We start from the raw sequence: 40,485 nt of genomic DNA, 5'->3' as shown, positions 1-40,485 counted from the left end.
AAAAACTGACCAGTCCGGGGTATAAATCATAATTGGCACTGGCTTTACAAGCACCCTGTTGAGTTCTCAAAGAACAACCACACACCGACCAGAAGCCCCACCACAGTGGAACCCATCTCGGGGCTTTTACCGCTCCGCACACCGGCGCTTTCAGCGCCAGGCACTTTTACTACGTTACCCGCTCGTTTCCGCCGTGTCAAACCGATATTTCGCGGTTCGTCGTGCTTCACCCGACATTGCGGATACTCTTACTTGTTCGACTCCACGATGACGCGCGTCGTTTCCGACGTTCGTTTCTGTCGTGGGAAACCGCAGACCGGCCGATCGCCGCTTCGCGGCTCTCTGCCCGGCTCCTGCCGGCTTCAGAACTCTACCCGGTCGGCTTCGCGTTCGCAACCCCGCTTCCGGGGTGTCCCGCACCGCCCGATCCTCAGTCTCGCTCGGCGTTCCCGCCACGAGCCTGGCGCCCGTTCTCGGCCCGTTTGTCCGGCCTCCCCCGTGCAGAGAGAAAGTTACGCGGACAGCCCGGAGAAGGCAAATCAGGGTTCATCACTGGTTCGGGCGAGCCGCCTGCCGCGCTCCTCGGTACAGGCGAGGACGCGGGCCACCTCAACGTGCCAGAGTGTCAGGCATGGATGAGTCCGGGCACGGTTCCAGGGTGTTCGCCGAGCAGGCGCTGCTCGGCCTCATCGGGCCGTTCTGGCAGGTGGTGATCGGTGCGGTCGTGCTGGTCGTACTCGTGCTCTCGGTCGGACGACTGGCCCGACGGGGCAGGTCCCGGATGACCACGGCGCTACTGGTCACCGCAGCGGCCATCGCCGGGTTCGCGGTGATCGGCGTCCTGCTGGAGGGCTGAGGCTCAGAGCCGGCGGTTGGCCAGGCTGGGCAGCTCGGCGCGGATCACGTCGAGCCGATCGAGATCCAGGTCGACGAGGGAGACCCCCGGGCCGTCCGGCACCTGGGCGATGACCGTCCCCCATGGGTCGACCACCATGCTGCGCCCGAAGCAGGTGCGGCCCGGCTCGTGGTCGCCGGTCTGACCGGCCGCCGCCACGAAACACTGGTTCTCGATCGCCCTGGCCCGCAGCAGAACCTCCCAGTGGTCCCGCCCGGTGTGCATCATGAATGCGGCTGGCACCACCAGCAGCTGCGCGCCGCCGTCGGACGCGAGCAACCGGTACAGCTCCGGGAAGCGCAGGTCGTAACAGATCGAGAGGCCGACCCGCAGCCCCTCGACGTCGACCACCACCGGTTGCACCCCGGGCGCGACGCTCGCCGACTCCCGGTAGGAGACCCGGCCGGGGATCTCCACGTCGTACAGATGGATCTTGCGGTAGCTCGCGGCCAGGCTGCCGGAACGGTCGAAGACCAGCGACGTGTTCCAGGTGTGGTCCGGGTCCGGGCCGGCCTCGTGGAATGAGCCGGCTACCAACCAGATCCCGAGCCGCCGGGCGACCCCGGCGAAGAAGCTGCCCACCTCCCCGTCGACCGGCTCCGGTTCGGGCAGCCCAGCGGCGGGACCCAGGTAGTCGACGTACTCCGGGAGGACGGCGAGATCCGCGCCGCCGGCGGCGGCGCGCTCCAGTAGGGCCTCCGCGGCCGCCAGATTGGCCTTACGGTCGTCCCGGGCGTTCAGCTGACAGACGGCGACACGCATGAGCAAAGGGTACGGCTGGAGGGTGCTCACGGACAGCGTCACGATTTGGTCAGCCGCCCGGTTGGTCACGGGCGAGCGGCCGCCGAACACGATCACGCCGGCCGCGTCAGGATCGGACGGCCGGCGTGACGCGGAAAGGATCAGGCGGACTTCTCTTCGCGGTCGCGCCGGGCCCGGCGCCCGGTGAACTCACGCGGCACGATCGTCGGGTTGACGTTCTCCAGGACGACCTCGCGGGTGATCAGCACGCGGGCGGCGTCGGGGTTGCTCGGCACCTCGTACATCGCGGAGAGCAGGACCTCCTCGATGATGGCCCGAAGACCACGGGCACCGGTGCCCCGCAGCATCGCCTGGTCGGCGATGGCTTCCAACGCCGGCTCGTCGAACTCGAGCTCGACACCATCCAGCTCGAACAGGCGCTGGTATTGCCGGACCAGGGCGTTGCGCGGCTCGGTGAGGATCCGTACGAGGGCGCTGCGGTCCAGGCTGCGCACGTTGGTGATCACCGGCAGCCGGCCGACGAACTCGGGGATCAGCCCGAACTTGAGCATGTCCTCCGGCATGACCTGGCTGAAGATGTCGTCGGTCGACCGATCGGACACCGACCGGAGCCGGGCGCCGAAGCCGGTGCCGCCCTGCCCGGTGCGGGACTCGATGATCTGGTCGAGGCCGGCGAACGCGCCACCACAGATGAACAGCACGTTTGTGGTGTCGATCTGGATGAACTCCTGGTGCGGGTGCTTGCGGCCACCCTGCGGCGGCACGTTGGCCGTCGTGCCCTCAAGCATCTTGAGCAGGGCCTGCTGCACACCCTCACCGGAGACGTCCCGCGTGATCGACGGATTTTCCGACTTGCGGGCGATCTTGTCGACCTCGTCGATGTAGATGATGCCGGTCTCGGCGCGCTTGATGTCGTAGTCGGCGGCCTGGATCAGCTTGAGGAGGATGTTCTCCACGTCCTCGCCGACGTAGCCCGCCTCGGTCAGCGCTGTGGCGTCGGCGATGGCGAACGGGACGTTCAACATCCGGGCGAGGGTCTGCGCCAGGTGGGTCTTGCCGCACCCCGTCGGGCCGAGCAGCAGGATGTTGGACTTGGCCAGCTCGACGGCGTCACTGCCGGAGCCGGGCGCGTTGGCCGCCTCGGCCTGGATGCGCTTGTAGTGGTTGTAGACCGCGACCGCGAGCGCCTTCTTGGCCTGATCCTGTCCCACGACGTAGGTGTCGAGGAACTGGCAGATCTCCATCGGCTTGGGAAGCTCTTCCCACTTCACCTCGCCGGACTCGGCCAGCTCCTCTTCGATGATCTCGTTACAGAGATCGATGCACTCGTCGCAGATGTAGACCCCTGGGCCCGCGATGAGCTTCTTGACCTGCTTCTGCGACTTGCCGCAGAAGGAGCATTTCAGTAGGTCGCCGCCGTCACCGATCCGTGCCACCTACGTTCTCCCTGCACTCATCGGCCGGAGACCCGGCCCTGACCTGCGGACGTTGCGCGCCGCCCGGCTTGGTTCGCGCCGCCGGCCGAACCGGCGAAGCGGTACGGACCCGACGTTACCCGCTGGCGGGGCATTCTCCGACCCCCAAAACGGGTGTGTCAGAGGTCGGCCAGGAACTCACGCCCCGGCCAACCTCTGACCCGATACAGCTCAGCGGGCGGCGTTGGCCGCCAGCAGACCCTTCTTACGACTGGTCAGGATCGTGTCGACCAGCCCGTACTCCTTGGACTCCTCGGCCGTCATGATCTTGTCACGGTCGATGTCCTTGCGAACCTGCTCGATCGGGCGGTTGCAGTGGCGGGACAGCATGTCCTCCAGCTGCGTACGCATCCGCAGGATCTCCCGGGCCTGGATCTCGATGTCCGAGCCCTGCCCGTAGCCGCCCTCGGTGGCCGGCTGGTGGATGATGATCCGCGAGTTCGGCAGGGCCATCCGCTTACCCGGAGTGCCCGCCGAGAGCAGCACCGCCGCCGCGCTCGCGGCCTGCCCGAGGCAGACCGTCGAGATGTCCGGACGGACGTACTGCATGGTGTCGTAGATCGCCGTCATGGCGGTGAACGACCCACCCGGCGAGTTGATGTACATGATGATGTCGCGGTCCGGGTCGGTGCCCTCGAGCGTCAGCAGCTGGGCCATCACGTCGTTGGCCGACGCGTCGTCCACCTGGACGCCGAGGAAGATGATCCGGTCCTCGAAGAGCTTGTTGTACGGGTTCGACTCCTTGACCCCGTACGACGTGCGCTCGACGAACGACGGCAGCACGTAGCGGTTGTGCACGGCCGCGAACTGGGGCGGCAGGCTCAGATCGGTCATCGTCAGCTCCTCAGCTCAGGGTCCCGGCGCCATCCGGAACCTGTGCGGCCCCGATGATCACCTTGTCGATGAAGCCGTAGTCCATGGCCTCCTGGGCGGTGAACCAACGGTCCCGGTCCGAGTCGGCCTCGATCTGCGACTGGCTCTGGCCGGTGTGGTGCGCGACCCGCTCCTGGAACATCCGCTTCGTGTAGAGCATCTGCTCCGCCTGGATGGCGATGTCGGACGCCGTGCCGCCCAGACCACCGGACGGCTGGTGCATCATGATCCGTGCGTGGGGCAGGGCGTACCGCTTGCCCTTGGTGCCCGCGCAGAGCAGCAGCTGACCCATTGAGGCAGCCATGCCCATCGCCACGGTCGACACGTCGTTGTCGATGAACTGCATGGTGTCGTAGATCGCCATGCCGGAGTAGACCGAGCCACCCGGCGAGTTGATCCACAGGTTGATGTCGCGGTCCGGGTCCTCCGCGGCGAGCAGCAGCAGCTGCGCGCAGATGCGGTTGGCGACCTGGTCGGTCACCTCACTGCCCAGGAAGATGATGCGTTCCTTGAGCAACCGGTTGTAGACCGAGTCGTCGAGGTTGCCAATGGAGTCGCCACCGCGCGCGTCAATCGCCCGGAGCGACTTCTTGGGGATGTGCATGTCGGTCATGGCAGCCCTTCGCTCTCCGTACCGTCTTTCCCGACACTAACCGCTGTGCGAGGCGGCAGAGTCCCGGTCGGGGCAGTGTTCGCTCTCAGCGCAGCTGTGTCGGGCGTACCCGCGGCGCGGGCTTCCGGGCGTCCCCGGCAGTGCTTGCTGCCCGGGCGTACCCGGAAAGGGAAACGGCCGCCGTCCACCGCTGAGCGGCGGACGGCGGCCGCACCCGACGATCAGTGGTCGTGGTTGTGCTCCGCCTCGTTGGCGGCGCGCAGCGCGTCGAGGGTGATCCCGTTGCCGGCCGAGTCCTTGATCGTGATCTTCTCCATGACGGCCGCGAGGGCCTTGCCCCGCCGCACGTCACCGAAGACCGCTGCGGCCGCGCCGGAGCGCACCAGCTGGTCGTAGTACTGCTGCGGGGCCATCCCGGCACGCTGCGCCCGGTGCACGATCTCGTGCCCGAACTCGTCGTCGGAGACCTGCACGTCCTCCGCGTCGGCAAGCGTGTCCAGCAGGAGCTGGACCTTGACGCCCTCGGTCGCCGCCTCGGTCAGCTCGGCGTCGATCTGCTCCTCGGTCTTGTCCTCGGCCGCGAGGTACTCCTCCATCGAGGCGCCGATCCGCTCCAGCTGGTCGACCATCGCCTGCTTGCGGCTCTCGACCTCCTCGCGGACGACACCCTCCGGGGCCGGGATCTCGGCGGCCTCGACCAGCTCGGCGAGGGCCTTGTCCCGAGCGGCGTAGATCTGCTCGACCTGCTTGCCCTGGTTGACCCGGGCCCGCAGGTCGCCGCGCAGCTCCTCGATCGTGTCGAACTCGCTCGCCATCTGGGCGAACTCGTCGTTCAGCTCCGGCAGCTCCTTCTCCTTGACCGTGCGCACGGTCACCGCCACCTCGGCGTCCCGACCGGCGAAGTCGCCGCCGACCAGCTGGGTGGTGAAGGTGGTGTCGTCACCGGCGGCAAGCCCGACCACGGCCTCGTCCAGGCCCGGCAGGAGCTGCTTGCTGCCCACCTCGTGGGAGATGTTGCTCGCCTGGCCGCCCGGCACGTCCTCGCCGTCGACGGTGGCGTTGAGGTCGATCTGGACGAAGTCGCCCTCGGCGGCGGCCCGCTCGACGGTCTTGAGGGTCGCGAAACGCTCCCGCAGGTTCTTCACCTGCTCGTCGATCTCGGTCTCGTCGATCTGCAGCTCGTCGACGGTCACCTCGATGGTGCTCGCGTCCGGGATGGTGATCTCCGGGCGGACGTCGACCTCGGCCGTGAAGTTCAGCGAGTCACCGTCGTTGAACTCGGTGATCTCGACCTCCGGGCGCCCCAGCGTCTTCAGGTCGTGCTCGCGCACGGCGGCGAGGATGTTCTCCGGGATGGCCTCCTGGACCGCCTCGTTGAGGACGGTGCCCCGGCCCACCCGCTGGTCGATCACCGCGGTCGGCACCTTGCCCCGGCGGAAGCCCGGAACCTGGACCTGCGAACCGATCTCCCGGTACGCCTTCTTGAGGCTCGGCTCGAGCTCGACGAACGGCACCTCGATGGCGAGCCGCACGCGCGTCGGGCTCAGAGTCTCGACGGTGCTCTTCACAGGCGTACTCCTTGACGGATCTCAGTTGAGTCTGGGCGTGATTCAGCCCATCGAGTGTAGGCGAGCCGGCCTGACGCTCCGGCATCGCCCGGGGGCCGCACTGGGCGGCACCCGGGTGGGCCCGGCCGCGGACGACAGTCGGGGTGGCGGGATTTGAACCCACGGCCCCTCGCTCCCAAAGCGAGTGCGCTACCAAGCTGCGCCACACCCCGTGGCGACGTGCAGTCTATGCCGTCGTCACGCCTCAGTCGGTGCCGGGGCATCCCCCACCCGGACAAAACCCCCGAAAACCACAATTCCACCCCGCGGGCTCCGCACCCAGGTCCGCAGGGCGGCTCCAAGATCCGCACAACTTCACTGATGCAGTGGTCTCCGCGCTCCACGAGGCCACTACATCCTGGATGTTGTGCGGATCTTGGGCTGCCGTGCCGCCGGGTCGGGGACGACGCGGCACCGCGGGCGGTGGCGCGGTTACGCGTCGGGCACCGGCATTGGGTACGCTGTGGGCGCGTCCCGTTTCGGCGGGATACACGCGGGCGTAGCTCAATGGTAGAGCTTCAGTCTTCCAAACTGACTACGCGAGTTCGATTCTCGTCGCCCGCTCCAACGCCCTCCGGCCCCAGGTCGGAGGGCATTTTGGTACGCGGCCTGCACCTGTGCGATGCCCGAGCGGGTGCGCGACGACCAGCCGGGGCGCCGGAAGTTCGATGTTCGCCGATACGGCTCCTGTGCAGACGATGGCGGACGGCCGAGACTGTAGCGATGTCATCCGTTGGTGCGGGCGCCCCACGCAGGCAGGTCGTCACTGCCGCTCTGCTCGTCGTCGTCGGTGTGCTGGTCCTCTTCGTCCCGGCCGGTGACGAGGGCAGGGTTCTCGTGCCCATCAGTGAGGGTCACGGGCTGTCCGCCGTGGACGGGGTCGGCGCAGCGCTGCTGACGGCGGGCGGCACCTGGCTGGAGGTGCTGGTGATACGACGCCTGCCGTACCTCGCCCTGCCGCCACGGGCCCTGTTCGCACTCGGCCTGCTGGCCGGTCTCGGCGTGGGGCTCCTGGTCGCCTCGGCCTTCTCGGGATTCTTCTGGTGGTGGGCTGTCGGCGCTGCCACGCTCGGCATTGCCCTCCTCGTCCTCGTGCCCCTCACGGCGCGCCGCTGAGAGAACGGCACGGCCCAGGTGAACGGCACGGTGCCGGCACCTGGGCCTCCTCGGCGAGGCCGAGTTGCCGTGTCACTTCAGGTGGAACCGTTCGTCGACCGCGAGCGAGGCCAACTGCGGCACCGAGAACGGCAGCTTCGTCAACGCCGGCCGGCTCTCGTCCAGCCGCACGCCCTGCGCCACGAAGACCACCACCCCGTCCGGGTGCCGGTACGCCGACCACTGGTCGAGCCGATCATCGCCGCTCGGTCGGGCCACCACGCCGACCCGCGCCGTCCCGACGGTTTCGACCTGGCATTCGCCCCGCATGCCCCAGAATTTCTGGGCCAGGTCGCACGGCTCGGTCGGCAGCTGGTTGCCGGCGGCGTACACCTCGACGATCACGCGCCCGGTGCCCTTGTTCTGTGCCACGGCGACGGAGGAGGAGTAGCTCCACACGTCGACGCCGCCCACCTTGTCCTCGAACTGCGCCTGGTGGGTCCGCAGCGTCCGCTCCTCGGCGGACTGGCTCGACGGGTCCTCCGGCGTGGTGAAGCCGGACGGTATGACCGAGACGGCCTCGCTGAGCAGGTGAGAACCCTGCTCGTACCTGGACCCGGCCCGCGCGGTCCGGTCCTCCTGCGGTTGCCCGTCCGGCCCGGTCGGCCACGGCTCCTTGGTGTCCGGAGAAGCCAGTGGCCCCTGCCCCGCCGGTTGATAGAGGTGGCCGTCCGGAGTGGCGACGGCCGCGAAGCCGGTGACCGCCAGCACGACAGCCACCGAACCGAGGAACGCCCACAGCGCGCGTCGGCGGAAGTGCGTCCGCCGTGCCGCGCCGAGCGCGGCTGTCGTACTCAAGGGTGGTGGTGGGGTTGTCCCCGCCATCTCGCTGCGGAGCCCCTCGCGCAACTCGTCCTCGTTCATCGTTCTCCCATCTCGATCCCGCTGTAGGTGGGTGTCAGGAGGCCGCGCAACGTGTCGAGCCCGCGTGCCGCCTGGCTCTTCACCGTCCCTGGAGAACACTCCAACAGCGCCGCGACGTCCTCGATCGACAGGTCCTCCCAGTACCGCAGAACCAGCACGGCCCGCTGACGCGGCGCCACCCGGGACAGCGCCTGGAGCAGCACCAGTCGGCTCTCCGGCGAGTCCGACGGGGCCGCCTGCTCGGCGTCCTCGCCGCCCACCCGTTCACGCCGCCACCAGCCGCGACGGCGCTCGTCGAGGAAGGTCCGGATCAGGATCTGGCGCACGTAGCTGTCGAGCACCTCGTGCCGGGATACCCGGTTCCAGACCCGGTAGAGCTTGACGAACGCCGTCTGGACCAGGTCTTCGGCACGGTGCCAGTCGCCGCACAGCAGGTACGCGGTGCCGCGCATGACACCGGACCGTGCAGCGAAGTACTCGGCGAACGCCTCGTCGCGATCGCTCATTCAGGCCTCCGATCCCCGTTTCGAGTTAGTCACGCGAGGTCTGGCCCGGAGGGTTGCTCCAGAACTCGCGCAGATGTCACGGGATCAACGGCGGAGGGACGGAGGCGGCACTCTTACCTTGACAGGTGTCGATCTGTGCACTGGTGTAAGGACCAAGCACATCGACGTCCGTCACAGGAGGGCACATGATCGTCCGACGACGGTGGACAGCTGCAGCCACCACAGTGATCCTGTTCAGCGCAGTGTTGTCCCATCCCGCTTCCGCAGCGGCGGCACCCGCGGCCCCGGCCGCGCCGATCACTCTGAGCGCCACCGAAACCGCACTGGTCCGAGTCCAGCTCCGCGACCAGGCCCAGCTGGACCGGCTCGTCGCCACCGGCGCGGACCTGGCCAACCGGCCCCGAGCGCGGGACGGCCGGATCATCGCCGACCTGGTGCTCAGCGGCACACAGCTCGCCGAACTGACCGCCCAGGGCGCGACGGCCGTGCAGATCGTGCAACGCGCCGGGGACGGGAACCGGCACTACGTCGACAGCGTCCGCGCGGCCCAGGCCCGCACCGCCGCCGGACTGCGCACGCCGGCCCCCGGCCAGCGGTCCAGCACCGCTGCCGTGGACACCCTCCAGGTGCAGCAGGCGTACTGGTGGACGACGACCGGACAGACCTTCCTGCAGGCCCAGGTGGCCACCACCGCAACCGACGACCCGGATGTGGAGATCACCGTCAGTTGGCGGACGGCGGACGGCGCCACCGGCTCGTTCCCGCTGTTCCGATTCGAGGACTCCGGCGAGTACCAGTACCACTACGCCCTCCCCCAGCCGGTGCCGAGCCGACCGGTTCAGCTGAGCGCCACCTCCAGCCTCGGCGGGGTCAGCCGGGCGATCACGCCGACGCTCTGGCCGAATGCCTCCCCACCGCCGCTGCCGACCGGCTACCAGAAGAACTTCATCGACGCGTACCTGACGCCCGTGGACATCCAGGCACGGATCAAGCGGTTGGCCCGCCAGTACCGGGACCTGGTGGAGGTGATCGACCTACCGAACAAGACCCAGGGCTATCGGCGCACCGCCGCCGCGTACCTGGGCGACCCGGCCGTGGCGGCGGTGGTGGTCGAGTCGGTCCGCTTCGGCGACCAGAACATGAACGGCGTACAGGTGCGGACGGTCGACCCGGGCCGGGCGAACCGGCCACTGACCGTCGGCTACCGCGACCGCGTCCTCACCGTGTCGCTGGCCACCGACACCGCCGGCAAGACGGTGAGCACCACCGACGAGGTAGCGGCGGCGATCAACGCCCGTCAACCGGACCGGTTCCGGGCCACTGTCGAGGACGGCTCGGCCGGGTTGCCGATGCCCGTCGCCGGCCCCACCCGACTCGACGACGGCCTCCAGGGCACCGAGGTGCCCGCACGGCCGTGGACGGTGCAGGCGCTACGCCTCGGCGTACACCGGGACGGCTCCCGGGTCGGGGTGCTCGCGTACTCCCAGGAACACGCCCGGGAGTGGGCCACCCCGCTGGTGACGCTGGAGTTCGCCGAGCGGATGCTGGCCAACGCCCGGACCGACCCGGCCACCCGTGAGCTGCTGGAGCAGGTCGACATCTTCGTCATCCCGACGGTCAACCCGGACGGCGCGAACTACTCGTTCAACGACTTCAACTTCCAGCGCAAGAATCTCGTCAACCACTGCACCGGGGCGGCCCGCGACCCGAAGAACCGCACCTCGTGGGGCGTCGACATCAACCGCAACTACACCGTCGGGTCGTTCTTCGACGGCTACGTGGGCGCCAGCGCCAACTGCCTGTCCGGCACCTTCGCGGGCACGGCCGAGCTGTCCGAGGCGGAGAGCCGCAACGTGATCACGCTCGCCGAGGACCACCCGAACATCAAGTTCGCGATGAACGTGCACTCCTACGGCGGGTACTTCATGTGGCCGCCGGGGGCGTACCGGGCCGACGGTAGGGTCACCCTGCCGCGACCGTCGATCGACGAGTCGACGCTGTTCCTCAACAGCGCCCGGCGGATCGTCGGCGCCATCGCACAGGAGCGCGGCACCGTCACCTGGCCGTCGCAGACGGGACCTGTCGCCGACGTGCTCTACTCCGCCGCCGGCAACTCGGCCGACCAGCTCTACTACGAGCTGGGCATCTTCGCCTGGGATTTCGAGGTCGGCAACGACCTGTGGAACCCGGCGACCAACCAGTGGGAGGGCGTCGGCTTCCAGCCGCCGTTCGACGAGGCGCACGGCGAGTCCCAGGAGTACGCCGGCGGTCTGGTGGAGATGGTCCGGGTGGCCCGCGACTACGCCGCCGCCGAGGCGGCCGCCGACTGACCCACGGCTCTCGTACCGCCGCCGGCCGCAATCCGGCGGCGGTACGAGGTGCCCGGCCTGTCGTGGCTCAGCGCCGACCGCGAGCGGTGACGGACGGTAAGCCGATGGTGATCACAGACGTAGACGTGTTTTCATGTCAGCACGCCTGCGCCAACCCGGGACATCGATGACTGAGCAACCCGCACCTGATCACCTCGTTGTGGTCGACGTGTTGACGCAGGGCCTGAGCCACCTGCTACGCGACGAGGATCCGGAACTGGCCCGATGGATCGAGGAACTGGTCGCGACACTGAAGACTCCGCGGCAGACGACGCTGTCCGGCTGGAACAGCTTCCTCGACCCCGGCGCCGACTCCACCTGACCCGGTCGGAGTTCACACGCCTGGCCGACGGCCGGGCAGGCCCCGCTTCCATCCGCGGTCTGCGGCACGCACAACGCAACCGCACGATGCTCGTCCTCAAGGGCCTCGCCGATCGGGACGACGCCCTGGCGGCGTCGGCGCACCTACTCGGCCACGCCCACCGCCTCGACCCCGCCGCCGTGGACGTGCTGCTCGATCACCCGTGGCTGGCCGTCTGGGCGATCGATCGCGTCCGGCACGGCACCACCGGTCGACCGGACTACCTTCCGTTCGCGGCGCTCGCGGCGGCCAGCCTCAGTGGTTGGTCGGACGCCGCGGTGCCGGTCACACCGTGTGCGGGGCTGGTGCCCGTGCCGGGCCTCGGGGTGGTGCGCCGACCCGGCGGCAGCACGACCGTGACGCCTGCCGACCTGAGCGGGCGACAGTGGACGCCCATCCGCTGGTGGCGCTTCACCGACCAGAGGGTCACCCTCGACCTCCGCGTCGACGACCTGGACCCCTACCGCGACTGCTTCGGTCTGCCGGTCGCCGCCCGGCTCTCCCCACCCCGGGCCGCGGCGTTGGAACGGTCCGTCGGGCACGCCTGGCACCTGCTCGTCGCGTACGCCCCGACGCACGCCGCCGAGGTGGCCGCCGGGATCAGCACGTTCGTGCCACTGGCCGACGGCACCGAGCGCGGGCACAGCGTCACGCACGCCGACGCCTTCGGCGCGTTCGCCGCCGACGCCGATCTCGACCCGGTGGACCTGGCCGTGACGATGGTGCACGAGCTGCAACACAGCAAACTCAACGCCGTCCTCGGCCTGGTTCAGCTCTACGAACCGACCGACCCGGTGCGGTACTTCGCGCCCTGGCGTCCCGACCCCCGCCCGATCGGCGGGCTGCTGCACGGCACGTACGCGTTCACTGCCGTCGCCGAGGTGTGGGCCGCGCTGCGCGCCCATCCGGACCTGGCGGCCCAGGCCACCGCGCGGTTCGCGGTGGTACGGGCGCAACTGGAGCGCGCCCTTGTCGAACTCGGCCGGGCCGGAAGCCTCACCTCGGCCGGGCGCCTCTGGGCGGATCGCCTGACCGAACGGATCGGTCAGCTGGCCGCCGTGCCGGTGCCGGCGGCCGCTGACGCCGCCGCACGGCGGGAGGTGGCGGAGGCCGAGCGCACCCGTCTACCGACGATCACCACCGGATGAACCCGCGACTCGCCCACGGCCGTCACCGCCGCCGAACGAGGCGTCAGGTCAGCCCGACGGTTTCGATGTCGCACTCGATGCGGCGTTGACCCCGCGCGGCGTCCACCTCCGGATGATCCGGCCCGAACAACGCCTCCAGCGCCGCGGCAGCCTCGTCGAGCAGCTCGCGGCCCCGAACCTCCTCGCCGACCTCGATCAGATCGACCGACGCGTTGACCGCACAGTAGAGCGTGTACGGATGCCCCGGCCCCCGCAGACGACGCGAGTCCTCAAGGATTGTCGCGGAGAGCACCTGCGCCTGCTCCAGCCGGTGCGACCGGACCAGGTTGATCGCCTGCGCGGAGCGCGCGCTCAGCAGGTACGGATGGGTGGGCGGCAGCGCCTCGCCCATCGCCTGCAAGGTGGCCGCACCCAGCTCCCGCGCCTCACGGTCGAAGTTGCGAGCACGCAGGATCACACCGAGGTTGACCGCGGCGCAGAGCGTGACCGGATGCCGCTCCCCGAAGACGGCTCGGAAGGTGGCGTGCCCCTGGGCGGCCAGGGCGTACGCCTGGGTCGCGTCGCCCGCTGCGCGCATGGCGTTGGCGCAGGTCATGCCCGCCTCCGCGGTCAGCACATGGTCGGTCCCGAAACGGCGTGTCACCAGCCGGTAGTTGGCCGCGCCCTCGGTCACGGCGGCGTCGAGTCGCCCCGTCTTGCGCAGGCAGGCGATGTGGATGCAGGTGGCGCGCAGCACGGTGAGGTGCTCGGCGCCCAGCAGCGAACGCTGCACCGGCAGGGAGCTGTCCAGCAGTTCCAACGCGTCGGCGTACCGGCCCAGGAGGTAGAGGTCGCGCGCCTGGGCCTCCTGGGCCAGCACCAGCGCATAGGTGCCGTCCTCCGCGGCCGCACCGGCGTGCCGTGCCACTTCGAGGTTGAGCTGGTACGCCCCTTCGAAGTCACCGATCAGGCGAAGGTTGATCGCCATCGAGTTCATCACCCGCAGCGTGCTCGGATGCCCGTCGCCGAGCACCCGACGGTGCACGTCGAGGTTGCGCCGGTCCAGGTCGGCGGCGGCCACGAAGTCGCCGATCCGCCGCAGGTCAGCGCCGACGCTGTTCGCCGCGCCCAGGGTGTACTCGTGCTCCTCACCGAGGCTCGTCCGCATCCGCTCCAGTGCCTCAAGGCCGAACTCGGCCGCGCGCGGGTCGGCGAGTAGCCGCAGGGCGTCCGCGTACCGTCGCATCGCCAGCAGGGTCAGCGGGTCGCCGCTGCGCTCGCCGTTCGGACCGGGCTGGTCCCAGGCGGCCAGGATCTCCTCGGCGAAGTCCCGACAGCCTTCGAAGTCACCCAGGTTGTAGATGTAGCGCAGCTGGTCCATCGCCGTCCGGCGGGCGTCGAGGTCACCGTGGATCAGGCCGGCGACGCGGACGTGTGGCGCGATGTCGGCGTGGCGGGGCCAGGTGCTCCGGTCGTCGGGGAAGCCCGGGTTCGCGGCGGCCAGCAGCCGGCGGGCGTTCGTCAGCGGGCTGTCGTCGCCCTGCTCGGCGAGCCCTTCTCGGAGGACCGCCTGCACCAGCCGGTGCACCTGCACATGTCGGCCGGCGTTGTCCGCCTTCGCGAGCCCGAGCGACGCCAGTTGCCGGATGGCGCGGGCTATGTCGTTGCGCTCCTGGAGGCTGGTGCGCAGCGGTTCGTCCAACCCGGCGCGGCGCCCCTCCCAGAGCAGGCGCATCGGGACCGGGTCGGGGCTGAGGAAGGCGAGTAGCTGGATCAGCTGCGCGGCGGCGGGATTCTGCTCGCGAACCGCGGCGAGCGCCATCGACACCACTGTCAACACGGTGCCCCGGTACTGCCGGGGCTGCCCCTCGCCCAGCAGCTCCCGGGCGTGTTCCTTCAGGTCGACGAGGTATTCGTCGACCGACGACAGCATGGTGAGCAGCCAACTGGCGGCCTGTTCCAGGGCCAGTGGCAGGTCGCCGAGCTCCGCGGCGAGCCGGCGGGCGTCGTCAGGGGTGGTCGCGGGACGCCGCTTGAGCAGCAGTTCCACGCTCTCGGCCCGGGTAAACACGTCGACGTCCAGGGTCAGGGCAGTCGCCGACCAGGCCATGTTCCGCGACGTGACGAGGACGTGGCCGCGTTCGCCGACGAGGTTCGACGAGGGCATGAGCGGGGCCAGCTCGTGCGGGTCGTCGGCGTTGTCGTAGACCAGCAGCCAACTGAGCGAACTCGTCGACAGGGAGTCGAGCACCGTCCGCACGGTCTGCTCCAGGCTGGCGCTCGCCGCCAGGCCGAGGCGCTCGCCGAGGGCCGCGATCGAGGTACGCAGCGCACTGAGATCCTCGGCGGCCATCCACCAGATCAGCTGGTAACGGTCCGCGTACCGGTAGGCGAACTCGACAGCGAGCTGGGTCTTGCCGACCCCACCGACACCGCGCAGTGCCGCTTCCGGCAGCACCGAGGCCCGGTGCTGTGACGAGAGCAGCTCGTCGAGCGCGACGAGTTGCTTCTCCCGGCCGGTGAAGTACAGGTTGCGCGGTGGGACGCCGCCCCGAATGAGAGTTCGGGATCGTTGGGGCGTCGTCTCCTCGATGATGATCGTCCTGCGCATGTCGGATTCAGGTTCCTCTCCACCGGCCTCGGCCGGTGCCGCCTGGTGCGGGGATCGTAGCGACGTCCAGTGCGCCTTCGCAGCCACGCGCACATCGTCGAGGTCGGCGGCGCTCAACTGCAGGGCCGCCGCCGCATCCCGCAACCACTGCTCCAACGGCTTCTCGCCCGACTCGAGGCCGGCGAGGACCAGGCCCGCAAGCGCCACGGCGGCCGGAGCCCGCCAGTCACCCGCCGGTTGCCAGCCGACGGCGGCCACCAGGCCGGGCAGGTCGTCCGGTGACAACTGACGATCCGCGACCGCCGCGGCGGCCCCGGTCACCACCTCGGTCGGGACGTCAGTGAGCAACTGCGCGAGGCGCCAGGAGAGGTGGATCTGGTGGGCGGAGACGACCGCGGCGGCGCCCGGGTGGAAGTTGCCGATGACCTGCAACAGCGTGGACAGGCCCCGGGGCTCCTGCGCGCAGGCGCGCACGATGAGGTAGACGTCGTAGCGGACCTCGGGGTGCCGGGGCACCGACAGTGGCTTACGCAGCTCCCCCTCGACCTCGTCGAGGTAGAGCGCACGAGTCTTTCCGTCGTTGATCGAGCTCATCGACAGCAGCGCGTCGCAGATGGCTTGCACCTGGGCGTTCGGCATCCGGGGCGTCGTCACCGATTGTCCTCCGTACCGGTCAGCAGACCGAGGCTCTCGGCAAGGTCACGGAAGGCCCGCAGTGGCTGACTCGCCGACCCTTCCGTCAACAGCAGGACGCGATAGAGCGCCGCGATCCCATCCTCGTATTCTAAGCCCGTCCGAATCAGGCCGAACATGTCGAGACCCAATGGTCCGAATGGGTTCACCATCCGACTGATGTGCGGTGGCAACGACTGAATGACCAATTGACGGCTGTCGGGGTGCCGGAGTACCGGGATTTCCTCCAGCAGTCGGGCCAGCGCCATCTTCTGCGCGAATGAGAGCGGCCCGGGTGCCGCCCGGACAACGGCCGGCAGCGGGCCGGACGGCAGCAGGGCAGGCGGCAACAGGCCCGGCGGCAACAGGGCACGCCACTGCCCGACCGGCAGCATCCAGGCGACCAACTGCTGGCCGACGCTCGTGCGGGCAAGCACCATGCCCACCACGGCACCATCCGGGGCGTACACCCCGGAACCACTGAACCCCCTGTCGACTCCCGCCGTGGCGGAGGAGATTCGGTCGAGTTGGCGCCACCCGGTGCTCGCGTCGACCGGCCCGACGGCCCGCGCCACCACCATGACGGACGCCGGGGTGTTGGCCGGAAAACCCACGATCCGCACGTCGAACTCGTCGTCGCCGCGATCGGCCAGGGTGGCCGGGGTGGACGGCAGCGGTGTGGCGCAGCGCAGGACCGCCAGGTCGCCGTCGCCCGCCGGGCCGACACCCCGCGACCAGGTCACCTCGGCGGCGACCAGGGTGCCGGGGTGGCTCGGTGTGTCGACGAGCAACCCGGGCCGGTCCGCCGCCCCGGTGCCGTCGTCGACGACATGCCAGCAGGTCAGCACCAGGTCGGCGGTCAGTTGGATACCCGCGCCGACGACCGACGAGGAGGGGCCGCCGTGTATCCGTACCCGGCCGGCGAGCGACCGGGCGCCGGCCATCAGTGCTCCGCCGACCACTCGACCCGGGCGGTCGGCAGCCGGCGGCCGGCGCTGCGGTCAGTCATGCGCGACGGTCTCCTGCGCGACGGCCCCGTCCTCGCCCTGCGACGGCAGAGCGGCGGGGACGCCCGACGTCCAGATCAGCTTGACCTTGAGGTGGCCCTGCGCGCTGGTGCGGGCGACGACGGCGCCGGCCTCCGCGGTGAGGGTGACGCCGATCTCGACCTCCACCTGGTCGGGGCGCACCGACACCCCCCGGACCACGCCCAGCGCCGCGTCGAGCGCCGGCTTGATCTGGGCCAGTGCCATTTCCAGCGTCTGCCGGGCGGGGCGGATGCGGTCGAGCAGACCGACCCGTTCCAGATCGCTGCCAGCGTGTTCCTCGACGAGCAGAACGCCCTGATCAGTCTCGAAACGCAGAAGATCCGCCACGTGACAAATTCTCGCCGAAAGATCGTTCGGAATCGGTGTCAGATCACTGACAGGAGTCATTGCGTGCACCCTGTGCCGACACGTGGCACTTTTGCTTGCCATCACCACTGCGGCCTGTCAGCCTGGCGGAATGCAGGACACGGCAACCTTCGAGGATCTGCTCCGCGAAGGCGCTGACGCATCCGTGGACGGTTGGGACTTTTCCTGGTTCGACGGCCGCGCGACAGAACAGCGGCCGTCCTGGGGATATCTGAAACTCATGGCAGCCCAGATGAGGGTGGCCCGCGCCGCTCTGGACATCCAGACCGGCGGCGGCGAGGTGCTCTCCGAGGTGCCAGCACTTCCACAGGTGACCGTGGCCACCGAACACTGGCCGCCCAACCTCCAACTGGCCCGGCGCGCGCTCGAACCGCGCGGCGTGCGGGTGGTCGACGTCGCCGAGGACGCCCCGTTCCCGTTTCCCGACGAGACGTTCGACCTGGTGGTGAGCCGCCATCCCAACGTCGTGCTCTGGGACGAGATCGCGCGGGTGCTCACACCCGGCGGGCGGTACCTGGCCCAGCAGATCGGCCCCGGCTCGAACCGGGAGCTGGCGCAGTTCCTCACCGGTCCCCGTGAGATCGGCGACGAACGCAGTCCGGCCCGCGCCGCCGCCGGCGCGCAGGCCGCCGGCCTGGTCGTCGACGAGTTGCGGCACGAAGCGCTGCCGACCACCTTCAACGACGTCGCAGCGGTGGTGCACTTCCTCCGCAAGGTCATCTGGACGGTGCCGGACTTCACCGTGGACCGCTACCGGGCCCGCCTCGTCGATCTGCACGACCACATCCGTCGACACGGTCCGTTCGTGGCCCACGCCCAGCGCATCCTGGTCCGCGCGCACAAACCCGAGCACTGACCCGAACGGGTACCAGTCGGACCGGCCGGCCACGGATGAACCGCGGCCGGCCGGGTAAGCGGCAACCTTGCCTGGTGGGGAGACGACCGGTGTCGCGGCGTGCCGCGACCGGGCGCACGGGCGGGCGGCGCAGGCCGGCCCGCCCGGCGTTCCCCGGATCAGTTCGAGGAGATCCAGTTCCAGGCCGAGACGACCCACTCGGTCTGCTGGAGCCACGCCACACCGAGGCCCACGAGGAACACCGCCGTCGCCAGGTGGGCACCTCGGGCGCTGCGCCGGACCCGGCCCAACTGCCGTTCCAGCACCACCCGGCCGACCAGCCGGAACAGGGCGAACAGGCCGACCGCCACCAGCAGGCTGAGCACCAGCACCAGCAGCGGGCCGCTCAGATCACCCTGGCCGGACAGCGCCCAGATCCCCCAGCACACGAACGCGAAGAGACCGGCTGCCGCGCTCCACTCACCGCCACGCCGCAGTTGCGCCATCCGCGAGCTCAGCGAACGGCGTGGCGCCGGCTCGCCGGGCCAGCCGGTGCCGGTCGGCTCCTGCTCGACCACCGGGAACGGCTCCGTCCGCGGGGTCCGCGGCTGACCCACCGGAGCGACGCCCCGGCGGAACCCGTCGCGCTGCGGCGGCACCCCGACGCCGGCCTGCGGTGGCACCTCCACGGTCCGCTCCGCCCACGGCTGCGTCTGGTCTGCCATCTTGCTCCCCCTGACCGACGGCAACAGCACCGCCTGGATTCGAGGGTATCCAGCCGGCAAATCGGTCGCCGACCCCGGCCGGGAGGCGAGGGCACGCGACGGTGCCGGATCAAACCCGCGCAGGGTACGGTCGGCTGATGGGTGACCCCGACCGACGACGGCGACGGCTGCGCCACCACGCCGACCCCGAGAGTGCCAAACCGGGTGCCGACGGCCCGACGGCCAGCACCCCGGTCGTGCACGACGGTGACGACCCGCCGCCCCGACGCAGGAGCGCGGGCGGCGACGAGCGTGACGGCGAGCGGGGGCTGCGCGGGTTGGTCGGTTCCGGTTCGTCCCAGGTGGGGCTGAGCGCCGCCCTACGGGCCCGGGATGCGGCCCGCCCCACCGACGACGACCTTGCCGAGGCGGAGGCGCGGGTGGTGGTCGTCCGTCGAAACTGGGTGCCCCGCGAGGAGTTGCCCCGCTCGCCGCGCTGAGCGACGCGTCAGGGCAGGACTGGCAACTCCCGGGTCCGCTCGTACTCGGCCACCTGGGCGATCCGACGCGCGTGCCGCTCGTTGCCGGAGAATGGCGTGTTCAGGAACGCCTCGACGATGCCGGTCGCCTCGTCGAGCGTGTGCTGGCGTGCACCGATCGCGACCACGTTCGCGTCGTTGTGCTGGCGGGACAGCTGAGCGGTCTCGACGCTCCAGGCCAGCGCGGCGCGGACGCCGGCGACCTTGTTCGCGGCGATCTGCTCACCGTTGCCCGAGCCACCGATGACCACTCCCAGGCCCGTCTCGTCGGCCACCACCTGATCGCCAGTGTGCAGGCAGAACGTGGGGTAGTCGTCGTCCGGGTCATAGCCGTGCGGGCCGACGTCGACAACGTCGTACCCCTGCATGGCCAGGTGATTGGCCAGGTGCACCTTCAACTCGAAACCGGCGTGATCGGATCCCAGATAGACGCGCATACCGGGCAGTCTGTCAGGCCGCGCTCGGGGACGTCACAGGGGCGGCGTCCCCGAGCCGAGTTCGTCACACGGTCGTGGGGATGGCGCTCAACGCGGCAGCTCGGCGACGACCAGACCGCCGCGCGCCTTCGGGGTGAACCAGGTGCTCTTGCGGGGCATCTTCTCCCTGGCCAGGTTGACCGCGACGAAATCCGCCACGGTCACCGGAGCAATCAGGATGGCCAACTCGGCCCGCCCGGCGTCGACCTCACCGGTGAGCCAGCTCGCCGGGTAGTCACCGCCGACGTAGGTGATCCGCTTGTCGCCCGGGTCCAGACCGAGAGCGTCGCGCAACACCAGCCGCTCGACCAGTGCGTGGTCCAGGTTTTCCAGGCCGGCCGAGGCGGTGGCGGGCAGACGCACCGCGTACCCCTGGCCGTCGAGGCGGAGGTGCACGGTGCCGCCGGCCGTCGGGACCTCGACGGGGCCGTCGACCGGCTCGACCTCGGCGCCCGCGGCCCGCAGCCGGTCGAGCAGCTCGGCCGGCGTGGTGGTCAGCTCGCTGACCAGCCGGTTGTACGGCTGGATGGCCACCGACGCGGGGGTGGTGACCACGGCCAGGAAGCGCGGCAGCCCCCCGGTCTGCGCGGCCAGGCTGCGGTGGTTGCCGTCCGCGACGACCAGATCCCCGCCACCGGCGAGAGCGGTGAGCGTGGCCTGCTCCGGGCCGGGGCCGAGCAGCCAGATGGCGTGCGTGCGCCCCGCCTGGTCGGTGTCCGTCGCGGCGGGCGCGCCGGCCGTGTCGGTCGCCGCCGCGAGCGCGGCGTGCAGCTCGTCGCCACGCCCGGTCTGCAGCAGGAGTACGGGCGAGAGCAGGTGGCCCAGCGCGTCGGCCAACGCCACGCGCTCGCGCACCTTGGCGATGAAGACGTCCTCGTTGCGGATGACGAGGCCCGGCTCGTCCGCCCGGGTGGAGATCTGGTCGGTGTCCACCATCGCGAACAGCCCGTACGCCGGCTCCTCGCCGGGTGCGCTGATCCGGTAGAGCACCACCACCTGCTCGGCGGGGGTGTAACTGCCGTCGGCCTTGGCCTCGGCGAAGCGGGCCACCGCGTCCGGCAGCGCGTCGAGGAACGACTTGCCCAGGCTCTGCGGGGCGCGGTGCGGCATCTCGATGCCGAGAGCACTGTGCGGGTTCGACTCGATGATCGCGGTGATCTCCGCGTCGTCGGCGAACTCGTCGTAGTTTTGCGCGCCGGTGCCGCCAGTGGTGACCCAGGCCCGGGTGATCGGATGCACGACCGTCATGCCCACTGACGCTACCGGCGACGGTGTCGCCGCCGACGGGGACCCGCAGGGCGTCCACCAGATGAAAGCGCCGGGTCGGACCCGGGTGGGTCAGCCGGCGCGGTCGGAGGTGCCCCGGCGGTGCCTACCCGCGCTGACCGGCCCACCGTTGCCGCGTCGACCGGTCCCGATCGGCCCGGTGTTCAGGGCGCGGCGGGGCGACGCGGGCGGCCCCGGCACGGGACGGTCGGGAGGAGGCGTCGGAACGGGCCGTGGGCTCAGCGGCGGCGTCGGCACCGGGCGCGGAGGAGCCGGCGCCGGCGGCGGGGGCGCCGGTTCGGCCGGTGCCGCCCCCGACGGCACCAGCGCCGGAACATCGGTCGGCACGGCGTCGACTGGCGACGGCAGCGGGTCGACGGACGCGGGCGGAGTGAGCCGGGAGGTCACCGGGACCCGCGCCACGCCCACCACGATGGGCGGCGCGAGCAGATCCACCAGGTGGGCGGGTAGGTCCGGGCGGACCGTCGGCCAGCGGGAGTCGTCAACGGACCAGTAGTCCGCGCCGGGAGTCTCGATCACCCCCTGCCGGGTCAACTGATCATCACCGGACGCGCGGTGCTTGGCCATCGGGGTTGCCTCCACGAACTGCGGCGCGCGGCCCTGCGGGTCGCTGCGGCGGACACCGAGGGAAACGACGCCGCCCGCCTCCCGGTGACGCCACGACCGTCCGCAGACCTCGGCGCCGCACTCGGCGTCCGACCCGAAACGCCCCCGTCCGCTCAGCTGACGAAGCACGGACGGGGGCGCGGTGGTCGTTCCTCAGTCGAAGATCGGGTCCTGCTCACGGGTGCGCTTGAGCTCGTAGAAGCCCGGGGTGCCGGCGACCAGCAGCACACCGTCCCAGAGTCGGCCGGCGGCCTCCCCCTTCGGAGCCGGAGTGATCACCGGGCCGAAGAACGCGACAGGGGTGCCGTCCGGGCCGGGCGCGTGCACGACCGGAGTGCCCACGTCCTGCCCGACCGGGCGCATGCCCGCCTCGTGGCTGGCCCGCAGCGCCTCGTCGTAGTCGGTGCTGTCGGCGGCCGCGGCCAGCGCCGGGTCGAGGCCGGCCTCGGTGAGCGCGGCGACGTACAACTCCTGATTTCGCTCCTGCTTCTGCAGGTGGATCCGGGTGCCGAGCGCGGTGTACAGCGGGCGCAGCACCTCATTGCCGTGGCGCTGCTCGGCGGCGATGCAGACCCGCACCGGGCCCCACGCGGTCTTCAGGAACTCCTTGTAGTCCTCGGTCAGCCCGTCCCGGCCGTCGTTGAGCACAGCCAGGCTCATCACGTGGAAACGGATGTCCACGTTTCGGATCTGCTCGACCTCAAGCAGCCAGCGGGAGGTGATCCATGCCCACGGGCAGGCCGGGTCGAACCACATGTCGGCGGTGACACGTTCGGTCACTGTGAGATCCCTTCGCGACGGGTGGCGCCGGCGGTCGGCGTCTCCAGAGAATCTTCACCCCGCAGCGCATCGACCGGCACCCGAATGAGAGCGTGACCTCGGCCACCGCGGGCTGCCCGTACATGGAAGACTCGAATCGGGCCGGCCGTCACGAGCGGTAGGCGAACGGGCGCCGCCGGGCGTACGGCGACATGTGGGATGGAGACGAACAGTGCCGGGAGTGCGCAACCTGACGCAGGTCGAGGCGACCGAGCGGGCACGCCTGCTCAACGTGACGGGGTATGACATCAGTCTGGACCTGTCCACCGCCGTGCTGGCGGCCGACGGCCGCACGTTCAGGTCGACGACCGAGGTTCGGTTCCGCTGCTCCGAACCGGGCGCGAGCACATTCATCGAGTTGGCCGCCGAGTCGGTGCGGTCCGCGACGCTGAACGGCACGCCCGTCGACCTCTCCGACTGGTCGGCCGAGAAGGGCCTGACCCTGTCCGGGTTGGCCAGCGACAACGTGCTGGTGGTCGAGGCCGACTTCGGTTACTCCAACAGCGGGCAGGGTCTGCACCGGACGGTCGACCCGGTAGACGGCGAGACGTACCTCTACAGCCAGTTCGAGACGGCCGACGCGCAGCGGGTGTACGCCTGCTTCGACCAACCCGACCTGAAGAGCGTCTACACCTGGCACGTCACGGTGCCGGCGCACTGGCGGGCGGTGTCCAACATGCCGGTGCAGCGCGAGGAGCCGGCGGGTGACGCGCTCAAGACGCTGCACTTCACCGAGTCGCCCCGGATGAGCACCTACATCACAGCGATGTGCGCCGGGCCGTACCACGAGGTGCGCGACGCTCACGACGGCATCGACCTGGGTGTGTTCTGTCGGGCGTCAATGGCTCAGTACCTCGACTCCGACGACCTGTTCCTGATCACCAAGCAGGGCTTCGACTTCTTCCACGAGAAGTTCGGCGTGCGCTACCCGCTGCCGAAGTACGACCAGCTCTGGGTGCCCGACTTCAACGCCGGCGCGATGGAGAACTTCGGTTGCGTGACGCACGCCGAGTCGCACTACCTGTTCCGCTCGCAGGTCACCGACTTCGAGTACGAGCAGCGGGCCAACACGATCCTGCACGAACTGGCCCACATGTGGTTCGGTGACCTGGTCACCATGCGCTGGTGGAACGACCTGTGGCTGAACGAGTCGTTCGCCGAGTGGGCCAGCCACTGGTGCAACACCAACGCGACCCGCTTCACCGAGGCGTGGACGACCTTCCTGTCCATCCGGAAAAACTGGGGCTACCGGCAGGACCAGCTCTCCTCCACCCACCCGGTCTACACGGAGATGCCGGACATGGAGGCCGTGGAGGTCAACTTCGACGGCATCACCTACGCCAAGGGCGCGAGCGTGCTCAAGCAGCTCGTCGCGTACGTGGGTGAGGAGCCGTTCGTGGCCGGGCTGCGGGCCTACTTCGGCAAGCACGCCTGGGGCAACGCCACCTTCGACGACCTGCTCACCGAGTTGGAGGCCGCATCCGGTCGGGAGCTGCGCAAGTTCGCCGCGCAGTGGTTGGAGACCGCGCAGGTCAACACGCTGCGGCCGGAGGTGACCATCGGGGCGGACGGCACGTACGAGCAGGTGCTGGTGCGGCAGGAGGCGCCGGCGGCGTACCCGACGCTGCGGACGCACCGGATCGGCGTGGGCCTGTACGACCTGACCGGCGGGCGGCTGGCCCGTCGTGAGCGGTACGAGGTGGACGTGACCGGCGAGCACACCGATCTCGCCCCGCTGCGTGGCGTCCGGGCCGCCGACGTGTTGCTGCTCAACGACGACGACCTCAGCTACACCAAGCTGCGCCTCGACGACCGCTCGATGGCGACAGTGGTGCAGCACATCGGTGGCTTCGACTCGTCGCTGGCCCGCGCCCTCTGCTGGACCGCCGCCTGGGACATGATCCGCGACGCCGAGCTGTCCGCCCGCGACTACGTGGCGCTGACGCTGAGCGGGCTGCCCGCGGAGACCGACATCAACCTCGTCACCGCCACCCTGCGGCAGGCGACCACCGCGCTCACCCTGTACGCCGACCCGGCCTGGGCGCCGACCGGCTGGGCCGACCTGGCCCGTACCGCCCGCGACGCGCTCGCCGCCGCCGAGCCCGGCAGCGGGTTCCAGTTGGCCTGGGCCCGTGCCTTCACGTCGGCGGTCCGCTCCGAGGAAGACCTGGCGACGTTGCGCGGTTGGCTGGACGGCACCGGGATGCCGGCCGGGCTGACCGTGGACACCGAGCTGCGCTGGTCGGTCCTCGCCGCGCTGGTGGCCAACGGCGCCGCCGGCACGGCCGAGATCGAGGCGGAGCTGAGCAGCGACCGCACGGCCAGCGGCGAGCGGGAGGCCGCGTACGCGCACGCGTTGATGCCGACGGCCGAGAACAAGGCCGCCGTGTGGGCCCTGCTCACCGGCCCGGACGCGCTGCCCAACTGGCGGCACCGGGCGCTGTTGCAGGGCTTCGCCCACCCGGCGCAGGTGGAGCTGGTCACCCCGTACCGGGAGCGCTACTTCGCTGCGGTCGGGCAGGTGTGGGCCACTCGGGACAGCGAGCCGGCACAGGAGTTCGCCCAGCTGGCGTACCCGACCTACCTGGTGGAGGACGACACGGTCGCGGCCACCGACGCGTGGCTGGCCGGTGACGGGCACCCCGCCCCGCTGCGTCGGCTGGTGGCCGAGGGCCGCGACGGTGTGGTGCGGGCGCTGAAGGCCCGCGCGAAGGACGCCCAGAGCGCCTGAGCAGCGTTGTCCGGGGCCGGCGTGGGTGTGAGCCCGCGCCGGCCTTGGACGTTATCGTGGCGGGGGGAGGTGGACGTGATGGCACAGCCAACCGACGAGTGGCGGCCCGTTGCGCGCGAGTGGCGCGAGCAGGACCTGTTCGACCTTCCCGAGAATGGGAACCGCTACGAGATCATCGACGGGAGCCTGCACGTGACCCCACCTGCCGACGACGATCACCACGAGCTGGCCGACAGCATTCGGACGGCCATCGGGGCTGCGGCACCAGATGGATGGCGGATTATTCGTGAGATCGGGCTGGGGCTCCTGTCGGGCAATCTGATTCCGGATGTGACGGTGCTGAAGCCAAACACCCCACGTGGTGTGCGTTGGCATCAACCGCAGGGCGTCAGTCTCGTTGTCGAAGTGGAGTCGCCGATGAGCCGCCGGCATGACCGCTTCACCAAACCGGGCTTCGTCGTGTGTGTGGGTCAGCCCTTGCCGGCGTGGCTGGCGAGCTGGTCGAGGCCGTTGATGATGCCGCCGGCCAGGTCACCGCCGCTGAACGCGCCGACCATGGAGAGCGCGGCCAGCTTGGTGTACGTGTCGGGGATGCGCTTGCGGGCGTACCGCCCGGTGATGATCTCCAGCTGACGCTGGTTGGGCGAAACGGCGATCAGCACCGACTTGTCGGGCTCGGCGAGCTGACGGTGCAGCCGCTGGGCGTGCTCGCGAGTCGGCTCGTCGAGGCCGCCGACGAAGACCGAGAAGACCAGCCCGGTGCCCTTGTCGGCTAGGCGCAGGGCCTCGTCGATGCGCAGCAGCTGGCGGGTCGAGAACGGCCCGTCGAGCACCTCGGGCGGATTTTCCGACCCGGCCTGCTTCTCACCAACGGTCACTTGCGCCTCCGGTTCCACCGGCCGGCGCCTCGACGCTGGCCTGCTCAAGCTTGTGGCTGGTCAGCGCGGGCGCCTGCGCCCCCGCCGTCAGCGCGGTGCCGGCCGAGTCGGCCAGCTGCTCCGGGCGGCCCAGGAACCAGACCGGAGTGAAGTCGAAGGGCCGGCCCGGACGGTAGCGCTTGGCGCCACCGCCACCGCCGGTGGCACCCCCATGGCTACCGGCGTACGACAGGCCGGCGATGACCAGCACCGCGGCCAACGGGATGCCGACGAAGACCAGCAACGTCTCGGTAACAGACAATCCCAACGCCCCCAGGCGGAAGAAGGACGACCTTGAACAACCGGGTCGGATGGACGATCACAATGCCGACCGCCCGACTCCGTCACCATTCACGTTAGCGGAGTCGGCGGCCCGCCAGATTGCGGGGTGCCGATCCCATCCGTCACTGGAGTTCTCCAGTTGCGCAGCGGTAGCGATAAGCCGCGCGTCGTCGCCGTACCGGCCGGTGAGCAGCACCCCGACGGGCAGGCCGTCGGTCGTGGTGCCCAGCGGCAGGGAGACGGAGGGATCACCTGTGACGTTGAAGATGGCGCAGTAGGGCGAGAACCGGCGTTGCCTGTCGAAGTCGGCGGCCGGGTCCGCGTCGGCGGTGAACCAGCCGACGGGTGCCTGCGGGCTGGCCAGGGTGGGACAGAGGAGCAGATCGCAGCCGGCGGTGCGGCGGGCGCCGAGGCGCACCTGCGCCTGCAACTCCCCGAGGGTGGCGGCCAGGGTGCCGGCGGAGATCTCGGCGCCCCGGGCCCGGAGCAGCCGGGTCAACGGCAGCAGCTCGGCCTCCCGCTGCGGCGGCACCGGGACGAGCGCCAGCACGTACCAGAGGATCTCGAACAGCGGCCACGCCGCCGGCCCGAGCGGCGGCGGCACCTCGACCACCTCGTGGCCGGCGGCCGTGAGCAGCGCCGCGGCCCGGTCCACGGCGGCCACGCAGTCGGGGTGCACCGGTTCGTCGGCGAGCATCGGCGCGGTGAATCGGCCGATCCGCAGCGAGCCGGGCTCGGCCCGACGCGCGACGGCCAGATAACCGCCGGACGGCGCGGCCGGCGGCAGGTAGGGCTCGCCGGGGACCGGGACGGCCATGACGTCGAGCAGCGCGGCGACGTCGGTGACCGTCCGCCCGAGCGGGCCACTGGTGGGCAGGCCGAACGCGCCGGAGCCGATCGGCCCGCCGGAGACGAGGCCCCGACTGGGCTTGTAGCCGACCAGGCCGCAGAGCGACGCCGGGATGCGCAGTGAGCCGCCGCCGTCGGACCCCTGGGCGACCGGGATCAGCCCGGCCGCGACCGCCGCCGCCGCGCCGCCGCTGGAACCGCCAGCGGTGTACGCCAGCTGCCACGGGTTGCGGGCCGGCGGCGCGACCAGGCCCTCGGAGTAGAGCGAGCAGCCCAACTCGGAGGTGGTCGTCTTGCCCAGGCTGACCAGGCCGGCGGCCTTGATGAACCGGACCACGTCGGCGTCGACCGGCGGCACGAAGTCGAGAAAGGCGGCCGAACCGAAGGTGGTGCGGACCCCGGCGGTCAGCGTCAGGTCCTTGATCGCGGTCGGCACGCCGTGCAGCGGGCCGCGCTCCTCCATCGGCACCGCGTCGGCGGCGCGTGCGGCCTGCCGGGCGAGGTCCGGTGTGACGGTGACGAACGCGCCCACGGTGTCGCCGAGCGCCGCCACCCGGCTCAGGGAATGTTCGACCATTTCGACGCTGGACAGCTCGCCGCGGGTCATCGCGGCGGCCTGTTCCAACGCGGTCAGGTCGTGCGGCTCGGCCATGCCGTCATCCTGCCGGCCGTCAGCCCTCCGCGCAGCCGACACGCGCTGGCGACCGGAAACGGACCAACCGGACGCCCGGCCTGTGCGAGCAGCAGATCTTGGACAGTTTCCGTCAGCGGCTGACGGAAACTGTCCAAGATCTGCTCACGCCGGGGCGATGCGCTGTGCTCAGCCGTGCAGGAAGCGCAGGGCGTTGGCGGACAGGAGCTTGGCGCGCTGGTCGTCGGTGAGGAAGTCGGCCGCGTGGACCACCGCGCCGGCCGGGCGTTCGCCCAACGGGTACGGGTAGTCGCTGCCGACCAGCACCCGGTCCTCCCCCATCGTGTCGACAAGCAGCCGCAGCGCGGGCGGTGCGAAGACCACCGAGTCGACGCTGAACCGGTCGAGGTAGCTGCTCGGCGGGCCGGCGGACGCGCCCCGGACCAGGTCACCACGGCGGTGCCAGGCGTTGTCGGCGCGGCCGAGCCAGAACGGGAAGCTGCCGCCACCGTGCGCGAAGCAGATCCGCAACGTCTCGGGCACCCGGTCGAAGACGCCGCCGAGGATCATCGCCAGCACCGACAGGTGCGTCTCGGCGGGCATCCCGGTGAGCCAACGGGCCATCCAGCGGTCCAGTCGCGGCCCGCCCGGCATGTCCCACGGGTGGACGAAGACCGGTGCGCCCACCTCGGCGCAGTGCTGGAGGAAGGTGACCACGCCGGCGTCGTCCAGGTCCCGGTCGCCGACGTGGTTGCCGATCTCCACGCCCACGTGTCCGGCGGCGAGGCTCCGGTCCAACTCGGCGCAGGCGGCGTCCGGGTCCTGGAGCGGCACCTGGCAGAACGGCACCAGCCGGTCACCTCCGGCCGCGGTGACCTCCAGGGTCAGGTCGTTGAAGATCCGGGCGACCTTCACCGCCTGGTCGGCCGGACGGTCGTAGCTGAAGAAGACCGGGGTGGGTGAGACCACCTGCACGGCCACGCCGTCGGCGTCCATGTCGGCCAGTCGGCGCGACGCGTCCCAACACTCGGCGCCGACCGGACGGAACTCCGTCTCCCCCACCATGATCATGGCGGCGCGCTCGGAGTCGACCCGCAACCACGGCCAGCCGGACCCGCCGCACGCCACGCCGAGGTCCGGCCAACCCTTCGGTACGACGTGCGTGTGCACGTCGACCACACCTGGGGGCATCAGCCCTTGCCCGGGTGCAGGGTGCCGCAGTTGGCGCAGGTGCGCGCCTGCTCATCGGCGTAGAACGCCTGGAACACCGGGGGCAGGTCGGCGGCGATGTCGCGGACCTGCAACTCCACCTCGTGCACCTTGCCGCCGCACTCGGGGCAGTACCACTGGAACGTCTCCAGCGTGCCCTCCTCGCGGACCCGCTCGACGACCACGCCGATCGACCCGGCCTCCGGCCGCTGCGGCGAGTGCGGGGTGTTACGCGGCAACATCCACATCTGACCCTCGCGCACGTGCACCGTACGCGGCCCCTCCGGAGTGACCAGGTTGATGTGCATGTTGCCCTTGACCTGGTAGAAGAACTCCTCGTACGGGTCCACGTGGAAGTCGGTGCGCTGGTTGGGCCCGCCCACCACCATCACGATGAAGTCGTCCCCGCCGGGGAACATCTCCTTGTTGCCCACCGGGGGCTTCAACAGGTGCTGGTTGTCCGCGATCCAACCCGGAAAGCTGAACGGTTCGGCGATCTCACTCACGACTGACCTCCCGAGGGAAGAAGGGCCACGGCCTGGATTTCGATCAGCAGGTGCGGGTGCGGCAGCTGGTGCACCGCCACCGTCGTACGGGTCGGTCCGGAGGCGTCGAAGAACTCGGCCCACACCTCGTTGTAACCGCCGAAGTCGTTCATGTTGACCAGGTACGTCGTCACCTGGACGAGGTCGGCGAGATCCGCGCCGACCGACCGCAGCAGATCGCCGATGTTCTCGATGACGGCCCGCGTCTGCACCCGGATGTCGAGGTTCGTCGTACCGAACTCGTCCACGGACACACCGGCGAACGTGTTGTCCGCGCGCCGTGACGACGTACCAGAGACGAAGACGAACCCACCCGCGACCTTGACGTGCGGAAAAGCACCCCGAGGGACGGCTTTCCCGGCGACCACCCTGGCGGTCACGACGACGCCCGCAAAGACGCCGTGCCGAGCTTCTCGACGACCGCGCGGACGTGGGCACCGGGACGCAGCGGAACAGCTGCGGTGGCGGCGCCGGCCAGGAAGACCCAGCCGGACTCCAACCGCACCCCGTGCCGGCCCGCCAGCCGGATGCCCTCGTCGAGCGCCCGACGCGGATCACCGAGGATCGCCGCCGTCGAGCCGACCTGCGCCACCCGCCCGTCGACCTCCAGCAGCACGCCCAGGTTGTCCAGCCCCGCCGGCACCGGCGACCACGGCCCGATCACGAAGGCGGCGGCCGAGGTGTTGTCCGCGATCACGTCCGGCAGCGAGAAGCGGAAGTCCGCGTACCGGGAGTCGATCAGCTCGATGGCCGGGGCGACCGCGCGGACCGCCGTGGCGAAGTCGCCGACCGGCTCGCCCGGCTCGGGCAGCCGGTCCAGCAGGAACGCCACCTCCGGCTCGACCCGGGGGTGGATGTACGCGGCCGGGTCCACGGTGCCACCGTCGGGCACCCGCATCGCGTTGGTGAGCCGCCCCCAGATCACCTCGTCCACACCGACCTGGGCCATCTTCGCCCTGCTGGTCAGCCCCATCTTCAACCCGACCAACCGCTCACCGGCGTTCAGCCGGCGTTGCAGCAGCGCGGCCTGCACGGCGTACGCGGTGTCCACGTCGAGGCCGGTCTCGGCGGCGAGTTGCGGGATCGCGGTTGCGGTGTCGGCCGCCGCTCCCAGCTTGTCGGCGATCCCCGCGATGTCCACGCCGATCATGAGGGCTCCTTGTCGGCCAGGTCGAGTGCCACGTCCACGATCATGTCCTCCTGGCCGCCGACCATTCGGCGACGGCCCAGCTCGACCAGGATCGACCGGACGTCCACGCCGTACTTCGTGGAGGCCCGCTCGGCGTGCCGCAGGAAGCTGGAGTAGACCCCGGCGTACCCCAGGGAAAGCGTCTCCCGGTCCACCTGGACCGGCCGGTCCTGGAGCGGGCGCACGATGTCGTCGGCGGCGTCCATCAGCGCGAACACGTCGCAGCCGTGCTTCCAGCCGTGCAGCTCGGCGACCGCGACGAAGACCTCCAGCGGGGCGTTTCCGGCGCCCGCGCCCATGCCGGCGAGGGAGGCGTCGACGCGGACGGTCCGACCGTGCGCCGCGTCGGGGCCGGCCGGGCCGGACCCGGTAGTCCGGCCGTGCTCGACGGCGAGCACGCTGTTGGCCACCCCGAGCGACAGGTTGTGGTGGGCGTGGATGCCGATCTGCGTCTCCGGGGCGAGGACCTGCCGGTACGCGTCGACCCGCTGCGCCACGTCGGACATCAGCAGCCGGCCGCCGGAGTCGGTGACGTAGACGCAGTGCGCCCCGTACGACTCCATGAGCTTCGCCTGACCGGCCAGCCCGGCCGCATCGTTCATGTGCGACATCATCAGGAACCCGGCCACGTCCATGCCGTTCTCCCGGGCCCAGGAGATGTGCTGGGCGGAGATGTCCGCCTCCGTGCAGTGGGTGGCGATCCGGACGCTCGTCACCCCGAGTGCCTTCGCCGCCTTCAGGTCGGCGATCGTGCCGATGCCCGGCAGCAGCAGGGTGGTCAGTTTGGCGGTGGTCAGCACCTCGGCCGCCGCCGAGATCCACTCGGCGTCGCTGGCGGCGCCGTGGCCGTAGTTGACGCTGGAGCCGGCGAGGCCGTCACCGTGCGCCACCTCGATGGCGGCCACCCCGGCGGCGTCCAGCGCGGCGGCGATGGTGCGTACGTGGTCGACCGTGTACTGGTGGGCGATGGCGTGCATGCCGTCGCGCAGCGTCACATCCTGGATGTACAGGTCGGTCATGACGCGGCCACCTCCGAAGAACGCATGGCGACCAGCCGCTCCGCGGTGCGCAGCGCGGCGGAGGTCATGATGTCCAGGTTCCCGGCGTACGCGGGCAGGTAGTGCCCGGCGCCGGAGACCTCCAGGAAGACCGACACCTGCAGGGCGGTGATCCGCCGTCCGAACGTCGGCAGGTACGCCTCGACCCGGTCGAACTGCACGTCCTGCTTGAGTCGGTAGCCGGGGACGTACTCCTGCACTGCCGCCACCATCTCGGAAACGGAGGCGGCGATGGCGGCCGTGTCGGCGTCGACGTCCGGGCAGAGGCAGTAGACGGTGTCCCGCATCAGCAGCGGCGGGTCCGCCGGGTTCAGCACGATGATCGCCTTGCCCCGCTCGGCACCGCCCACCACCTCGATGGCGCGGGCCGTGGTCTCGGTGAACTCGTCGATGTTGGCCCGGGTGCCCGGCCCTGCGGACTTCGACGCGATCGACGCGACGATCTCCCCGTACGCCACCGGGGTGACCCGGCGCACCGCGGCGACGATCGGCACTGTCGCCTGCCCGCCGCAGGTCACCATGTTGACGTTCGGCTGGTGCAGGTGCTCGTCGAGGTTGACCGGCGGCACCACGTACGGGCCGAGTGCGGCCGGGGTCAGGTCGACCACAGTCCGGCCGTGTGCGCGCAGCACCTCGTCGTGACGTCGGTGCGCGCCGGCCGAGGTGGCGTCGAACACCAGCTCGACGTCGGCGAACTCGGGCATCGCGACGAGCCCGTCCACGCCGTCGGCGGTGGTGGCGACGCCGAGCCGGCGAGCGCGCGCCAAGCCGTCGGAGGCCGGGTCGATGCCGGCCATCGCCACCATGCGCAGGCTGTCACTGAGCCGCAAAACCTTGATCATCAGATCGGTGCCGATGTTTCCCGATCCCAGCACCGCCACGTTGGTGGTCACTGGTTGCCTCCATCACTGAAACACGTCCGCACCGAGCCGAGCCCGGAGATGCGGGCCTCGTACGCGGCGCCCGGGGTGACCGGCACCATCGGACCGAGCGCCCCGGAGAGCACCACGTCCCCGGCGCGCAGCGGGTCGCCGGCGCGGGCCAGGGTGTCGGCCAGCCACTGCAGGGCGTGCAGCGGGTTGCCCAGGCAGGCGGCGCCCGCGCCCACCGAGACCGGCTCCCCGGCGTGCTCCAACACCATTCCGCACAGTCGCAGGTCCACGTCGGCGAGCCGGCGCGGCGTGGTGCCGAGCACGAAGAGCCCGCTGGAGGCGTTGTCGGCGACGGTGTCCACGATGGAGATGTCCCAGGCGGCGATCCGGGAGTCGACGATCTCGATCGCCGGCAACACGTGGTCGACCGCGCGGATCAGGTCGACGGTGGTGAGCTGCGGGTTCGGGAGATCCTTGTCGAGCACGAAGGCGATCTCCGCCTCGACGCGCGGCTGGAGCAGCCGGTCGATGGGCACCTCGACCCCGTCGCCGACCGCCATGGCGTCGGTAAGCATGCCGAAGTCCGGCTGGAACACCCCGAAGGTCTCCTGCACCGCCCGGGAGGTCAACCCGATCTTCGCGCCGACCCGGCGTTCGCCGCGGCCCTGCCAGGCCCGCGCCTGGAGTTGCTGCACCCGGTACGCGGCCTCGACGTCGCCCTCCGGCAACAGCCGGCCCCGAAGCGGCGCGCAGGGCTTGCCGGTGCTGCGGGCGTCGGCCAACTCCCGGTTGGCGGCCTCGATGTCAGCTTCCATGCCTGCTCCCTCGCTACGGCTCACGACAGGTCCACGCAGACGTTCGTGAGTTCGGAGTAGAAGTTCAGCGAGTGCACGCCGCCCTCGCGACCGATCCCGGACGCCTTCACCCCGCCGAACGGGGTACGCAGGTCACGCAGGAACCACGTGTTGACCCAGACGATGCCGGCGTCGAGCCGGGCGCCGGCCCGGTGCGCCACACCCACGTCCCGGGTCCACACGGTCGCCGCCAGGCCGTACTCGGTGCCGTTGGCGAGGGCGTACGCCTCGTCCTCGGTATCGAACGGCGCGACGTGCACCACCGGGCCGAAGATCTCCTCCCGGTTGGTGCGGGCGTCCGGGCCGAGCCCGGTGAGCACCGTCGGCTGCACGTACGACCCGCCGTCGCGGGTATCCCCGAAGGTGGGCGTGCCGCCGCCGGTGAGCACCTCGGCGCCCTCGGACCGGGCCAGCTCGTACGCGCCGAGCACCTTCGCCCGGTGCTGGTGGGAGATCAGCGGCATGGTGGCGGTCGCCTCGTCGGTCGGCCACCCGTACGCCAGCTCACCGGCCCGCTTCGCCAGCCGGGCGGTGAACTCCTCGAAGACCGGGCGCTGCACGTAGATGCGCTCGGTGCAGAGGCACACCTGCCCGCCGTTGGTGAAGCTGGACCGCACCGAACCGGCCACCGCCGCGTCCAGGTCGGCGTCGGCGAAGACCAGGCCGGCGTTCTTGCCGCCGAGTTCGAAGCTGACCGCCTTCACCCCGTCGGCGGCGGCCCGCATGATCGCGCCGCCGGTGGCCGACTCGCCGGTGAAGGTGATCGCGTCGACGCCGGGGTGGCGGGTGAGGAACTCGCCCGCCGAGTCCGGCCCGAAGCCGTGCACCAGGTTGAACACCCCGGCCGGTACGCCGGCGGCGGCCATCACCTCGGCGAGCACCGTCGCCGAGGCGGGAGTTTCCTCACTGGGCTTGACCACGACGGCGTTGCCGCAGGCCAGTGCCGGGGCCACCTTCCACGTGAGCAGCAACAGCGGCAGGTTCCACGGCACGATGACCGCGACCACGCCGACCGGCTTGCGCAGCGCGTAGTTGAGCGCCCGGCCGCCGGTCGGGGTGACGGTCGTGAACGACTCGGTGGGGGCGGTCGCCACGATCTCCGCGAACGCCCGGAAGTTCGCCGCGCCTCGCGGAATGTCCAGCGTGCGGGCTTGGGCGATGGACTTGCCGGTGTCGGCGACCTCGGCGGTGACCAGGTCGTCGAAGCGCCGCTCCAGCTCGTCGGCGACGCGGCGCAGCACCTCGGCGCGCTCGCGCTCCCCCATCCGGCCCCACGGCCCCCGCAGCGCCGCCCGGGCGGCGGCCACCGCGTCGTCCACGGTGGATGGCGATGCCTCGGCCACCTCGAAGACCTGCTCGCCGGTGACCGGGCTGGCCTTGGTGAACGTCGTCAGGCCGTCAACGAACTCGCCGGCCACGAAGTTGCGCAACCGGTGCGGGCCGGCCGGGGCGTGACCGGCCATCAGTCGCGGATCCCAGCTGCCGGTCATGCCTGCCTCCCTCGGCTCAGTGCCGCGCCGATCGCACCGACCAGCAGCAGCGCGGCACCACCGACGACCGCTCCGAGCACCCGGTGCTGTCGGCGAACCCGGCGGCGAACCTCCGCGTACGGGGTGGTGGAGAACGACACCAGCTCGTACTGGGAAACGTACCGGCCGGGCAGAGCCCGTTCCAGTGCGTGCTCCACCCGCCGCCGGGTCTGGAAGATCGGGGAGGCGACCTTGTCCCGCATCTCCACGAAGTTGGTGAGCGCCATCGTCGCGATGGCCTCGGCGTTCTCCTGTCGGCGCCGCTGGAACAACGGCAGCGCCGCCAACCAGTCGTCGGCGCACTCGTCCAGGCAGCGGTCCAGCTCCACCACGTCCTCGAAGGCGCAGTTGGCGCCCTGGCCGTAGAACGGCACGATGGCGTGGGCCGCGTCGCCGAGCAGGCCGACCTTCCCGTTTACCTGCCAGGGGGTGCAGCGCACAGTGCCGAGCACGCCCACCGGGTTGTGCTGGTAGTCGTCCACCAGGTTCGGGGCCAGCGGCACCACGTCCGGGTAGTGCTCGGTGAAGTGCCGTTCGATCTCCGCCGGGCTGGTCAGCGAGGCGAAGCTGCCGGCACCGTCGTTGGGCCAGAACAGCGTGCAGGTGAACGAGCGGTCCGGGTTCGGCAGCGCGATCATCATCGAGGTGCCCCGCGGCCAGATGTGCAGCGCGTCCGGGTCCAGGGCGAAGTCCCCGCCCAGCGGCGGAATCGTCAACTCCTTGTAGCCGTAGTCGAGGAAGTCCACGCTCTCGTCGAGCAGCCCGTACGCCAGCAGTTGCCCACGCACCGCGGAGCCGGCGCCGTCGGCACCCAGCACGACCGACGCCTTCGCCGCGACCGGGCCCTGCGGGGTCTCGAAGCTCAGGGCGCCGTCGGTCGGGTCGAGCCCGACCAGCCGGTGGTCGAAGACGACCCGCACCCCGGGCAGCGCGGCGGCCTCGTCCAGCAGGGCGTTGTTCAGCGCACCCCGGCTGATCGAGTTGATCGCCCGGTCGCCGGCCGCGCTGTACGACTGGAACTGCTGCTCGCCCTCGACCGGGTGGATCATCCGGCCGCGCATCGGCAGCGCGTCGGTCATCACCTGCTCGGCCAGCCCGATCCGGCGCAACGCGTCCAGGCCGCGCTCGGAGAGCGCCAGGTTGATCGAGCGACCTCGCTCGGCGGTGCCGGCACGCGGGTCGGAGCGACGCTCGTAGAGGGCCACCGGGTAACCACGCCGGGCCAGGAAGCAGGCCGCCAGACAGCCGGCCAGTCCGGCGCCGATGATCGCGACCTCGTCGCGCCGCGCGGTCATGCTGAGCCGCCTTTCGTTCGCGACTGCGGGGCTCGCAACCCCGGCTCACTTCTCGCGCTCACAGAGGTCACCTGCCCGACGGTGGACGCCAGCGCGGTGGCGGCCCGCCAGCAGTCGAGGTACGTGGAGTACAGCGGCACCGGGGCGAACCGGACGACATCGGGTTCGCGGGCGTCGGCGATGACCCCGTGTTCGTACCGTAGGCGTTTGGTCAGCTCGGCGGCGCTGCCGGCCCCGATGCGCACGGAGAGCTGGCAGCCCCGGCGGGCCGGGTCGCGCGGGGTGACCACCCGCAGCGGTCGGCCGACGGTCACCTCGTCGAGCAGCGACTCCAGCCAGCCGGTGAGGCGCTGGCTGCGGGCGCGCAGCGCGGTCATTCCCACAGCGTCGAACAGCTCCAGCGAGGTACGCACCGGGCCCATCGCGAAGATCGGCGGGTTGGAGATCTGCCAGGCCTCCACGGTGGCCGGTGGCCGGGACACCGGCGTCATCTCGAACCGGGTGGTCGCCGCGGTGCTCCACCACCCCTCGAAGCGGGGCAGGGACTCGTCGCCGAGGTGACGCTCGTGCACGAAGACGCCCGCGAGGGCACCCGGGCCGGAGTTCAGGTACTTGTAGGAGCACCACGCGGCGAAGTCGACGTCCCAGTCGTGCAGGGCCAGCGGCACGTTGCCGACCGCGTGGGCCAGGTCCCAACCGACCACCGCGCCGGCGGCCCGGCCGGCAGCCGTGATCGCCGGGATGTCCAGCAGCTCGCCGGTGAGGTAGTTGACCCCGCCGAGCAGCAGCAGCGCCACCCGGTCGCCCTCGGCGGCCAGGTAGTCGGTCACGTCCTCGGTGCGCAGGGCGTCCTCACCGTCGCGCGGACGCAGCCGGACCACCGTGTCGTCCGGGTCCAGGCCGTGGAACCGCGCCTGGCTGCGCACTGCGTAGCTGTCCGAGGGGAACGCGGCGTCCTCGATGACGATGCGGGTGCGCGCGCCGGCCGGTCGGTAGAAACTCACCATCAGCAGGTGCAGGTTGACAGTGAGCGAGTTCATCACCACGGCCTCCGTGGGCCGGGCGCCGACCAGTCGCGCGGCCGGCCCGGTCAACAACTCGTGGTACGGCAGCCAGGCGCGCTCCGCCTCCAGGTGCCCCTCCACGCCGAGCCGCCCCCACGCGTCCAGGTCGGCCAGGAGTTCGTCGCGGGTGGCCCGAGGTTGCAGGCCGAGCGAGTTGCCGGCCAGGTACGCCGACTCCGGGTGGCCGCCGCCGTCGGCCGGTGGCACGTGGAACAGGTGCCGGTGGCCGGGGTCGGCCTCGTCGCGGCGATGCGCTTCCGCTTCGCCAGCGGCGAGGCCCAGCGGCTCGGCTTCAGCTGTCGTCATTGCTTGTTCTCGCTCTCCGGTCACATCGCGGTGCGGGCCGACCACAGCTCCGGGAAGACCACCCGGGCCATGCTGCGCTGCAACCACGCCAGGCCGGCGGAGCCTCCGCTGCCGACCTTGGCACCCATCGTCCGCTGCACCGCCTTGACATGATTCCAGCGCCAGTCGCCGAACTCCTCGGCGACAGCGCTCAGCGCCTCGCCGAGCAGCCGCAGGTGGTTGTCCGGGCTGGCGTCGTCGTAGATCCGTACCCAGGCCGCCTCGACCAACGGGTGCGGGTCGTGTTCGACGGCCACGTCCCGGTCGAGCAGGTCGTCGGGAAGGTCGAAGCCGCGTCGAGCGAGCAGCGCGAGCACGTCGTCCCAGAGGCTCGGGGTGGTCAGCGCGGCGCTCAGCGCGGCGTGCACCTCGGCCTGCCGGCGGAACGGGCGGATCAGCGTCGGGTCGCGCAGCCCGAGCAGGAACTCCAACTGCCGGTACATCGCCGACTGGAAGCCGGATGCCTCGCCGAGCAGGTTGCGGAACCTGTTGAAGTCGGCCGGGCTCATCCAGCGCAGGCCCTGCCAGGCGGCGTTGAGCCCCTCCAGGTGCAGCTTGGCTCGGCCCAGCGGGGCCAACGCCTCCCAGATCTGGTCGGCGCGGATCAGCCGCTGGGTCTCCCGCAGCTCGTGGCAGGTCAGCCCGAAGTACAGCTCCATGATCTGGCTGACCATCAGGAAGGACATCTCGCCGGGGTCGCTGCTGAGCGGGTGCTGCATCTTGTGCAGGGCGCTGGCCTGCACGTACGCGTCGTACGGCACCATGTCGGCGAACTCCAGCGTCGGCTCGCCACCGGTGCGCGCCGCCTGCTCGGCACGCTGTCCGGGGGTCACCGGCTGCACCGTGGCACGGCGGTTCGGCGCCCGCCGCTCCGTCTGATCCACCATCTCGTCTCCCTCCCCCGGAATAGCCGAGGTCATGATCTCGCGGTCGGATCGGCCTGCGGAATGCCGAATCAACGGCTCTCACCGCCTTCTCCTGGCAAACCAAAGGCAACTAGGCGAAGTCGGTTCACGAAAGTAAGGTCTGAGCGTGGACGACATGGACTGGGCGCTGCTGCGCGAGTTGCAGGCCGACGCGCGGCTCTCCTTCAGCGAGTTGTCCCGGCGGGTGCACCTGTCGCCACCGTCGGTCGCGGAGCGGGTCCGCCGGCTGGAGGAAACCGGGGTCATCACCGGCTACCACGCCCATGTCGACCTGAGCCGCGCCGGCCGTACCGTGGTCGCTTTGATCCGAATGTCCTGCTACGGCGCGCGATGCATCCTGCACGACCCGGCGGTGGCGGGCTGGCCGGAGATCCTGGAGATCCACCGGATCACCGGGGACGCGTGCAGCATGCTGAAGGTCGCAGCCGGCTCGATCGGCGCCTTCGAGGGGGTCATCGACCGTCTCGCCCCGTACGGCCAACCGTCGAGCACGATGGTCCTCTCCTCCCCGCTGAACTGGCAGCCCGTAACCCCCCTCCCCGCCACTGGGCCCGCCCCTCGCCCGCGCTGACTCCCGCACCCTGCGGGTTTGCCTTTGCGCCAGCGGGAAAGCAGCGCCCGTGCCCAGGGGAGGGTTCCGGCGGTCGTCGCCGGTTGGGGGGAAATCATGCAGGGAATCCGCACGATCAACCGCGCGCTCTCGTCCGTACTGACACTTGTGGGGCTGGTCGGGGCGTTCGTCCTGTTGTCGGTCGCACCGGCGCGGGCCGGCGAGAACGTCTTCGTCGAGGTGACACCGAACAGCGCACAGGCCGGCAGCCGGGTCACCATCAAGGCGAGCTGCGACAACGACAACAACAACCGCCAGTCCAGCGTGCACTCCGACGCGTTCGGGCACGTGATGCTCAAACCGGACAAGGGCTTCCTGACCGGTCAGGTCACCATTGCGCGCGACAAGCCAGCCGGCGACTACCCGGTTGACCTGCGCTGCGAGAACGGTCAGACATCGTCGACCACCCTGACCGTGCTGAACATGGCCTCACCCAGCAAGGGGCCGGCGACCGGTGGCGGCGGAATGGCCGGCGGTCGCGGCACCGGCTCGCTACTGGTGCTCGGTGGCGTGGCGTTGGTGGCCACCGCGATCGTGCTCGGGATGGCCGGCGGCCGACGTCGACCGGGAGCCGGCTCCTGAGCCGGATGACCCATGACCCGCAGATCCGCGCGTGCGCGGCCGGACCGCCGCGCCCGCCTCCGGGCCGGGCCGGCGCTGCGCGCGTCCGGCCGGCTGGTGGCCCGTGCCTCCAGGCGACTGCGCCGGGTCGCCGGGCAGGCAGTGTCTGCCAGCGTCACCACCACCGACCCGGCCGTCCGCCCGCTGCCGCCGCGGCGTCCGGCCGGGCCGCCGTCGACCCGACTGCGTTTCGGTACGAGCCCAGGGTTGCCGGTGCTGGCCATCGCCGCGCTGATGGTGCTGATCGTGGCGATGCTCGGCGTCGAGCAGGTGACCGGAATGAGCCTGCTGCCGGACCGGCTCAGCGCGGGCCTGCGACCGCCGCCGAAGAAGTTCCCGGTGCTGCCCGCCAGCCATCCGACAAGTCTCGCCATCGAGAAGATCGAC

General features: G+C 70.7%; 39 protein-coding genes, 2 tRNA genes and 2 pseudogenes (1 of these 43 running past the window's edge). 13 read left to right on the top strand and 30 right to left on the bottom strand.

Annotated elements, in window-relative coordinates; all coding sequences use genetic code 11:
* The first annotated feature begins 631 nt into the window (after positions 1-631).
* Complete coding sequence (locus KBX71_RS26710; protein WP_210820553.1) at positions 632-856, top strand: hypothetical protein; 225 nt, start codon at positions 632-634, stop codon at positions 854-856.
* A 3-nt stretch (positions 857-859) separates the two neighbouring features.
* Here KBX71_RS26710 and KBX71_RS26705 read toward each other — a convergent pair whose 3' ends face one another.
* The 6 genes from KBX71_RS26705 to KBX71_RS26680 form a co-directional block, all read right to left on the bottom strand.
* A complete protein-coding gene (locus KBX71_RS26705; RefSeq protein ID WP_210820552.1) occupies positions 860-1,657 on the bottom strand; it encodes a carbon-nitrogen hydrolase family protein in 798 nt (265 codons plus the stop codon).
* Positions 1,658-1,797: 140 nt separating this feature from the next.
* Positions 1,798-3,093 (bottom strand): ATP-dependent Clp protease ATP-binding subunit ClpX, encoded by a 1,296-nt coding sequence (gene clpX, locus KBX71_RS26700; protein ID WP_124822673.1) that lies wholly within the window; start codon positions 3,091-3,093, stop codon positions 1,798-1,800.
* Between the two features lie 210 nt (positions 3,094-3,303).
* Entirely contained in the window at positions 3,304-3,966 is a 663-nt protein-coding gene (locus KBX71_RS26695; RefSeq protein ID WP_030333536.1) for an ATP-dependent Clp protease proteolytic subunit, read from the bottom strand.
* Positions 3,967-3,976: 10 nt separating this feature from the next.
* Positions 3,977-4,618, bottom strand: coding sequence for an ATP-dependent Clp protease proteolytic subunit (locus tag KBX71_RS26690; RefSeq protein ID WP_007464111.1), 642 nt, complete (start codon positions 4,616-4,618; stop codon positions 3,977-3,979).
* 221 nt (positions 4,619-4,839) lie between these two features.
* Positions 4,840-6,186, bottom strand: coding sequence for a trigger factor (gene tig, locus KBX71_RS26685; protein ID WP_210820551.1), 1,347 nt, complete (start codon positions 6,184-6,186; stop codon positions 4,840-4,842).
* Positions 6,187-6,324: 138 nt separating this feature from the next.
* Positions 6,325-6,398: transfer RNA gene (locus tag KBX71_RS26680), tRNA-Pro, on the bottom strand.
* A gap of 320 nt (positions 6,399-6,718) precedes the next feature.
* Here KBX71_RS26680 and KBX71_RS26675 point away from each other — a divergent pair.
* Positions 6,719-6,792, top strand: a tRNA-Gly gene (locus KBX71_RS26675).
* A gap of 156 nt (positions 6,793-6,948) precedes the next feature.
* Positions 6,949-7,341, top strand: coding sequence for a hypothetical protein (locus tag KBX71_RS26670; RefSeq protein WP_210820550.1), 393 nt, complete (start codon positions 6,949-6,951; stop codon positions 7,339-7,341).
* A 72-nt stretch (positions 7,342-7,413) separates the two neighbouring features.
* Here KBX71_RS26670 and KBX71_RS26665 read toward each other — a convergent pair whose 3' ends face one another.
* Together KBX71_RS26665 and KBX71_RS26660 are read right to left on the bottom strand one after the other, a co-directional pair.
* A complete protein-coding gene (locus KBX71_RS26665) occupies positions 7,414-8,244 on the bottom strand; it encodes a hypothetical protein (protein WP_210820549.1) in 831 nt (276 codons plus the stop codon).
* Entirely contained in the window at positions 8,241-8,750 is a 510-nt protein-coding gene (locus KBX71_RS26660; RefSeq protein WP_210820548.1) for a SigE family RNA polymerase sigma factor, read from the bottom strand. Before KBX71_RS26660 ends, KBX71_RS26665 begins: the two co-directional genes overlap by 4 nt.
* Positions 8,751-8,935: 185 nt before the next feature.
* Here KBX71_RS26660 and KBX71_RS26655 point away from each other — a divergent pair, with 185 nt between their 5' ends.
* The 3 genes from KBX71_RS26655 (at position 8,936) to KBX71_RS26645 (ending at position 12,628) form a co-directional block, all read left to right on the top strand.
* Positions 8,936-11,080: a M14 family zinc carboxypeptidase gene (locus KBX71_RS26655; RefSeq protein ID WP_210820547.1), complete on the top strand. Its 2,145-nt coding sequence runs from the start codon at positions 8,936-8,938 to the stop codon at positions 11,078-11,080.
* Between the two features lie 166 nt (positions 11,081-11,246).
* Entirely contained in the window at positions 11,247-11,441 is a 195-nt protein-coding gene (locus tag KBX71_RS26650) for a hypothetical protein (RefSeq protein ID WP_210820546.1), read from the top strand.
* Between the two features lie 86 nt (positions 11,442-11,527).
* A complete protein-coding gene (locus tag KBX71_RS26645) occupies positions 11,528-12,628 on the top strand; it encodes an HEXXH motif-containing putative peptide modification protein (RefSeq protein WP_247684155.1) in 1,101 nt (366 codons plus the stop codon).
* A 43-nt stretch (positions 12,629-12,671) separates the two neighbouring features.
* Here KBX71_RS26645 and fxsT read toward each other — a convergent pair whose 3' ends face one another.
* From fxsT to KBX71_RS34335, 3 genes are read right to left on the bottom strand one after another with little or no spacing between them, the layout of a single operon-like run.
* On the bottom strand, positions 12,672-15,872 hold the full coding sequence (gene fxsT, locus KBX71_RS26640; protein WP_210820544.1) for an FxSxx-COOH system tetratricopeptide repeat protein: 3,201 nt from the start codon (positions 15,870-15,872) through the stop codon (positions 12,672-12,674).
* Positions 15,869-16,834 (bottom strand): trypsin-like peptidase domain-containing protein, encoded by a 966-nt coding sequence (locus KBX71_RS26635; RefSeq protein WP_210820543.1) that lies wholly within the window; start codon positions 16,832-16,834, stop codon positions 15,869-15,871. The genes fxsT and KBX71_RS26635 overlap by 4 nt, the downstream gene beginning before the upstream one ends.
* A gap of 57 nt (positions 16,835-16,891) precedes the next feature.
* A complete protein-coding gene (locus tag KBX71_RS34335) occupies positions 16,892-17,266 on the bottom strand; it encodes a CU044_2847 family protein (protein WP_210820542.1) in 375 nt (124 codons plus the stop codon).
* A 130-nt stretch (positions 17,267-17,396) separates the two neighbouring features.
* Here KBX71_RS34335 and KBX71_RS26625 point away from each other — a divergent pair, with 130 nt between their 5' ends.
* Positions 17,397-18,161 carry a class I SAM-dependent methyltransferase gene (locus KBX71_RS26625; protein WP_210820541.1) on the top strand — a complete coding sequence of 255 codons (765 nt, stop codon included), beginning with the start codon at positions 17,397-17,399 and terminating at the stop codon, positions 18,159-18,161.
* A gap of 158 nt (positions 18,162-18,319) precedes the next feature.
* On the opposite strand, the gene KBX71_RS26620 is transcribed toward KBX71_RS26625, so the two are convergent.
* The gene (locus KBX71_RS26620) at positions 18,320-18,865 is read right to left on the bottom strand and encodes a hypothetical protein (protein ID WP_196929883.1); all 546 of its coding nucleotides are present in this window, start codon (positions 18,863-18,865) and stop codon (positions 18,320-18,322) included.
* Between the two features lie 137 nt (positions 18,866-19,002).
* Here KBX71_RS26620 and KBX71_RS26615 point away from each other — a divergent pair, with 137 nt between their 5' ends.
* Positions 19,003-19,344, top strand: a complete 342-nt coding sequence (locus KBX71_RS26615; RefSeq protein ID WP_210820540.1) for a hypothetical protein — start codon at positions 19,003-19,005, stop codon at positions 19,342-19,344.
* An 8-nt stretch (positions 19,345-19,352) separates the two neighbouring features.
* Here KBX71_RS26615 and KBX71_RS26610 read toward each other — a convergent pair whose 3' ends face one another.
* From KBX71_RS26610 to KBX71_RS26595, 4 genes are all read right to left on the bottom strand, one after another.
* Positions 19,353-19,820 (bottom strand): ribose-5-phosphate isomerase, encoded by a 468-nt coding sequence (locus tag KBX71_RS26610; RefSeq protein WP_124822664.1) that lies wholly within the window; start codon positions 19,818-19,820, stop codon positions 19,353-19,355.
* A gap of 87 nt (positions 19,821-19,907) precedes the next feature.
* Positions 19,908-21,107, bottom strand: coding sequence for a DUF1015 family protein (locus KBX71_RS26605; RefSeq protein ID WP_210820539.1), 1,200 nt, complete (start codon positions 21,105-21,107; stop codon positions 19,908-19,910).
* Positions 21,108-21,197: 90 nt separating this feature from the next.
* A complete protein-coding gene (locus KBX71_RS26600; RefSeq protein WP_210820538.1) occupies positions 21,198-21,881 on the bottom strand; it encodes a hypothetical protein in 684 nt (227 codons plus the stop codon).
* A 24-nt stretch (positions 21,882-21,905) separates the two neighbouring features.
* On the bottom strand, positions 21,906-22,532 hold the full coding sequence (locus tag KBX71_RS26595) for a disulfide bond formation protein DsbA (RefSeq protein ID WP_124822662.1): 627 nt from the start codon (positions 22,530-22,532) through the stop codon (positions 21,906-21,908).
* Positions 22,533-22,752: 220 nt separating this feature from the next.
* On the opposite strand from KBX71_RS26595, the gene pepN reads away from it, so the two are divergent.
* Entirely contained in the window at positions 22,753-25,302 is a 2,550-nt protein-coding gene (gene pepN / locus KBX71_RS26590; protein ID WP_210820537.1) for an aminopeptidase N, read from the top strand.
* A gap of 78 nt (positions 25,303-25,380) precedes the next feature.
* Positions 25,381-25,737: pseudogene (locus KBX71_RS26585) on the top strand (Uma2 family endonuclease); the annotation flags it as partial.
* Positions 25,738-25,772: 35 nt separating this feature from the next.
* Here the strand turns inward: KBX71_RS26585 and KBX71_RS26580 are convergent.
* From KBX71_RS26580 to KBX71_RS26515, 14 genes and pseudogenes are all read right to left on the bottom strand, one after another.
* The gene (locus KBX71_RS26580; protein WP_210820536.1) at positions 25,773-26,180 is read right to left on the bottom strand and encodes a DUF5130 family protein; all 408 of its coding nucleotides are present in this window, start codon (positions 26,178-26,180) and stop codon (positions 25,773-25,775) included.
* On the bottom strand, positions 26,167-26,463 hold the full coding sequence (locus KBX71_RS26575) for a hypothetical protein (RefSeq protein ID WP_196930456.1): 297 nt from the start codon (positions 26,461-26,463) through the stop codon (positions 26,167-26,169). The genes KBX71_RS26580 and KBX71_RS26575 overlap by 14 nt, the downstream gene beginning before the upstream one ends.
* Before the next feature lie 75 nt (positions 26,464-26,538).
* Positions 26,539-28,002, bottom strand: a complete 1,464-nt coding sequence (locus KBX71_RS26570) for an amidase (RefSeq protein WP_210820535.1) — start codon at positions 28,000-28,002, stop codon at positions 26,539-26,541.
* Positions 28,003-28,170: 168 nt separating this feature from the next.
* Positions 28,171-29,172, bottom strand: a complete 1,002-nt coding sequence (locus KBX71_RS26565; protein ID WP_210820534.1) for an amidohydrolase family protein — start codon at positions 29,170-29,172, stop codon at positions 28,171-28,173.
* Positions 29,172-29,696, bottom strand: a complete 525-nt coding sequence (locus KBX71_RS26560) for a 3-hydroxyanthranilate 3,4-dioxygenase (RefSeq protein WP_124822655.1) — start codon at positions 29,694-29,696, stop codon at positions 29,172-29,174. Before KBX71_RS26560 ends, KBX71_RS26565 begins: the two co-directional genes overlap by 1 nt.
* The gene (locus KBX71_RS26555; protein WP_124822654.1) at positions 29,693-30,115 is read right to left on the bottom strand and encodes a RidA family protein; all 423 of its coding nucleotides are present in this window, start codon (positions 30,113-30,115) and stop codon (positions 29,693-29,695) included. Before KBX71_RS26555 ends, KBX71_RS26560 begins: the two co-directional genes overlap by 4 nt.
* A complete protein-coding gene (locus tag KBX71_RS26550) occupies positions 30,112-30,885 on the bottom strand; it encodes a 2-keto-4-pentenoate hydratase (protein WP_210820533.1) in 774 nt (257 codons plus the stop codon). The genes KBX71_RS26555 and KBX71_RS26550 overlap by 4 nt, the downstream gene beginning before the upstream one ends.
* Positions 30,882-31,943: a 4-hydroxy-2-oxovalerate aldolase gene (gene dmpG, locus KBX71_RS26545; protein ID WP_210820532.1), complete on the bottom strand. Its 1,062-nt coding sequence runs from the start codon at positions 31,941-31,943 to the stop codon at positions 30,882-30,884. The genes KBX71_RS26550 and dmpG overlap by 4 nt, the downstream gene beginning before the upstream one ends.
* On the bottom strand, positions 31,940-32,875 hold the full coding sequence (locus tag KBX71_RS26540) for an acetaldehyde dehydrogenase (acetylating) (RefSeq protein ID WP_210820531.1): 936 nt from the start codon (positions 32,873-32,875) through the stop codon (positions 31,940-31,942). Before KBX71_RS26540 ends, dmpG begins: the two co-directional genes overlap by 4 nt.
* Positions 32,872-33,669 carry a 2-keto-4-pentenoate hydratase gene (locus KBX71_RS26535; RefSeq protein WP_210820530.1) on the bottom strand — a complete coding sequence of 266 codons (798 nt, stop codon included), beginning with the start codon at positions 33,667-33,669 and terminating at the stop codon, positions 32,872-32,874. Before KBX71_RS26535 ends, KBX71_RS26540 begins: the two co-directional genes overlap by 4 nt.
* 20 nt (positions 33,670-33,689) lie before the next feature.
* Positions 33,690-35,171: a 2-hydroxymuconic semialdehyde dehydrogenase gene (locus KBX71_RS26530; protein ID WP_210820564.1), complete on the bottom strand. Its 1,482-nt coding sequence runs from the start codon at positions 35,169-35,171 to the stop codon at positions 33,690-33,692.
* A gap of 23 nt (positions 35,172-35,194) precedes the next feature.
* The gene (locus KBX71_RS26525) at positions 35,195-36,532 is read right to left on the bottom strand and encodes an NAD(P)/FAD-dependent oxidoreductase (RefSeq protein ID WP_210820529.1); all 1,338 of its coding nucleotides are present in this window, start codon (positions 36,530-36,532) and stop codon (positions 35,195-35,197) included.
* 77 nt (positions 36,533-36,609) lie between these two features.
* Positions 36,610-37,902: pseudogene (kynU, locus tag KBX71_RS26520) on the bottom strand (kynureninase); the annotation flags it as partial.
* Between the two features lie 20 nt (positions 37,903-37,922).
* Positions 37,923-38,825, bottom strand: coding sequence for a tryptophan 2,3-dioxygenase (locus KBX71_RS26515; protein ID WP_210820563.1), 903 nt, complete (start codon positions 38,823-38,825; stop codon positions 37,923-37,925).
* A 148-nt stretch (positions 38,826-38,973) separates the two neighbouring features.
* Between KBX71_RS26515 and KBX71_RS26510 the strand changes: the two genes are divergently transcribed.
* The 3 genes from KBX71_RS26510 to KBX71_RS26500 all read left to right on the top strand — a co-directional run.
* Positions 38,974-39,438 carry an Lrp/AsnC family transcriptional regulator gene (locus KBX71_RS26510; protein ID WP_210820528.1) on the top strand — a complete coding sequence of 155 codons (465 nt, stop codon included), beginning with the start codon at positions 38,974-38,976 and terminating at the stop codon, positions 39,436-39,438.
* Between the two features lie 96 nt (positions 39,439-39,534).
* Positions 39,535-40,059 carry a hypothetical protein gene (locus tag KBX71_RS26505; protein WP_210820527.1) on the top strand — a complete coding sequence of 175 codons (525 nt, stop codon included), beginning with the start codon at positions 39,535-39,537 and terminating at the stop codon, positions 40,057-40,059.
* Between the two features lie 75 nt (positions 40,060-40,134).
* On the top strand, positions 40,135-40,485 hold the 5' end (the start) of the coding sequence (locus tag KBX71_RS26500) for a class F sortase (RefSeq protein WP_247684166.1). Its footprint extends 426 nt past the window's final position; the window shows 351 of its 777 coding nt (coding positions 1-351); the start codon lies at positions 40,135-40,137; its stop codon lies beyond the right edge, outside the window.

Origin of the sequence: Micromonospora sp. D93 (genome assembly GCF_018070365.1) — a bacterium.
Taxonomy (GTDB): domain Bacteria; phylum Actinomycetota; class Actinomycetes; order Mycobacteriales; family Micromonosporaceae; genus Micromonospora; species Micromonospora ureilytica.
This window is presented reverse-complemented; position numbering and strand designations above follow the sequence as displayed.

Coding starts and splice junctions, on each gene's coding strand:
- KBX71_RS26710 (WP_210820553.1), top strand. CDS start 632: ATGGATGAGTCCGGGCACGGTTCCAGGGTGTTCGCCGAGCAGGCGCTG.
- KBX71_RS26705 (WP_210820552.1), bottom strand. CDS start 1,657: ATGCGTGTCGCCGTCTGTCAGCTGAACGCCCGGGACGACCGTAAGGCC.
- KBX71_RS26695 (WP_030333536.1), bottom strand. CDS start 3,966: ATGACCGATCTGAGCCTGCCGCCCCAGTTCGCGGCCGTGCACAACCGC.
- KBX71_RS26690 (WP_007464111.1), bottom strand. CDS start 4,618: ATGACCGACATGCACATCCCCAAGAAGTCGCTCCGGGCGATTGACGCG.
- KBX71_RS26670 (WP_210820550.1), top strand. CDS start 6,949: ATGTCATCCGTTGGTGCGGGCGCCCCACGCAGGCAGGTCGTCACTGCC.
- KBX71_RS26665 (WP_210820549.1), bottom strand. CDS start 8,244: ATGAACGAGGACGAGTTGCGCGAGGGGCTCCGCAGCGAGATGGCGGGG.
- KBX71_RS26660 (WP_210820548.1), bottom strand. CDS start 8,750: ATGAGCGATCGCGACGAGGCGTTCGCCGAGTACTTCGCTGCACGGTCC.
- KBX71_RS26655 (WP_210820547.1), top strand. CDS start 8,936: ATGATCGTCCGACGACGGTGGACAGCTGCAGCCACCACAGTGATCCTG.
- KBX71_RS26650 (WP_210820546.1), top strand. CDS start 11,247: ATGACTGAGCAACCCGCACCTGATCACCTCGTTGTGGTCGACGTGTTG.
- KBX71_RS26645 (WP_247684155.1), top strand. CDS start 11,528: ATGCTCGTCCTCAAGGGCCTCGCCGATCGGGACGACGCCCTGGCGGCG.
- KBX71_RS26635 (WP_210820543.1), bottom strand. CDS start 16,834: ATGGCCGGCGCCCGGTCGCTCGCCGGCCGGGTACGGATACACGGCGGC.
- KBX71_RS26625 (WP_210820541.1), top strand. CDS start 17,397: ATGCAGGACACGGCAACCTTCGAGGATCTGCTCCGCGAAGGCGCTGAC.
- KBX71_RS26620 (WP_196929883.1), bottom strand. CDS start 18,865: ATGGCAGACCAGACGCAGCCGTGGGCGGAGCGGACCGTGGAGGTGCCA.
- KBX71_RS26615 (WP_210820540.1), top strand. CDS start 19,003: ATGGGTGACCCCGACCGACGACGGCGACGGCTGCGCCACCACGCCGAC.
- KBX71_RS26610 (WP_124822664.1), bottom strand. CDS start 19,820: ATGCGCGTCTATCTGGGATCCGATCACGCCGGTTTCGAGTTGAAGGTG.
- KBX71_RS26605 (WP_210820539.1), bottom strand. CDS start 21,107: ATGACGGTCGTGCATCCGATCACCCGGGCCTGGGTCACCACTGGCGGC.
- KBX71_RS26570 (WP_210820535.1), bottom strand. CDS start 28,002: ATGGCCGAGCCGCACGACCTGACCGCGTTGGAACAGGCCGCCGCGATG.
- KBX71_RS26565 (WP_210820534.1), bottom strand. CDS start 29,172: ATGCCCCCAGGTGTGGTCGACGTGCACACGCACGTCGTACCGAAGGGT.
- KBX71_RS26550 (WP_210820533.1), bottom strand. CDS start 30,885: ATGATCGGCGTGGACATCGCGGGGATCGCCGACAAGCTGGGAGCGGCG.
- dmpG (WP_210820532.1), bottom strand. CDS start 31,943: ATGACCGACCTGTACATCCAGGATGTGACGCTGCGCGACGGCATGCAC.
- KBX71_RS26535 (WP_210820530.1), bottom strand. CDS start 33,669: ATGGAAGCTGACATCGAGGCCGCCAACCGGGAGTTGGCCGACGCCCGC.
- KBX71_RS26530 (WP_210820564.1), bottom strand. CDS start 35,171: ATGGCCGGTCACGCCCCGGCCGGCCCGCACCGGTTGCGCAACTTCGTG.
- KBX71_RS26525 (WP_210820529.1), bottom strand. CDS start 36,532: ATGACCGCGCGGCGCGACGAGGTCGCGATCATCGGCGCCGGACTGGCC.
- KBX71_RS26505 (WP_210820527.1), top strand. CDS start 39,535: ATGCAGGGAATCCGCACGATCAACCGCGCGCTCTCGTCCGTACTGACA.